Source organism: Microbacterium sp. SA156, assembly GCF_049065455.1.
Lineage (GTDB): Bacteria > Actinomycetota > Actinomycetes > Actinomycetales > Microbacteriaceae > Microbacterium > Microbacterium barkeri.
On the sequence record NZ_JBAKGU010000001.1, the window covers coordinates 451313 to 501937 of the forward strand.

43 protein-coding genes and 2 tRNA genes (1 of these 45 running past the window's edge) are annotated in these 50625 nt (G+C 72.2%); 31 read left to right on the top strand and 14 right to left on the bottom strand.

Features of this window, described 5'->3' with window-relative positions:
* On the top strand, nt 1-464 hold the end of the coding sequence (locus tag ACOWU6_RS01960) for an ATP-dependent helicase (RefSeq protein ID WP_421074519.1). It extends 1246 nt beyond the left edge of the window; the window shows 464 of its 1710 coding nt (coding positions 1247-1710); the start codon falls outside the window, past its left edge; its stop codon occupies nt 462-464.
* Nucleotides 465-1252: 788 nt separating this feature from the next.
* On the opposite strand, the gene ACOWU6_RS01965 is transcribed toward ACOWU6_RS01960, so the two are convergent.
* On the bottom strand, nt 1253-2668 hold the full coding sequence (locus tag ACOWU6_RS01965) for a zinc-dependent metalloprotease (protein ID WP_421074520.1): 1416 nt from the start codon (nt 2666-2668) through the stop codon (nt 1253-1255).
* A gap of 121 nt (nt 2669-2789) precedes the next feature.
* On the opposite strand from ACOWU6_RS01965, the gene ACOWU6_RS01970 reads away from it, so the two are divergent.
* Both ACOWU6_RS01970 and ACOWU6_RS01975 read left to right on the top strand, forming a co-directional pair.
* Entirely contained in the window at nt 2790-3917 is a 1128-nt protein-coding gene (locus ACOWU6_RS01970) for a YlbL family protein (RefSeq protein ID WP_374727735.1), read from the top strand.
* 49 nt (nt 3918-3966) lie between these two features.
* Complete coding sequence (locus ACOWU6_RS01975) at nt 3967-6909, top strand: UPF0182 family protein (RefSeq protein WP_421074521.1); 2943 nt, start codon at nt 3967-3969, stop codon at nt 6907-6909.
* A 245-nt stretch (nt 6910-7154) separates the two neighbouring features.
* Here ACOWU6_RS01975 and ACOWU6_RS01980 read toward each other — a convergent pair.
* Nucleotides 7155-7231, bottom strand: a tRNA-Met gene (locus ACOWU6_RS01980).
* 90 nt (nt 7232-7321) lie between these two features.
* Here ACOWU6_RS01980 and ACOWU6_RS01985 point away from each other — a divergent pair.
* Together ACOWU6_RS01985 and ACOWU6_RS01990 are read left to right on the top strand one after the other, a co-directional pair.
* The gene (locus ACOWU6_RS01985; protein WP_421074522.1) at nt 7322-7861 is read left to right on the top strand and encodes a DUF6328 family protein; all 540 of its coding nucleotides are present in this window, start codon (nt 7322-7324) and stop codon (nt 7859-7861) included.
* Nucleotides 7862-7870: 9 nt separating this feature from the next.
* A complete protein-coding gene (locus tag ACOWU6_RS01990) occupies nt 7871-8677 on the top strand; it encodes a carbon-nitrogen hydrolase family protein (protein WP_421074523.1) in 807 nt (268 codons plus the stop codon).
* A 3-nt stretch (nt 8678-8680) separates the two neighbouring features.
* On the opposite strand, the gene ACOWU6_RS01995 is transcribed toward ACOWU6_RS01990, so the two are convergent.
* Nucleotides 8681-9883, bottom strand: coding sequence for an aminotransferase class I/II-fold pyridoxal phosphate-dependent enzyme (locus ACOWU6_RS01995; RefSeq protein WP_421074524.1), 1203 nt, complete (start codon nt 9881-9883; stop codon nt 8681-8683).
* 107 nt (nt 9884-9990) lie between these two features.
* Between ACOWU6_RS01995 and ACOWU6_RS02000 the strand changes: the two genes are divergently transcribed.
* The 3 genes from ACOWU6_RS02000 to ACOWU6_RS02010 all read left to right on the top strand — a co-directional run bounded on the left by ACOWU6_RS02000 (nt 9991) and on the right by ACOWU6_RS02010 (nt 14237).
* A complete protein-coding gene (locus tag ACOWU6_RS02000) occupies nt 9991-11484 on the top strand; it encodes a S1C family serine protease (RefSeq protein WP_421074525.1) in 1494 nt (497 codons plus the stop codon).
* A gap of 63 nt (nt 11485-11547) precedes the next feature.
* On the top strand, nt 11548-12810 hold the full coding sequence (locus ACOWU6_RS02005; protein WP_421074526.1) for a CDP-glycerol glycerophosphotransferase family protein: 1263 nt from the start codon (nt 11548-11550) through the stop codon (nt 12808-12810).
* Complete coding sequence (locus ACOWU6_RS02010; protein WP_282977999.1) at nt 12807-14237, top strand: CDP-glycerol glycerophosphotransferase family protein; 1431 nt, start codon at nt 12807-12809, stop codon at nt 14235-14237. Before ACOWU6_RS02005 ends, ACOWU6_RS02010 begins: the two co-directional genes overlap by 4 nt.
* A 3-nt stretch (nt 14238-14240) precedes the next feature.
* Here the strand turns inward: ACOWU6_RS02010 and ACOWU6_RS02015 are convergent, their stop codons facing one another.
* On the bottom strand, nt 14241-15272 hold the full coding sequence (locus ACOWU6_RS02015) for a glycosyltransferase family 2 protein (RefSeq protein ID WP_421074550.1): 1032 nt from the start codon (nt 15270-15272) through the stop codon (nt 14241-14243).
* Nucleotides 15273-15408: 136 nt separating this feature from the next.
* Between ACOWU6_RS02015 and ACOWU6_RS02020 the strand changes: the two genes are divergently transcribed.
* Nucleotides 15409-16638: a CDP-glycerol glycerophosphotransferase family protein gene (locus tag ACOWU6_RS02020; RefSeq protein ID WP_421074527.1), complete on the top strand. Its 1230-nt coding sequence runs from the start codon at nt 15409-15411 to the stop codon at nt 16636-16638.
* A gap of 3 nt (nt 16639-16641) precedes the next feature.
* Here ACOWU6_RS02020 and ACOWU6_RS02025 read toward each other — a convergent pair whose 3' ends face one another.
* Entirely contained in the window at nt 16642-17412 is a 771-nt protein-coding gene (locus ACOWU6_RS02025; protein ID WP_421074528.1) for a 3'-5' exonuclease, read from the bottom strand.
* A 67-nt stretch (nt 17413-17479) separates the two neighbouring features.
* Here ACOWU6_RS02025 and ACOWU6_RS02030 point away from each other — a divergent pair, with 67 nt between their 5' ends.
* Nucleotides 17480-18355 (top strand): alpha/beta fold hydrolase, encoded by an 876-nt coding sequence (locus tag ACOWU6_RS02030; RefSeq protein ID WP_421074529.1) that lies wholly within the window; start codon nt 17480-17482, stop codon nt 18353-18355.
* A gap of 7 nt (nt 18356-18362) precedes the next feature.
* Here ACOWU6_RS02030 and ACOWU6_RS02035 read toward each other — a convergent pair whose 3' ends face one another.
* Nucleotides 18363-18836: an Lrp/AsnC family transcriptional regulator gene (locus ACOWU6_RS02035; RefSeq protein WP_271172121.1), complete on the bottom strand. Its 474-nt coding sequence runs from the start codon at nt 18834-18836 to the stop codon at nt 18363-18365.
* Nucleotides 18837-18971: 135 nt separating this feature from the next.
* Between ACOWU6_RS02035 and ACOWU6_RS02040 the strand changes: the two genes are divergently transcribed.
* The gene (locus tag ACOWU6_RS02040) at nt 18972-20081 is read left to right on the top strand and encodes a polysaccharide deacetylase family protein (protein ID WP_421074530.1); all 1110 of its coding nucleotides are present in this window, start codon (nt 18972-18974) and stop codon (nt 20079-20081) included.
* A gap of 46 nt (nt 20082-20127) precedes the next feature.
* Here the strand turns inward: ACOWU6_RS02040 and ACOWU6_RS02045 are convergent, their stop codons facing one another.
* Nucleotides 20128-20703, bottom strand: coding sequence for a histidine phosphatase family protein (locus ACOWU6_RS02045; protein WP_271172119.1), 576 nt, complete (start codon nt 20701-20703; stop codon nt 20128-20130).
* Between the two features lie 24 nt (nt 20704-20727).
* Nucleotides 20728-21594: a Sir2 family NAD-dependent protein deacetylase gene (locus tag ACOWU6_RS02050; protein WP_271172118.1), complete on the bottom strand. Its 867-nt coding sequence runs from the start codon at nt 21592-21594 to the stop codon at nt 20728-20730.
* Between the two features lie 88 nt (nt 21595-21682).
* Between ACOWU6_RS02050 and ACOWU6_RS02055 the strand changes: the two genes are divergently transcribed.
* Nucleotides 21683-22510 (top strand): TrmH family RNA methyltransferase, encoded by an 828-nt coding sequence (locus tag ACOWU6_RS02055; RefSeq protein ID WP_421074531.1) that lies wholly within the window; start codon nt 21683-21685, stop codon nt 22508-22510.
* 3 nt (nt 22511-22513) lie between these two features.
* On the opposite strand, the gene ACOWU6_RS02060 is transcribed toward ACOWU6_RS02055, so the two are convergent.
* Nucleotides 22514-23338: an SGNH/GDSL hydrolase family protein gene (locus tag ACOWU6_RS02060; RefSeq protein ID WP_282977987.1), complete on the bottom strand. Its 825-nt coding sequence runs from the start codon at nt 23336-23338 to the stop codon at nt 22514-22516.
* Between the two features lie 138 nt (nt 23339-23476).
* Between ACOWU6_RS02060 and ACOWU6_RS02065 the strand changes: the two genes are divergently transcribed.
* The 5 genes from ACOWU6_RS02065 to ACOWU6_RS02085 all read left to right on the top strand — a co-directional run bounded on the left by ACOWU6_RS02065 (nt 23477) and on the right by ACOWU6_RS02085 (nt 28922).
* Nucleotides 23477-25234, top strand: a complete 1758-nt coding sequence (locus ACOWU6_RS02065) for a DEAD/DEAH box helicase (protein ID WP_374727734.1) — start codon at nt 23477-23479, stop codon at nt 25232-25234.
* Nucleotides 25235-25347: 113 nt separating this feature from the next.
* Nucleotides 25348-26436 carry a VIT1/CCC1 family protein gene (locus ACOWU6_RS02070; protein WP_324014546.1) on the top strand — a complete coding sequence of 363 codons (1089 nt, stop codon included), beginning with the start codon at nt 25348-25350 and terminating at the stop codon, nt 26434-26436.
* Between the two features lie 107 nt (nt 26437-26543).
* A tRNA-Leu gene (locus ACOWU6_RS02075) sits at nt 26544-26629 on the top strand.
* Nucleotides 26630-26689: 60 nt separating this feature from the next.
* Nucleotides 26690-27985: a M20/M25/M40 family metallo-hydrolase gene (locus ACOWU6_RS02080; RefSeq protein WP_421074532.1), complete on the top strand. Its 1296-nt coding sequence runs from the start codon at nt 26690-26692 to the stop codon at nt 27983-27985.
* A 103-nt stretch (nt 27986-28088) separates the two neighbouring features.
* Nucleotides 28089-28922 (top strand): undecaprenyl-diphosphate phosphatase, encoded by an 834-nt coding sequence (locus ACOWU6_RS02085; protein WP_271172112.1) that lies wholly within the window; start codon nt 28089-28091, stop codon nt 28920-28922.
* Between the two features lie 36 nt (nt 28923-28958).
* Here ACOWU6_RS02085 and ACOWU6_RS02090 read toward each other — a convergent pair whose 3' ends face one another.
* A complete protein-coding gene (locus tag ACOWU6_RS02090) occupies nt 28959-29810 on the bottom strand; it encodes a PAC2 family protein (RefSeq protein ID WP_271172111.1) in 852 nt (283 codons plus the stop codon).
* Nucleotides 29811-29882: 72 nt separating this feature from the next.
* Here ACOWU6_RS02090 and ACOWU6_RS02095 point away from each other — a divergent pair, with 72 nt between their 5' ends.
* The 12 genes from ACOWU6_RS02095 to ACOWU6_RS02150 all read left to right on the top strand — a co-directional run bounded on the left by ACOWU6_RS02095 (nt 29883) and on the right by ACOWU6_RS02150 (nt 44505).
* Nucleotides 29883-30551, top strand: coding sequence for an HAD family hydrolase (locus ACOWU6_RS02095; RefSeq protein WP_282977978.1), 669 nt, complete (start codon nt 29883-29885; stop codon nt 30549-30551).
* Nucleotides 30552-30574: 23 nt separating this feature from the next.
* Nucleotides 30575-31582 carry a tRNA (adenine-N1)-methyltransferase gene (locus ACOWU6_RS02100; protein WP_421074533.1) on the top strand — a complete coding sequence of 336 codons (1008 nt, stop codon included), beginning with the start codon at nt 30575-30577 and terminating at the stop codon, nt 31580-31582.
* 10 nt (nt 31583-31592) lie between these two features.
* Complete coding sequence (locus ACOWU6_RS02105; RefSeq protein ID WP_421074534.1) at nt 31593-32576, top strand: FKBP-type peptidyl-prolyl cis-trans isomerase; 984 nt, start codon at nt 31593-31595, stop codon at nt 32574-32576.
* Between the two features lie 34 nt (nt 32577-32610).
* Nucleotides 32611-33600 (top strand): helix-turn-helix transcriptional regulator, encoded by a 990-nt coding sequence (locus ACOWU6_RS02110; RefSeq protein WP_421074535.1) that lies wholly within the window; start codon nt 32611-32613, stop codon nt 33598-33600.
* Nucleotides 33597-34571 (top strand): helix-turn-helix transcriptional regulator, encoded by a 975-nt coding sequence (locus ACOWU6_RS02115; RefSeq protein ID WP_421074536.1) that lies wholly within the window; start codon nt 33597-33599, stop codon nt 34569-34571. Before ACOWU6_RS02110 ends, ACOWU6_RS02115 begins: the two co-directional genes overlap by 4 nt.
* 106 nt (nt 34572-34677) lie before the next feature.
* The gene (gene tatA, locus ACOWU6_RS02120) at nt 34678-34938 is read left to right on the top strand and encodes a Sec-independent protein translocase subunit TatA (protein ID WP_271172106.1); all 261 of its coding nucleotides are present in this window, start codon (nt 34678-34680) and stop codon (nt 34936-34938) included.
* 6 nt (nt 34939-34944) lie between these two features.
* On the top strand, nt 34945-35760 hold the full coding sequence (gene tatC, locus ACOWU6_RS02125) for a twin-arginine translocase subunit TatC (RefSeq protein WP_271172105.1): 816 nt from the start codon (nt 34945-34947) through the stop codon (nt 35758-35760).
* Between the two features lie 38 nt (nt 35761-35798).
* Complete coding sequence (locus tag ACOWU6_RS02130; RefSeq protein WP_421074537.1) at nt 35799-38240, top strand: DEAD/DEAH box helicase; 2442 nt, start codon at nt 35799-35801, stop codon at nt 38238-38240.
* A gap of 57 nt (nt 38241-38297) precedes the next feature.
* On the top strand, nt 38298-39860 hold the full coding sequence (lnt, locus tag ACOWU6_RS02135; protein ID WP_421074538.1) for an apolipoprotein N-acyltransferase: 1563 nt from the start codon (nt 38298-38300) through the stop codon (nt 39858-39860).
* Nucleotides 39861-39869: 9 nt separating this feature from the next.
* Nucleotides 39870-40097, top strand: a complete 228-nt coding sequence (locus tag ACOWU6_RS02140) for an SPOR domain-containing protein (RefSeq protein ID WP_271172102.1) — start codon at nt 39870-39872, stop codon at nt 40095-40097.
* Between the two features lie 48 nt (nt 40098-40145).
* Complete coding sequence (locus ACOWU6_RS02145; RefSeq protein WP_271172101.1) at nt 40146-41483, top strand: glutamine synthetase family protein; 1338 nt, start codon at nt 40146-40148, stop codon at nt 41481-41483.
* 16 nt (nt 41484-41499) lie between these two features.
* Complete coding sequence (locus tag ACOWU6_RS02150; protein ID WP_421074539.1) at nt 41500-44505, top strand: bifunctional [glutamine synthetase] adenylyltransferase/[glutamine synthetase]-adenylyl-L-tyrosine phosphorylase; 3006 nt, start codon at nt 41500-41502, stop codon at nt 44503-44505.
* Nucleotides 44506-44527: 22 nt separating this feature from the next.
* On the opposite strand, the gene ACOWU6_RS02155 is transcribed toward ACOWU6_RS02150, so the two are convergent.
* Complete coding sequence (locus tag ACOWU6_RS02155; protein WP_282977965.1) at nt 44528-45271, bottom strand: ParA family protein; 744 nt, start codon at nt 45269-45271, stop codon at nt 44528-44530.
* 78 nt (nt 45272-45349) lie between these two features.
* Entirely contained in the window at nt 45350-46774 is a 1425-nt protein-coding gene (glnA, locus tag ACOWU6_RS02160) for a type I glutamate--ammonia ligase (RefSeq protein ID WP_271172098.1), read from the bottom strand.
* Nucleotides 46775-46912: 138 nt separating this feature from the next.
* On the opposite strand from glnA, the gene ACOWU6_RS02165 reads away from it, so the two are divergent.
* Nucleotides 46913-47344, top strand: a complete 432-nt coding sequence (locus ACOWU6_RS02165) for an RDD family protein (protein ID WP_282977963.1) — start codon at nt 46913-46915, stop codon at nt 47342-47344.
* Nucleotides 47345-47401: 57 nt separating this feature from the next.
* Here ACOWU6_RS02165 and ACOWU6_RS02170 read toward each other — a convergent pair whose 3' ends face one another.
* Nucleotides 47402-48106: a DUF4191 family protein gene (locus ACOWU6_RS02170; protein WP_271172096.1), complete on the bottom strand. Its 705-nt coding sequence runs from the start codon at nt 48104-48106 to the stop codon at nt 47402-47404.
* 143 nt (nt 48107-48249) lie between these two features.
* Between ACOWU6_RS02170 and ACOWU6_RS02175 the strand changes: the two genes are divergently transcribed.
* Nucleotides 48250-49500, top strand: coding sequence for a hypothetical protein (locus ACOWU6_RS02175; protein ID WP_421074540.1), 1251 nt, complete (start codon nt 48250-48252; stop codon nt 49498-49500).
* Between the two features lie 45 nt (nt 49501-49545).
* Here ACOWU6_RS02175 and sucB read toward each other — a convergent pair.
* Nucleotides 49546-50625, bottom strand: a 1080-nt coding sequence (sucB, locus tag ACOWU6_RS02180; RefSeq protein ID WP_421074541.1) for a 2-oxoglutarate dehydrogenase, E2 component, dihydrolipoamide succinyltransferase, incomplete at its 5' end; no start/stop codon positions are given.

Here is a 50625-nt window from a genome sequence, read left to right on the forward strand (position 1 = left end):
CCGAGGAGCCGCCCGCCGCGGGCGGCGCCCTGCGCGACGCGTGGGAGGCGCGCGCCGCCATCCTGCGCCTCGCCGAGGAGGCCCCGCCGGGCACGACCCTCCGCGCGTTCACGGAGGGGCTTCTCGCCCGCGCGAAGGACCAGCACGAGCCCACGCTGCAGACGGTGACCCTCTCGACCCTGCACGCCGCCAAGGGCCTCGAGTGGCCGCACGTGCATCTCCTCGGGCTCGCCGAGGGGCTCCTGCCGATCTCGTACGCGACGTCGCTCGACGGGGTCGACGAGGAGAGGCGCCTCGCGTACGTAGGCATCACGCGCGCAGGGCGATCGCTGTCGCTGTCGTGGCCTCGCGCGTCGGCGTCGGGCCGGCTGCAGCGAGAGCCGTCGCGCTTCCTCGCGGAGATCGGCACAGGCACTCTGCGTGGTGCCGGTGGCTCCGCCACTGCCGGCGCCCGTCGCCGCTGACGCGCGCGGACCGCGCGGCGTCGTCGCCCGCCGGGGCGCGCAGGAGCTCGGTCAGGAGCGTCGCCGTCGCCGCGACGAGGGGCGACGGCGTCTCGGGCGGGCGGCGCGCGAGCAGCTGCAGCGCGAGCACGGGCCAGGCCGGGTCGCGCTCGCGCTCATGCGCTGCGAGGCAGCCGAGGCAGGGCGTCGCGCCGGGGCGGACGAGCGGCCCCACCTCGGCGCTCTCGCGGGCGAAGACGATCGGCGCATGGACGACGTCGTCGCGCACGAGCGGCACCCACGCACTTGGCGCGACGGCGTGATGGGCGACGAGCGCGACGGGGACGTGCGCGCTCACGGCCGCGAGCGTGACCCACTCCGGCGCCCATCCGCACGCGGCGAGGGCGTCGCACAGCGCCGTGACCGTCGCCGCGGAGACGCCGTCGGCGGTGAGGATGTGCAGGAGCCCGGGGTCCTCCTCGCGCCGCAGCGCGGGGGCGATGTGCGCGAGGAACGTCCGCAGGCGCACCTCGTCGACGCCGACCGCACCCGCGAGGTCGTCGTGCTCGTCGACGCCGTCCGCGAGCCGGACGAGGAGGCGCTCCTGCCAGGGCGCCGGCTCGCGGATCCGGACGCCGCCGTCGAGTCCGAGCTGGATCGTCGCGGCGTCGCGCCAGAGCGGGAGCCGCGCGGGGTCGAGGCTGAGGTGCGCCATAGCGCGATTCTGCTCCGCGCGACGCCGGCGCGAGCGGATTGTCCACAGGCCGCCCGACCTGCGCGCGCAGGTCGGGCCGCCTGTGGAGGAGACGTCACACGGGCTGGTCGCCCTCGGGCCGCGGATGGCCCTCGTCGTCGTCGGACGGCGACGCCGGCGCATCGCGGTCGGCCTCGCCCTCGGTGCGCTCGGCCTCCTCGGCGAGCAGACGCGCGAGCGCGTCGTCCATGTCGTCGGCCTCCGGCTGCTCGCCGCGGGCCTGCGCCTCGAGCCGCGCGATGAGACCGGCCGGATCGTCGATGTCCTCCGAGGTGGGCATGAGGTCGGGGTAGTCCCACAGGCTGTCGCGCGCGGCGATGCCCACGGCGTCCCCGACGGCGCGCCACATGGCGGCCGCCTCGCGCAGTCGCCGGGGACGCAGGCGCAGCCCGACGAGCGCGCCGAGCGCGTCCTCGGCCGGCCCGCCCTCGGCGCGGCGGCGGCGGATGGCCTCGGCGATGCGCTCGAGATGCGGCACGCGCGCGGTCGCGTCGGCGGTCACGACGTCGATCCAGCCCTCGACGAGCGCGAGGAGGTTCTCGAGGCGGGCGAGGGCGAGCTTCTGCGCCTCGGACTGCTGGGGGAGCAGAGCGCCGCTCTCGAGCGCCTGGCGGAGCTCCTCCGGGTTCGAGGGATCCAGGCGAGACGCCATCTCCTCGAGCGCGTCCGTGTCGACGCTGATGCCGCGCGCGTAGTCGTCGATCTGGGAGAGGATGTGCAGGCGCAGCCACTTCGCGTGCCGGAACAGGCGCGCCGAGGCGAGCTCTCGGGCCGCGATGTAGAGCGCGAGCTGATCCTCCGGGATCTCGAGGCCGGCCCCCAGCTCCGCGAAGTTCTGCGGAAGGAGCACGGCGCTGCCGGCCGGGATCACCGGGATCCCCACATCCGCGCCGCTGACGACCTCGAGGGAGAGCTTGCCGACGACCTGGCCGAGCTGCGTCGCGAACAGCGTGCCGCCGACCCCGCGCATGAGGCGCCCCGCGCTCTGCACGATGTCCTGCATCTCCTCGGGCACCTGCGAGCGCAGGGCCTCCGTGAGCGCGTCGGCGATGCTCGTCGCGACCGGCTCCGCCACCTCCTGCCACACGGGCAGCGTCTGCTCGACCCACTGGCCGCGCGTGATCGCGCGCGGCAGCTCGGCGGTCGGCGAGAGGGTCGTCACCTCGCCGAGCCACAGCCCGGCGAGAGCGAAGGCCTGGTCGAGGTCGGTGCGCTGCCCGTCCGTCACGCCGAGACCGTCCTGGTTGGCGATGTGGAGCGCCTGGCGCTTCGTCGCGTCCCACGAGATCGAGCCGTCCTGCGCGCCGGCGAACATGCCCTGGAACTGCTGCATCATCTGCGACAGCGTCGCCGGGTCGACGGGCATGCCCGCCATGCGCGACAGCTGCTCGGGGTCGATCGCGCCGCCGTTCATGAGGCGGCGCAGGAGCTCCTGCAGGTCGTCGTCGGGAGTCCTGTCGTCGTCAGCCACGTCAGCCGCCTTTCAGCCGGTCTCGGTCCGTGCGATCTAGGCTAATCGCGCCGGTCCGTGCTCCTCCCGCAGTGAGGCGGATGCGCTTACGCCACCCGCGAACGACGGCGGAAGGATCCCCGTGACACTCATCGACGCCCCGCACTCCCGGTCTGCCCGCACGCCGTCCTCGCCCGCGTCGCGGCGCACCGTCGCGGGCATCTGGGCGCTCGTGGTCGCCCTCGTCGCCCTCGTCGCGATCACCTTCCTGCCGACGTCGTACGTCATCCAGCAGCCGGGGCCCGTGTACGACACGATCGGGACGGCGCCTGACCACGACGGCGAGGAGAAGCCGCTCATCTCGGTCGAGGGGGCGCAGACGTACGAGACGTCGGGATCGCTCGACCTCACGACCGTGCAGGTCGTCGGCAACCGCGAGCGCACGCCGTCGTGGTTCGAGCTCGCACTCGCGTGGCTCGACGGCTCGCGCGCGGTGGTGCCGATCGACGCGGTGTTCCCCGAGGGGCAGACGAGCGAGCAGCGCGAGGAGCAGAACGCCGCGCTCATGGTCGACTCGCAGGCCGAGGCGACGGCCGCCGCGCTCTCGCAGCTGGGCTACGACGTCGGCGCCCGCCTCGAGGTCGTGCGGCCCACGAGCGACGACTCGCCCGCGAGCGGCGTCGTCGAGGAGGGCGACGTGATCGTCGCCGCGAACGGCGAGGACGTGGCCGACATCGATCGGCTCAAGGAGATCGTCGCGGAGGGCGAGGGCGCTCCCGTGACGCTCACCGTCCAGCGCGACGGCGCGGAGGAGGACCTCGAGATCACGCCGGAGGAGGGCGAGGTCGACGGCCGGACGACGTGGCTGATCGGCGTCTACCTCACGACGACGTTCGACTTCCCGATCGACGTCACGATCCAGCTCGACGACGTCGGCGGCCCGAGCGCCGGCACGATGTTCGCGCTGGGCATCATCGACACCCTCACGCCCGGCTCGCTCACCGGCGGCGAGGAGATCGCCGGCACCGGCACGATCGACGCGGCGGGGACGGTCGGCCCGATCGGCGGGATCCGGCAGAAGCTCTACGGGGCGCGCGGCGCGGGCGCCGACTTCTTCCTCGCGCCGGCGTCGAACTGCGACGAGGTCGTGGGACATGTCCCGGCGGGTCTCGAGGTCTTCTCGATCGAGACGCTCGACGACGCCATGACGGCCGTCGAGGCGATCGCGCAGGGGGAGACGGGCGACCTGCCCACGTGCACGGCCGGCTGAGCATTCCCCATGACCGGGCGATGCGCGTGATGCGCATGCCTAGGATGGAATGGTGACCTCGACCTCAGCGCCGACTCCGGCCACGACCCCGTCTCCGTTCCGAAGAATCGTCACGATCTCGCTCGCGGTCATCGCTGCGCTCGTCGTCGCCTTCTTCGTGTTCGCATCGCTCTACACCGACTTCCTCTGGTTCGATCAGCTCGGCTTCGAGTCGGTGCTGCTGACGCAGTGGACGGCTCGGGTCGTGATGTTCGTCGTGGGCTTCGCGGGGATGGCGGTGCCGGTCTGGCTCGCGATCTTCCTCGCCTACCGCCTGCGCCCGGTCTATGCGCGCCTGAGCTCGCAGCTCGACCGGTACCAGGAGGTCGTCGAGCCGCTCCGCCGCCTCGCGATGTGGGGCATCCCGGTGTTCTTCGGCTTCTTCGCGGGCTTCGCGGCCTCGTCGCAGTGGGAGACCGCCTGGCTGTGGGCCAACGGCACGCCGACGAGCGACGCCGACCCGCTGTTCGGGCTCGACACGGGCTTCTACATGTTCGCGATGCCGTTCTACGCCGGCGTCGTCGGGTTCGCATCGGCGACCGTCCTCATCAGCCTCCTCGTCACCGCGCTCGTGGCCTACCTCTACGGGTCGGTCCGGATCGGGCAGGGCGAGCTGCGCATCTCGAAGCCCGCGCGGATCCAGCTCGCGATCACGGCCGGCGTCTACCTCCTCGTGCAGGCGGCCAGCCTCTGGCTCGACCGCTACTTCACGATGGTCGAGCAGGGCAGCCGCATCACGGGCCCGGGCTACGCGGGCGTCAACGCCGTGATCCCCGCGCAGACGATCCTCTCGATCGTCGCGGCGCTCGTGGCCATCCTCTTCTTCGTGACCGCGGTCATCGGGCGCTGGCGCTACCCGCTCATCGCGACCGCCCTGCTCATCGTGACCTCGCTCGTGATCGGCGTCGGCTACCCGTGGGCCGTGACGACCTTCCAGGTCCGCCCCAACGAGCAGGCGCTCGAGATGGACTACTACCAGCGCAACGTCGACGCCACCCGCGCCGCGTACGGCCTCGACGGCATCGAGAAGGTGCCGTTCGCGGCCGAGACCGACGCGGCCGCCGGTCAGCTGCGCGACGACGCGGACACGACGGCGTCCATCCGCCTCATGGACCCGGGCATCATCGGCCCGACCGTCCAGCAGCTGCAGCAGTACCGCGCGTACTACGGCTTCGAGGACACGCTCGATGTCGACCGCTACGAGGTCGACGGCGAGACGCAGGACACCGTGGTCGCGGTGCGCGAGCTCGACATGGACGAGCTCGACGCCGACGCGCGCACCTGGAACAACACGACCCTCGTCTACACGCACGGCTACGGCATGGTCGCCGCCAAGGGCAACGAGCGCACGAACGAGGGCGAGCCGGTCTTCATCGAGGGGGGCATCCCGTCCAGCGGTGCGCTGAGCGACCTCGAGTACGAGCCGCGCGTGTACTTCGGCGAGAACAACCCCGAGTACTCGATCGTCGGAGCGCCCGAGGGCGCCGACCCCGTCGAGCTCGACTACCCCGCCGGCGAGGAGGGCGCGTCGCAGACGAACACGACGTTCTCCGGCGACGGCGGCCCGAGCGTCGGCAGCTTCTTCAACCGCGTGCTGTACGCGCTCAAGTTCCAGTCCGAGCAGATCCTCTTCTCGGACTACGTGAACGAGGAGTCGCAGATCCTCTACGACCGCGATCCGCTCACGCGCGTGCAGAAGGCCGCGCCGTACCTCACCCTCGACAACGACCCGTACCCGAGCGTCGTCGACGGCCGGATCGTGTGGATCGTGGACGGCTACACGACGAGCGCGACCTACCCCTACTCGTCGCAGGTCAGCCTCTCGCAGGCGATCAGCGACTCGACCAACCCGACGCCGAACCTGCTGATCGACGAGATCAACTACATCCGCAACTCGGTCAAGGCCACGGTCGACGCCTACGACGGCAGCGTCACGCTGTACGCGTGGGACGAGGAGGACCCGGTCCTCGAGACCTGGCAGAAGATCTACCCGAACACGATCAAGCCGATCGACGAGATGTCGGGCGAGCTCATGAGCCACGTGCGCTACCCGACGGACCTCTTCAAGGTCCAGCGCGCGATGCTCGGCACGTACCACGTCGACAACGCCCGGGCGTTCTACCAGCGCGACAACGCCTGGACGACGCCGAACGACCCGACCAGCGACCAGCAGCTGCAGCCGCCGTACTACCTGTCGATGCGGATGCCGGGGCAGGACGAGGCCACGTTCTCGATGTTCACGACGTTCATCCCCGACGGCGGCACGCGCAACGTGCTCATGGGCTACCTTGCGGTCGACTCCGACGCGGGCGCCGACGCCGGCAGCGTGCGCGAGGACTACGGCAAGCTGACGATGCTCGAGATCTCGGCCGACACGACCGTGCCGGGGCCGGGTCAGGTGCAGAACTCGTTCAACTCGGACTCGCAGATCGCGAACGAGATGAACATCCTCACCATCGGCGCGTCGGATGTGAGCCTCGGCAACCTGCTGACACTGCCCGTCGGCGGCGGCCTGCTCTACGTGCAGCCCGTCTACGTGCAGTCGACCGGCGGCACGTCGTACCCGCTCCTGCGCAAGGTGCTCGTCGCGTTCGGCGACCAGCTCGCCTTCGAGGACACCCTCGCCGAGGCGCTCGACGAGCTGTTCGGCGGCGACTCGGGTGCCGATACGGGCGATGAGGATGTCACGCCCGTCGACCCGGAGACCGAGCAGCCGACCGAGCCCGAGCCCGAGCAGCCGGAGGAGCCGACGCAGCCGACGCCGCCGTCGAGCGACACCTACGAGCAGGCTCTCGCCGATGCGCAGACGGCGATCGAGGCCAAGAAGGCCGCGCTCGAGGAGGGCGACATGGTCGCGTATGCGGAGGCCGACGCCGACCTCACCGAGGCCGTCGAGCGCCTGCTCGCGTTCCTCGATGACACGGGTGCGGCCGAGGAGGCCCCGGCCGAGTAAGCCGGCGCAGCGCGCACGCACGCGGCCCCGCAGGAGCGATCCTGCGGGGCCGCTCCGCGTCTCCGGTCGTGTGTGTGCCGTCCGCAGCAGGAGAATCGGATGGCTGCAGGACGGCGGCGGGGATCGGCGTCCTGCGGCGGGCGGATCCTCCTGCGCTCGCGCGCGGAGGGGATGGGCAGCGCCCGGGAGGCACCGCATGCGGAAAAGGCAGAAGGCCCGGATCCTCTCGGATCCGGGCCTTCACTTGGTTGCGGGGGCAGGATTTGAACCTACGACCTCTGGGTTATGAGCCCAGCGAGCTACCGAACTGCTCCACCCCGCGGCACATGAATAGCCTAACACGGCGTCGCGGAGAGGGCGAATCGAGCGGCCCCCTTTGCGCGGCCCGGGCATGGCGCGAATGATGGAGGGCATGACGGCTGACACGGCACGGGCGGCGGGACTGCGTCCGGGGGAGAGCGCGGCGGAGCGCTTCGACCGCAACTGGAACGAGGTGCTGCAGGAGCTGCGCGTCCTGCAGACCGGCACCCAGATCATCACGGGCTTCCTCCTCGCCCTCGCGTTCCAGCCGGCCTTCGCCGACCTCACTGCCGACCAGCGGGTGTTCTACCTCGTGCTCGTCGTGCTCTCCGCCGTGAGCGCCGTGATCGCGCTGGCGCCCGTCGCGCTGCACCGCGTGCTCTTCCGCGAGGGGAGGAAGGGGCTCACCGTGCGCTTCGGGCACATCGCGCTCCTGTCGGCGCTCGTCGTCGTCTCCGTCCTCCTCGTCGGCGTGGTCGGCTTCATCTTCGACGTCGTCGTGAGCGATCAGGCCGCCTGGCTCGCGGGAGGGATCCTCGGCGGCGTGATGCTGGTCCTCTGGGTCGCGCTGCCGCTCCTCCTGCGCACGCGCCCTCCGCGGCCGGGGGAGAGCGGCGCACCCGCCGACGCCGCCCCGCGACCGGCGCAATAGGCTGGCGGCATGTCGGAGCACGCCGTCGGAGTCGCCGTCGCCCAGTTCTCGCCGGGCGCCGAGCCCCACGCCAACCGCGAGGACATCGCGGCGCTCGCCGAGCGCGCCGCCGAGCGAGGGGCGAGAGTGGTGCTCTTCCCCGAGTATGCGAGCAGCTTCATCCACCCCTTCGACGAGACGCTCGTCGAGCGCGCGGAGACGCTCGACGGCCCGTTCGCGCAGCACCTCGCCCGCGTCGCCGCCGACCACGGCCTCGTGATCGTGGCGGGGCTCCTCGAGCGCGCCGACGACCCGCGTCGCGTGCGCAACACGGTCGTCGCGGTCGACGCGGATGGCGTGCGCGCGACGTACCGCAAGGCCCACCTCTACGACGCGTTCGGTCAGCGCGAGTCCGACTGGGTGGAGCCGGGGGCGCTGACGGAGCCCGAGACGTTCGAGGTCGACGGCCTCGTGTGCGGCCTCATGACCTGCTACGACCTGCGCTTCCCCGAGTCGGCGCGCGTCCTCGCGGATGCGGGTGTCGACGTCGCGCTCGTTCCCGCGCAGTGGGTGCGCGGTCCGCTCAAGGAGCATCACTGGCGGACGCTCGTCACCGCGCGGGCGATCGAGAACACGATGTACGTCGCCGCGGCCGACCACACGCCCCCGCTCGCGGTCGGCAGCTCGCTCATCGTCGACCCGCAGGGGACGGCGGTCGCGAGCGTGGGCACGACGACCGACGTCGCCGTGGCGTTCGCCGAGCGGTCGGCGATCGACAACGTGCGGCGGGTCAACCCGGCACTCGCGCTGCGGCGCTACCGCGTGGCCCCGCGCTGACCCTCAGCCCCGGAGCGTGCTCAGGCGGATCACCGCGTCCTGGAGGACCTCGTCCCGCTTGCAGGCGGCGAAGCGCACGAGCGTGCGGTACTCGTCGCGCCGCTCCCGCGTCGCGAATGCGGTGAGGGGGATCGCGACGACGCCCGCGCGCTCGGGGAGCGCGCGGCAGAACTCCGCCGCGTCGCTCGCGCCCAGAGCCGCGGCATCCGCGACGGTGAAGTACGAGCCGGCCGGGGTCGAGACGTCGAAGCCCGCCGCGCGCAGCCCTTCGCCGAGGATCTCGCTCTTGCGTCGCATGTCGGACGAGGTCGTGCGGAAGAACGCATCGGGAAGGCGGAGCCCGACCGCGATGGCCGGCTGGAACGGCGAGCCGTTGACGTACGTGAGGAACTGCTTGACGGCGAGAACCGCGTCCACGAGCTCGGCCGGTCCCGAGACCCAGCCGATCTTCCACCCGGTCGTGCGGAAGGTCTTTCCCGCCGACGAGATGGTGAGCGTGCGCGCTGCGGCGCCGGGCAGCGTCGCGATGGGCACATGCGGACCGCGGTGCACGAGGTGCTCGTACACCTCGTCGGTGACGATGACGGCGTCATGGCGGTCGGCCAGCGCCACGATCCGCTCGAGTGCCTCCCTCGAGAACACCGCCCCCGTGGGGTTGTGCGGATCGTTCACGAGGATGATCCGGGTGCGGTCGGTGACGGCCGCCTCGAGCTCGTCGAGGTCCGGCTGGAAGTCGGGCCAGCGCAGCGGCACGGTGCGCAGGCGGGCCCCGGACAGCGCGACGCACGCGGCGTAGGAGTCGTAGTGCGGCTCGAAGACGACGACCTCGTCGTCGGGCCCGTCCACGAGCGCCAGCAGCGTCGCGGCGAGCGCCTCGGTCGCGCCGGCCGTCACGAGCACCTCCCGCGCGGGATCGAGCTCCAGCCCGTAGAAGCGGCGCTGGTGCTCGGCGATCGCCTCGAGCAGCTCGGGCACGCCGCGCCCCGGTGGGTACTGGTTGCGGCCTCCGGCGATGGCCGCCCGCGCCGCGTCGAGCACCTCGGCGGGGCCATCCTCGTCGGGGAAGCCCTGCCCGAGGTTGAGGGCGCCCGTGGCGGTCGCGAGCGCCGACATCTCGGCGAAGATCGTGGGGGCGGGCGAGCCGTCGGCTCCGAGCAGCCCGGCTCCTGCGGCGGTGCGCCTCCAGGCGCCGCTGACGTGTCGCATCCGCTCAGGCTACCCGCGCGCGAAGTCACGCCCGCGGCATACGCGCATCATAGGAAGCACACAGACTGCGGGATCACCCTGAAGAGGACGTGGAAGAAGGAGCACCCATGGACGAGCAGCGTTCCGAAGACACCCCTCTGAACATCCCGCCGCGGCCGGCGCCGCCGACGGGCTACGGGCGGCCGCAGGAGGCTCCCGCGCAGTCGACGCCGCCGCACGCCGCCCCGCCGCACGCCGCTCCCGGCCACCCGGGGGCTCCCTACCGCGCGCACAGCGCGTACGAGGCGCATGGCGAGGGGCAGGGCGCGGCGTTCGGCGCGACGCAGCCCACACAGCCGCTTCCGCACGACGGCGCGCCGCAGGCCGTGTGGGCGCCGCAGCCGCGCCCGGATGAGCGGAAGTCGAAGGGCGGCGGCCGCGTGGCCGCGGCCATCCTCGTGGCCGCTCTCGTCGGCGGCGGCGCGGGCTTCGGCGGCGGCTGGGTCTCGAACTCCCTGACGGCCGGCGGCGGATCGGTCGCGGAGTCGGGCAGCGCGCCGTCGAACATCACGGTGAACAACCCCGGGTCGGTCAACGAGGCCACGGCGGTCGCGACCGAGGTGCTGCCGAGCGTCGTCACGATCGAGGTGGCCGGCGGGCAGTCGTCGGGCAGCGGATCGGGCGTCGTCATCAGCGAGGACGGCTACGTCGTCACGAACACGCACGTCGTGACCCTCGGCGGCACGGCGGCCGACGCGACCGTGCGGGTCACGGCGAGCGACGGCCGCATCTACGACGCCACGATCGTCGGCACCGACCCCACCTACGACCTCGCGGTGATCAAGCTCGAGGGCGCGTCCGGTCTCACGCCGATCGAGTTCGCCGACTCGTCGAAGCTCAACGTGGGCGCCACGACGGTCGCCGTCGGCGCGCCCCTCGGACTCGCCAACACGGTCACCACCGGCATCGTGAGCGCGCTCAACCGCAGCATCGAGATCGCATCGGCCGCGGCCCCCGAGGGCGACAGCGTCGAGGGCGAGGACGAGGGGCAGGGAGAGGGATCGAGCCCCTGGTTCTTCGACATCCCCGGCCAGGAGGACCAGCAGGCGCAGGCGAGCGAGTCCATCGCGATCTCGGTCATCCAGACCGACGCCGCGATCAACCCGGGCAACTCCGGCGGCGCGCTCGTCGACAGCGAGGGCAAGCTCATCGGCGTGAACGTCGCGATCGCGACGGCCGATCAGAGCTCGTCGGAGTCCGGATCGATCGGCGTCGGCTTCGCGATCCCGTCGAACGTCGTCGAGCGGGTGGCGAACGAGATCATCGACAACGGCACCGCGACGCACGGCCTCCTCGGCGCGAGCGTGCAGCCCTCGAGCCAGGTCGAGGGCGCGACCATCACGGGCGCGTACATCGCCGAGGTCGTCGAGGGCGGTGCCGCCGAGGCCGCCGGACTGCAGGAGGGCGACATCGTCACGCGGTTCAACGGCGCCAAGATCAACGACGCCGTCGACCTCACTGCCCAGGTCCGCGCGGCCGCCGGCGGCAGCGAGGCAGAGGTGGTCTACGTCCGCGACGGCGAGGAGCACACCGCGACGGTCGAGCTCGGCACCCTCGAGTGACCATCCCGCGCCCGTGAGAGCGGGCTGACCGGAAGGACGCCGCCCCACCAGTACGCTCGTGGGGTGGCGTCCTTCTCGTTCGGTGCGGGCAACGCGGCGAAGCTCCTGCGCCTGCCCCTGTATGCGCTGGGGAGGATCGCGACGCTCGCGATCCCACGCGGCGACCGCTGGGTCTTCGGATGCGGCGCGGGCGTCGGCGACGGTCCGCTCGCGCTGTGGGAGGTGGCGGCCGCCGAGGGTCACCGCGCCGTGTGGCTGACGTCGGACTCGCGCGAGGCGGAGGAGGCGGCCGCGCGGGGCATCCCGACCCTCCCGAAGCTCTCCTGGCGCGGGTTCTGGGCGACCGCGCGCGGCGGCGTCCTCGTCGTGTCCTACGGAACGGGCGATGTCAACCCGTATGCCGTGTCGGGCGGATTCCTCGTGCAGCTCTGGCACGGCATCCCGCTCAAGCGCATCGGCCTCGACTCGCCCGAGACGGTCCGCTCGGCGCTGCTGCCCGACTCGATGCTCGTCCGCGGGCTGCTGGCCCGGCTGTATCGGGGAGCGCAGCGCCGGATCCGGCTGCTCCCTGCCGCGTCGCACCTCGTGCGGGGGCGCCTCGAGTCGGCATTCGCGCTGCCGGATGACCGGGTGGTGGTGACGGGGGAGCCCCGGGTCGACGTGCTGAGCGCGGGCACCGCGGACGAGCGCAGGGCTCGCGCGCGGCAGCTCCTGCGTGCGGCGGTCGGCGATCTTCCCGACGGCGCGCGTCTCGTGCTCTACGCCCCGACCTGGCGCGACGGCGAGCCCGACCCGGCCGTGCCCACGGCCGAGGAGTGGCGCGAGATCGTGGACGCGCTCGCCGCGGCCGACCTCGTGCTGCTCGTCCGCTCGCACCGCCTGGGGGCGGGCGCGTACGTGCCGCCTTTCCCGACGGATCGGGTGCGCGACCTCGGCTCCGATCGGCTGCGCGACGTCACCGCGGCGCTCCCCGGACTGGATGTCCTCGTGACGGACTACTCGTCGCTCGCGTACGACGCGGGCCTCGTGCCGCTGCCCGTGCTGTACCTGGCCCCTGATCTCGAGGCGTACCGCGCGCGACGGGGCTTCTACGGCCGATACGAGGACGTCGCCGGCGAGGACTACGCGACCGACTGGCACGGCCTCGTCGCGCAGCTGACGGAGGTCGCCTCCGACCCCGCGGCGCTCGCAGATCGCACCGCGCGGTCTGCGAGACTGAGCGAGCGCGTGCACGCGTTCCGCGACGGCGGCAGCGCTCGCCGTGTGCACGACGCGATCGTCGCTCGACGCGCGCGGGCCAGGGGCCCGAGGAGAGGACACCGATGACGACCGCCCGGTTCGAGCAGGACGGCCCCGCCCTCGTCGTGGAGGGAGAAGGGGACGCGCCCGCCTCGGCGCGCCTCGAGGGCTCGCGCGCGGCGGTCGAGGGGGCGGTCTCCGCGAGCGGGGACGGATGGTCGGTGCGCTTCGCGCTCGTCGCGGCACGCTGGGGCGGGCCCGAGCGACCGCTCCCGTCCGGACGCTATCGCGTGGCCGTCGCCGGCGCCGAGCTCGATGCGACGCTGCCGGTCGAGATGCTGGGCACGCTGCGCGCGCAGCTCGACGGCGACACGGTGCTCATCGGCCCGCCCGTCGACCCCGTGTACGACGGCGGAGAGGCGCAGGGCTCGCTCGAGCGCCGCTACCTCTCGCACACCGCGCCGCTCGAGGACGCGGTCTTCTTCGAGAGCTTCTACGGGCGCAGCGCGAGCTGCAACCCGCTCGCGCTCGACCGGGAGATCGCGCTCCGCGCCCCGGGGGTCACCCGCTACTGGAGCGTGGTCGACCTCTCCGTGGCCGTCCCGGATGGCGCGGTCGCGGTCGTCGAGGGGAGCCCCGAGTGGTGGCGCGCCCGGAGCGTCGCGAAGCTCGTGATCGTCAACGACTGGCTCCGCCGCGCGTTCGCCCGCCGTGATGGCCAGCGCGTGCTGCAGACCTGGCACGGCACGCCGCTCAAGCGCCTCGCCCTCCACCGCAAGGGGTTCGCGCCGCGCCGATGGGGAGCGGTGATCAAGGAGTCGCGCCGGTGGGACGTGCTCCTCGCGCAGAATCCGTACGCCGCGAGGATCCTCGCGCGCGCCTACGCCTTCTTCCGCAAGCCCGTCTGGGTCGAGGGCTACCCGCGCAACGACGCGCTCGTCACGGGCGACCCGCTCGCCGTGCGCGAGCGCCTCGGCATCGAGCCGGGGGAGCGCGTGCTGCTGTACGCGCCGACCTGGCGCGACGACCGCGACGAGATCGTGGCGTTCATCGACCCGGCGCGACTCGCGGTCGAGGCGGACGCCGTCGTGCTCGTCCGCGGGCACTCGCGCACCCTCATCCCCGGGCGCGACGTCGCGGGTCCGCGGGTCGTCGACGTCACGGCGTACCCCGACACGTCAGAGCTCCTCCTCGCCGCCGATGCGCTCATCACCGACTACTCGTCGGTGATGTTCGACTTCAGCGTCACGGGGAAGCCCATGTACTTCCTCGTGCCCGATCTCGCCCACTACCGGGGCGCTCTGCGCGGGTTCTACTTCGACCTCGCCGCGCGCGCCCCCGGCCCGCTCGTGCAGGACATGGACGGCCTCCTCGCCGCGCTCGCGGCGGATCCCGCGGAGTACGCCGAGCGCTACGCGGCGTGGCGACGCGCCTTCAATGCGCGCGAGGACGGCCGTGCCGCCGAGCGCGTGGTCGCGCGCCTCATCGACCAGGGGCTCCTGCCGGTCGGCTGACCGCTACGGCAGCGGCGTGTTGCGTCCGGAGAGGCGCGAGGTGTCGACGGTGTCGTGCGCGCCGCGCACGGCGCCCGTGAGGAACCCCGTTCCCCACGACAGGTGCATGGTCGGCAGCACCGCGAGCAGCCATGCCCGCTCCCGCCATCCGAACGGCCCGGGCGCCCGCGCGCCGATCGCGACTGCCGCGACGAGCGCGGCGTAGGCGACGAGCGGTGCGCACAGGGCCCACGTCGCGACGGCGAGACCGGGAGCGGGCACGCCGGCGAGCTGCAGTGCCCCGCTGATCGCGGCGAGCGCCACGAGGATCACGAGCGCGGGCGGCGCGAAGTACTTGAGCGAGTTGCGGCGTCCGTAGCGGCGGAAGAGCTCACCGCGCCAGCGGCCGGTGGCGAGGAACTGCTGCGCGAGGCGCGTCCACCGCTCGCGCGGCCAGTACGTCACCGACAGCGCGGGATCGAACCAGACGCGGTAGCCCGCCGTGCGGATGCGCAGATTGAGCTCCCAGTCCTCGCCGCGGCGGATGGTCTCGTCGAAGAGCCCGACCTCCTCGAGAACGGCGCGTCGCATGACGCCGAGGTACGCCGACTCGGCCTCGCCCTCGCGCGACCCTCCGTGGTACGCGCCGCCGCCCAGCCCCACGGGGGAGTTGTACGCCCAGGCGGCTGCGCGCTGGAACGGCGTCCGTCCGTCTGCCCGCATGACGCCGCCGACGTTGCCCGCGCGGGTGCGAGCGAGCGTCTCCAGAGCGCGGGCCGCGTAGCCCGGCGTGAGCTCCGAGTGGGCGTCGACGCGGATGATCGTGGGGTGCGTGCTCGCGCGGATGGCCGCGTTGAGCCCGACCGGGATGTCGGCGGCGGGGTTGTCGACGAGGACGATGCGCTCATCCTCCTCCGCGAGAGCGCGCGCGAGCTCGGTCGTGCCGTCGGACGAGGGTCCGAGCGCGAGGACGAGCTCGACGGGCCCGGGGATCTCCTGCGCGAGGGTCGACTCGACCGCGCGGCGCAGGTACGGGGCCTCGTTGAGAACCGGCATCACGAACGACACACCCGCGTCGAGCGGGACCGACGGCGCGTCCCTCCGAGGCGCGCGGGGGCCCGGCAGGGGATCGTTACGCATTCGACGATCATCCCATGACGGCCGCCGGGAAAGCCCCCGGTAGCCTGGTCGGGTGGGTGTGACGCGCGATGTGAAGAAGGCGATCAAGCTCCTCCGGAAGGCCGTCGCGACGCGGAACGCACACAGGACGGTGCGCCGCACGCTCGCCACGCGGCCCCCGCTCACCCCGCGGAGGTTCCGGATCGCCGTGTACTTCGCCGACGGCGCGGTCAACATGTACCAGATGCGCCAGTGGTACCGACCGCTGCAGGAGCTCGCCGAGCGCTGGCCGGTCGTCGTCATGGCGCGCAACTCGCTCGGGGCGCAGGCGCTTCTCGACGACGGCGCGCTGCCGGTGGCGTTCACCCCGAGCGTGACGAGCATCGAGCGGTTCCTCGAGGCGCAGGACATCCGCATCGTGCTCTACGTGAACCAGAACACGCGCAACTTCCAGATGTTCCGGTACGGCGAGCGCTGGCACGTGTTCATCAACCACGGCGAGTCCGACAAGATGTACATGACGACCAATCAGTACAAGGCCTACGACCGCGCTCTCGTCGCGGGCCAGGCCGCGCGCGACCGCCTCTCCCGCGTGCTGTGGGACTACGACGTCGATGCGCGCACGATCGAGATCGGCCGCCCGCAGGCCGATCACTACTCGGGCGAGCTGCCCTACACGCCCGACGAGCGCACGGTCGTGCTGTACGCGCCGACCTGGGAGGGCGACCGCCCCGCCGCGCGCTACGGCTCGGTGGCCTCGCACGGGGAGGCGCTCGTCGCGGCGCTGCTCGCGACCGGCCGCCACCGCGTCATCTACCGTCCGCATCCGCGCAGCGGTGTCGTCAGCGCGGCGTTCGGCGAGGCGAACGAGCGGATCATCCAGGCCATCCGCGCGGCCAACCAGAAGGACCCGTCCGCGCAGCACGTCTGCGACGATCGGCCGGAGCTCGGATGGCAGCTCGCGGCGGCCGATGTCGCGATCGTCGACATCTCGGCGATGGTCTACGACCGGCTCGCGGTCGGCAAGCCCCTGCTCATCACGAGGCCCGCCGATCCCGCTGCGGAGATCGACGAGGGCGGCTACCTGTCGGCGTGCGAATGGCTCGAGCCGGCGGACGCCCCCGACATCGTCGCGCACGTCGAGCGCGTGCGCGAGGACCCTGAGGCAGCGCAGCGCCTCGCGCACTGGGTCGCGCACTACTTCGGCGACACGACGCCGGGGGTCGCCACGGCGAAGTTCCACGCCGCCATCGAGCAGCTCATGGCAAGCTGGGAGGAGTGGCGCGCGCGCTCGTCGTCCTGATCGTCAGCGGATCGGCCAGCTGCCGTCGAGCGCGTCGGCGGGGTCGAGCCGGCCGATCTTCACGAAGTACTCGGTGAGGCTCTCCGCCTGCTCGCGCGCCCAGCCGATCTGCCGGTCGTGCAGCTCCGCGACATCCTCGGGGAGCATCCCCGCGTAGCGCTCGACGAGCGCGAAGGCGAGCCGCCCCGCGGCCACGGCGTCGGCCGAAGCGTCGTGCGCGGCCTCGAGGACCACGTCGTAGTGCGCCGCGACGGTCGCGAGCGTGCGCTTGCCGCGGCGATACCGGTCGCACGTCTTGTCGACGACGAGCGGATCGAGCACGGGGGTGGGCGACGCGATCGGCTCGACCCCGTGGCGCAGGGCCTCGTGCTTGAGCATCGAGAAGTCGAAGGGCGCGTTGTACGCGACGATCGGCACGCCCTCGGCGAAGATCTCGCGGAGGGCCGACACGACCTCGGCGACGACCTCGGCTGCCGGGCGACCCTCAGCACGCGCCCGCTCGGTCGTGATGCCGTGGACCGCGGTCGCTCCCTCGGGGATGTCGATGCCCGGGTCGGCCATCCAGTGGCGCGACCGCAGGACCGTGCCGTCGGCCGAGAGGAGTCCGACGTAGGCCGTGACGATGCGGTCGGACTCGACGTCGACGCCCGTCGTCTCGAGGTCGAACACCCCGAGGCGATCCAGGCGCGCGCCGGGCGCGGCGAACCAGGTGGGGCGCTCGCCCGCGTCGTCGAGCTCGAACAGGGGCGGCGGATCCGGCCATGATGTCGCCATAGGGAGAATGTAGGGCGCAGCGGGGACAAACCCGCGTATGCCACCCCGGCGAACGTAGACTCGTGCGGTGCCCGTCGCCTCCCCGTACGCGTCCCGCCTCGCCCGCATCCCCGTCCGCCGCGCGGAGGTCGAGGTCCTGGGCACGCGGACGGCCTACTGGGTGTACGGGCCCGACGACGCCGAGACGAGCATCCTGGCGGTGCACGGGTTCCGCGGGGACCACCACGGGCTCGAGCCGGTCGTCGCGCATCTGCCCGGCGTGCGCGTCGTCATGCCCGACCTGCCGGGCTTCGGCGAGACGCCGCCCGTGCCGGGCCGGCCCCTCGAGCTGGATGCGTTCGTCGCGTGGCTCACCGCCTTCGCCGCCGAGGTCGCGCCGGGCGCCGTCGTGCTCGGGCACTCGTTCGGATCGATCGTCGCGTCCGCGGCCGTCGCCCGCGGACTGCCGACACCGCGGCTCATCCTCGTGAACCCGATCGGCGCGCCCGCGCTCGAGGGGCCCCGGGGCGTGCTGACGCGCCTGGCGGTGCTCTACTACGCGGCGGGCGCTCGGCTGCCCGATCCCGTCGGCACGTGGCTCCTGCGCTGGCCGGTGATCGTGCGGATCATGAGCATCGCGATGGCGAAGACGCGCGACAGGGCCCTGCGCCGCTGGATCCACGACCAGCATGATCGCTTCTTCTCGGGGTTCTCCGACCGGCAGGCGCTGCGCGAGGCGTTCGTCACGAGCGTGTCGCACGATGTGCGCGCGTTCGCCCCGCGCATCGCCCAGCCCACGCTGCTCATCGCCGCCGACCGCGACGACATCACGCCGATCGAGGCCGAGCGCGCGCTGCGCGGGCTGTTCCCCGATGCGCGGCTCGTCGAGCTGGCCGACGTCGGCCACCTCATCCACTACGAGAGGCCCGCGGAAGCGGCCGAGGCCATCCGCTCGTTCGTGTGAGGCGCGCTCAGCGCTCGCGGCGCGCGAGCTCCATGAGGCCGCTCACGCGGTAGGGGATGGCCTCGCTCATCACGAGAGACGTCTCGGTGCGCTCGACACCCGAGACGGACAGGATGCGGGCGTCGACGTCGAAGAGGTGGCGCGCGTCGCGGCACGCGACGAGCGCGAGCAGGTCGACCTGCCCGCTCACGCCGTAGACCTGGATGACCTCGGGGATGCGCCGCAGCTCGTCCGTGATCGCAGGGAGCTCGGGCTGGCGCACGCCGATCGACAGGAACGCCTGGAGCGGGAAGCCCAGACCCTCGGTCGAGATCGCGCGCTCGAACGAGTGGAACACGCCCGCGCGCTCAAGGCGCGCCATGCGGGCCTGGACGGTGTTGCGGGAGAGGCGAAGGCGCTCCGCGAGCGCGACGACCGTCGCCCGCGGGTCCTCGGAGAGCGCGGCGAGGAGCTCGAGATCGACGTGATCGAGGGAGGCCATAGAGAGAGACGGTAGCACCCGGGCCGTCGCGCGATTGCGCATCCTGCTCAGTCGTTATCGGATCGATTGCGCGTGCTGGTCCGGAACCCCGGCCGACACGGCCGTGACTGCGCGAGCGGCTATCCTGACCGGGATATGAGAGCCTCCCGCCGCCGCCTCCTCGCGCTTCCCGTCGTCGCCGCGGCAGCGGTCCTCGTGCTCTCGTGCGCGCCATCCGCGCCGTCCTCGTCCTCGTCATCCGCGCCCGGTGCATCCGCCCCCGGTGCATCGGCACCGTCGAGCCCGACCGCAGCGCCCGATGCGGCCGCCGCGCTGCTCGAGGAGGCCGGCGACCCTGCCGCGTGCGCTGTCACCTTCGGCGGGGAGGGGATCGCGCTCGATCCCGTTCTCGCCACCGAGGGTGCGCACGTCGCCGAGCTGCCGCTGCCGGAGCGCGAGGGCGCGGTGTTCGCCGGCTGGTACCTCGACGCCGAGGCGGCGGCGGCCCTCGACGTCGCGCAGCGCGTGAACATCGCCGACGTCGTCTCATGCGACGAGGACCGGAGGCTCCCGCTGCACGCCGCGTGGACGACCCCCGAGGAGACGGCAGCCGCCGACGTCGGGGTGCCGATCCTCATGTACCACCAGTTCACCGCCGACCCCGCCGGCGTGGACGACCCCCTCCGGCTCAACTGGGCGTATGCGGGCGACTTCGAGCAGCACATGGCCTATCTCGCTGACGAGGGCTACTACCTGCCGAGCTGGCGCGAGCTGTCGGCGTTCATCGACGGGCGGCTGCGGCTGCCCGAGCGCTCGGTCATCGTCACGGACGACGACGCGCACGCGTCCTGGTTCGACCTCGCGGTGCCCGTGCTCGACGAGCACGGCGTGCTCGCGACGTCGTTCGTCATCACGAAGTGGCGTTCGGAGCCGACGCCGTCGCCGTACGTGCTGCAGCGCTCGCACACGCACGACATGCACGATCCGGGTGCGGACGGGCGCGGACGGATGGTCAACTGGACCCCCGAGGAGATCGCCGCGGATCTGCGCACGTCGGCGGACATCCTCGGGGCGGCGGAGGTGGTCGCCTACCCGTTCGGCCATTACGACGAGCGGAGCAAGCAGGGCGTCGCCGACGCGGGCTTCGAGATGGCGGTGACGATCGAGCCGGGGTTCGTCCGTCCCGGCGCCGACAAGCTCGCCCTCCCGCGCGTGCGGATCGACTACGGGATGGGCCTCGAGGCCTTCATCGACGCCGTGAGCTGAGACGCCGGGGCGGCGTGTCTCGGTTGGCGCGGGAGAGACGCGTGGGTCAGTCGGCGGGGACAGCGGAGTACGACAGGAGCGAGAGGCCGTCGTCGTCCAGGCGGAACGCGTGCTGCGACCCGTTCTCGACGCGCTCGCCGGGGCGGGGGAACTCGCCGTCCGAAGCGAGGGCGATGAGCACCCGGATGAGCGACCCGTGCGCGACCGCGATGAGCGGTCCGTCGACGTGCGCGTGCGCCGCAGCGGCGTCGCGCAGCGCGGCCACGGCCCTGGTCGCGACCGCCTCGTCGCTCTCGGCGTCAGGACCCATGGCGCGGCGCTGGAGCTTCCAGAGGTCCTCCGAGGTCATGCCCTCGGCCGAGGCGTAGTCGCGCTCGACGAGCCCGTCGTACAGGGCGGGCCCCGGCACCCCCAGGACGCCGGCGATGATCTCGGCGGTCTCTCGTGCGCGGCTCAGCGGGCTCGACACGACTGCCGCGTATCCGCCGTGGCGCAGCGCCTCAGCGGCCTCGCGCGCCTGAGCGCGTCCGGTGTCGTTGAGCGGGATGTCGGTGCGGCCCTGCACGCGGCCGAGCATGTTCCAGTCGGTCTGCCCATGGCGGACGAGGGTGATGACGGTCACCCCTCGAGCCTAGGGGCACGCGCCTCAGAGAGCGCCGGATCCTCGAAGGGCTGGCAGCTCGTCGGCCAGCGCGGCGAGCACCTCGCTCGTGCCCGCGTCGACCTTCACCGTCGCGCGCCGGTCGGCGCGGGTCTCCCCGCGGTTGACGATCACGACGGGGATCCGACGACGCCGTGCGCGCTCGACGAGCCGGATGCCCGAGTTCACGACGAGCGAGGAGCCCGCCACGAGCAGGGCCCCGCTCGTGGCCACGAGCTGCTCGGCCTCCCGGAACTTCTCCGCGGGGATGAACTCGCCGAAGAACACGACCTCGGGCTTCAGGACGCCTCCGCACACCGTGCAGTCCGGGACGACGAAGCCCTCCGACGACGCGGGGAGGACATCGCCGTCCGGCCCGAGCTGCACGCGGTCCGGCACCGTGATCCACGGGTTCTCCCGCTCGAGGCGCTCGCCGACGTCGCGGCGGTCGAACACCTGCCCGCAGTGCGTGCAGAGAACCCGGCGCATCGTGCCGTGCAGCTCGACGACCCTGCGCGATCCCGCGCGCAGGTGGAGCCCGTCGACGTTCTGGGTGACGACGCCCGTGGCGACGCCCGTGCGCTCGAGAGCGGCGATCGCGGCGTGCCCCGCGTTGGGCTCGGCGGCCGCGAACGCCTTCCAGCCGAGGTGCGATCCGACCCAGTAGCGCCGCCGCGCCGCCTCGTCGGAGAGGAACGTCTGCGCCGTCATCGGCGTGCGGCGGGGCGCACCCTCGCCGCGGTAGTCGGGGATGCCGGAGTCCGTCGACACGCCGGCACCGGTCAGCACGGCGATGCGGCGCCCGGCGAGCACCTCGATCGCCTGTCGGACGCCGGCGGCCGCGCCCGCGTCGATCCGCTCGGTGAGAACCATGGAGCCTCCTCGTGGCCGAGTCTAGGCGCGCTGTCTTTCGCGGAGGTTACGGACGGCTCATCCCGCGCCCGGATGGAACGATGGACGGATGATCCTGCACCCGATCGACGACCCCGCCGACGAGCGCCTCGCCGACTACCGCGACCTCACCGACGTGGCGCTGCGCCGCGTCAGCGAGCCCGAGCGCGGCCTCTACATGGCCGAGTCCGCGAAGGTGCTCGGCCGTGCGCTCGCCGCGGGCCACGCGCCGCGGTCGGTGCTCACGGCTCGCAAGTGGCTTCCGGACGTCGAGCGGCTCGTGGGCGATCGGGATGTCCCGGTGTACGTCGTCCCCGACGAGGTCGCCGAGCAGGTGACGGGGTTCGCGGTGCACCGGGGCATGCTCGCGGCCATGCAGCGTCCTGAGCCGCCCGCGGTCGCGGAGGTGCTCGCTCACGCGAGGACAGTGCTCGTGCTCGAGGACATCGTCGACCACACGAACGTCGGCGCCGCCTTCCGCGCGGCCGCAGGTCTCGGTGCGGACGCCGTGCTCGTGACGCCGCGGTGCGCGGACCCCCTCTACCGTCGCAGCGTGCGGGTGAGCATGGGAACCGTGTTCCAGGTGCCCTGGACGCGGCTGCCGGAGTGGGCGCCTCGGGAGGGCGCGGGCGCGCGCGAGCTGCTCACCGCGTCGGGCTTCCACCTGGCCGCCATGGCGCTCGCCGACGACGCGGTGCCGCTCGATGCCTTCGCCGCCCGCCGCCCGGAGCGGGTCGCGTTCGCGATGGGCTCCGAGGGCGACGGGCTCAGCCGCCGCGCGCTCGCCGCGGCCGACACCGTCGTGACGATCCCCATGGCGGGCGGCGTCGACTCGCTCAACGTCGCGTCGGCGGCCGCGGTCGCGCTGTGGGCGCTGCAGCACCCGCCCGCGGGCTGACGGTCAGTCCTCCGCGATCGAGACCGGGCCGGGCTGCGGGCGCTTCGCCGAGACGAAGTCTCCCGAGGACTGATGACGGAGCCGCCGCAGCACCCACGGGACGAGGTGGCTGCGGGCCCACACGAGATCGTTCTGCCGCGCCGCGCGCCAGGAGGTCGCGGGCCGCGGGTCGGGCTGGAGCGGCTGCAGGTCGTTCGGGACGTTGAGCGCGCGCAGCACCATGCGGGCGACCTCGTGGTGCCCGAGCGGGTTCATGTGCAGCCGGTCGGCCGCGAAGAAGCGCGGATCCTGGATCTCCTTGAGCGCCCACTGGTCGGCGACGACGCAGTCGTGGCGGTCGGCGATCGCCCGGATGTTCTCGTTGTAGATCGCGATCTTGCCGCGGAACGGGCGGAAGACCGGCGTCCAGGCGACGTCGATCCCGGTGAAGACGACGATCGTCGCGCCCTGTGAGCCCAGGCGCTCGACGGCTGCCTCGAACTGGGCGGCGATCGCGTCGGGATCGGTGCCGGGGCGGATGACGTCGTTGCCGCCCGCGCAGAACGTCACGAGGTCGGGGCGCAGCGCGATCGCCGGCTCGACCTGCTCGTCGACGATCTGGCCGATGAGGCGCCCGCGCACGGCGAGGTTGGCGTAGGCGAAGTCGTCGACCTGCGTCGCGAGCACCTCGGCCACGCGATCCGCCCATCCGCGATGGCCGCCCGGAGCCGCCGGATCCGGGTCGCCGATCCCCTCGGTGAACGAGTCGCCGAGCGCGACATAGCGCCGCCAGGGGTGGACTCCCTCGTTGTCGGCCGCCGCCATCCGCGTCTCGTCGCCCGTCGCCATGGTCCCTCGCCTCCGTGCCTCGCCCGCGCCTATCGAGACTAGTCCCGGTCGTCGAGACCAGCGCACCCCGCACCGGTTTCGGCGCCCGGGGCTAGTCTCGACGAACGCTGGAGATCGTGTCCGCGGCACCGTCTAGGGTTGATCCCCGTGCTGAGTCCGTCCTATCCGCAGAGAGCTCCCTGGGGGACGGCGGGCAAGCTGCGCGCGTGGCAGCAGGAGGCGCTCGACATCTACTTCGCGCAGCCCGACCGCCGTGACTTCCTCGTCGCCGCCACCCCGGGCGCCGGCAAGACGACCTTCGCGCTGACCCTCGCGAACGAGCTGCGCCATCGCGGCGAGGTCGATCGGATCATCGTCGTGTGCCCGACCGAGCACCTCAAGACGCAGTGGGCCGACGCCGCGGCGCGCGTGAGCATCCGCCTCGATCCCGAGTTCAAGAACAGCCACTGGCAGCCGGCGCGCCACTATCACGGGGTCGTCGTGACCTATGCGCAGGTCGCGATGAAGCCCGAGGTGCATCGCGAGCTCACGAAGAGCGCGCGCACGCTCGTCATCCTCGACGAGGTGCATCACGGCGGTGACGCCCTCAGCTGGGGCGACGGCATCCGCGAGGCGTACACGCCCGCGGTCCGGCGCCTCTCCCTCAGCGGAACGCCGTTCCGCAGCGATGAGGCGCCCATCCCGTTCGTCGAGTACGCGCCCGACGCGCAGGGCCTGCGCACCTCGATCACCGACTACAGCTACGGATACGGCCGCGCGCTCGCCGACGGCGTCGTGCGCCCCGTGCTCTTCCACGTCTACTCGGGCCACATGACCTGGCGCACGAAGGCCGGAGACGAGCTCGAGGCGCACCTGGGCCAGGACAACACGAAGGACATCACGTCGCAGGCGTGGCGGACGGCGCTCGATCCGAACGGCGACTGGATGCCCGCTGTCCTGCGCTCCGCGGACAAGCGGCTCACCGAGATCCGGCACCACGTGCCCGATGCCGGCGGCCTCGTCATCGCCACCGACCAGACGAACGCCCGCGCGTACGCGAAGATCCTGCATGAGATCACGGGCCAGCGCCCGACGGTCGTGCTCTCCGACGAGGCCGAGGCATCGAGCCGCATCGAGCAGTTCTCCGCGAACACCACGCGCTGGATGGTCGCGGTCCGGATGGTGTCGGAGGGCGTCGACGTGCCGCGGCTCGCGGTCGGGGTCTACGCGACGTCGTCGTCGACCCCGCTGTTCTTCGCGCAGGCGATCGGGCGCTTCGTGCGCGCTCGCCGCAGGGGAGAGGCGGCGAGCGTCTTCCTGCCGAACATCCCCGTGCTCATGGCCCTCGCGACCGAGATGGAGCGGCAGCGCGACCACGTCCTCGATCGCGGCGAGAAGGACGAGGACGGGCTCGACGACGCGCTGCTCGAGGCGGCGGAGCGCGGCGACAAGGCGTCCGACGCGCTCACGCAGGAGTTCGAGTTCCAGTCGCTCGGCTCCGTCGCGCACTTCGACAGCGTCGTGTTCGAGGGGCAGCAGTTCGGGCAGCTCGCGGAACCGGGAACCGACGAGGAGCTCGAGTTCATCGGGCTGCCCGGCCTGCTCGAGCCCGAGCACGTGCACGAGCTGCTCATGCAGCGGCAGAGCCGCCAGTCGAAGCACCGGGAGGCGCGCGAGGCGCGCACGCAGTCGACGGGGGAGGAGACGACCCTCCCCGCTCCGCTGCACCGCACCCTCAAGGAGCAGCGCCAGCTGCTGAACAGCCTCGTGGGCGTCTACGCGCGCCAGTCGGGCGAGCCGCATGGCGCGATCCACGCCTGGCTCCGGAAGACGTGCGGGGGTCCGGCCGTCGCGCAGGCGACCGTCGCGCAGCTGCAGAAGCGCATCGACACGCTCCGCCGGCGCGTGCACAGCTGAGGCTCGTTCGGCGCTCCGAAATGCTGTCAATCCGCGTCCTGACGCGGTGACGCGGCGAGCCGCGAACTAGCGTGGAGACATCCCCCCTCACCTCTCCACGAAGGAGCCCGACGTTGGCCGCGCCCTCCGACCATCCGCTCGCCCCGACCCCCGCAGACCGCCGCAGGTGGGCGCAGTACCTCGTCGACGAGCGCGCGGAGGCCGCCGTCTACGAGCAGCTCGCGCGGCGGCGCTCGGGCGAGGAGAGGGAGATCCTCCTCGCCCTCGCGGAGGCCGAGGGGCGCCATGAGGCGCACTGGGTCGAGCTGCTGGGCGGCGAGCCGGCGAAGCTGCCGTCCGCGAGCGTGCGCACGCGCCTGCTCGGGTGGATGGCCGGGCGCTTCGGCTCGGTGTTCGTCCTCGCTCTCGCGCAGAACGCCGAGGCGCGCTCGCCCTACGACAGCGAGCCGTCGGCGACCGCGGCGATGCGCGCCGACGAGAAGATCCACCACGAGGTCGTGCGCGGCCTCGCCGCGAAGGGGCGCCGTCGGCTGTCCGGCACGTTCCGCGCGGCCGTCTTCGGCGCCAACGACGGGCTCGTCAGCAACTTCGCCCTGGTCCTCGGGATCGGGGCGGCAGGGGTCGCCCCCGAGTTCGTGCTGCTGAGCGGCATCGCGGGCCTCCTCGCGGGGGCGCTCTCGATGGGCGCCGGCGAGTTCGTGTCGGTCCGCTCGCAGCGCGAGCTGCTCGAGTCGACGGAGCCGAGCGGCTACGCCGACGGAGGGCTGCCCGATCTCGACCTCGAGGCGAACGAGCTCGCGCTCGTCTACCGGGCGCGCGGCCTCGGCGAGCAGGAGGCGCTCGAGCGCGCGCGCACCGTCATCGAGGATGCGAAGCGCGGCAGCATGCCCGCTCGCGCGCGGCACGGCGACGCCCACGAGGTCGTCGGCGGCGCGTGGCGCGCCGCGCTCTCGAGCTTCCTCTTCTTCGCGTCGGGCGCGATCGTCCCGGTCCTGCCGTGGCTGCTCGGGCTCGGCGGACTGCCCGCGGTGCTGCTCGCCCTCGTGCTCGTCGGGATCGCGCTCATGCTGACCGGTGCGACGGTCGGCCTGCTGTCCGGGGGATCGCCGCTGCGGCGCGGCCTGCGGCAGCTCGGCATCGGCTTCGGGGCGGCCGCCGTGACGTATCTGCTCGGTCTCCTGTTCGGCGTGTCGCTCGGGTGACGCGCCCGGGGTGCGCCCCGGTTCGTCGGGGTCCCGGAGGGGTGGTAATGTTGTCTCTCGGTTCGGGAAACGGAGTGAGAAGCTCCGGAGAACGGATCACACCCAATGCGCGGGTGGCGGAATAGGTAGACGCGCTAGCTTGAGGTGCTAGTGCCCGTATTAGGGCGTGGGGGTTCAAGTCCCCCCTCGCGCACAGCGGAAGGCCCCGGTCGAGCGACCGGGGCCTTCGCCGTTTCCGGGTAGCGTGGAGCGCATGCCCGAAGCCGAGATCCCCGAAGTCGCCCGCATCGCCGCCGATCTCATCCGGATCGACACGACGAACTTCGGCGGCGGCGACGCGAGGGGCGAGCGCGAGGCGGCCGAGTACGTGGGCAGCTACCTCGAAGGCCTCGGCCTCGAGACCGCGTACCACGAGCCGATCCCGCGCCGCACGAACGTCTGCGCGCGCGTGCGGGGGCGCAATCCCGACAAGCCGGCGCTCGTGCTGCACGGGCACCTCGACGTCGTGCCGGCGATGGCCGACGACTGGTCGGTCGATCCGTTCGCGGGCGAGATCCGCGACGGCATGCTCTGGGGTCGCGGCGCGGTCGACATGAAGAACATGGACGCGATGATCCTCACGTCGGTCGCCGAGCTGCTGCGCGCGGGGGAGCAGCCCGAGCGCGACCTCGTGCTCGCGTTCTTCGCCGACGAGGAGAACGGCGGCGTCGAGGGGTCCCAGCTCGTCGTGCGCGACCGCCCCGAGTGGTTCGACGGCGCCACGGAGGCGATCAGCGAGGTCGGCGGGTACTCGATCCCCGTGGGCGACCGCAGCGCCTATCTCCTGCAGGTCGGCGAGAAGGCCCTCATGTGGGTCACGCTGGTCGCCCGCGGACGCGCGGGGCACGGCAGCAGGTTCCACCCCGAGAACGCCGTCACGCGGCTCGCCGAGGCCGTCGCGGCCCTCGGTGCGCGCACCTGGCCGGTCGAGCTCACCGAGACGACCCGCCGCCTGCTCGAGGGGATCGGGGAGATCACGGGCGACCCCACGCGCGACCCCGACGCGCTCGCTGCGCACACGGGCCCGGCCGAGGCCTTCGTGAAGTCGACGTTCCGCACGGTCGCCAACCCCACGGGGCTCACCGCCGGGTACAAGCACAACGTGATCCCCGACGCGGCCTCCGCGACCGTGGACATCCGCGTCCTCCCCGGATCGGAGGACGCCGTCCTCGCGGAGGTCCAGCGCATCGTCGGCCCCGACATCGAGATCCGGATGTTCCTGCGCGACATCGGCATGGAGATCCCGTTCGAGGGCCCGCTCGTCGAGGCCATGGTCGGCGCCCTCGGGCGGCACGATCCCGGCGTCCCCGTGCTGCCGTACCTGCTCGGCGCGGGCACGGACAACAAGGCGCTCTCGACGATCGGCATCGCCGGCTACGGCTTCGCCCCGCTGCGGCTGCCGCGCGACCTCGACTTCACGGGGATGTTCCACGGGGTCGACGAGCGCGTCCCGGTCGACGCCCTGGAGTTCGGCCAGCGGGTGCTGACCGACCTCATCCGTACGTACTAGCCGCGCTCCCCGGTCATCCGGGAGTCTGACGCGATCATCAGCAGCCGTCGCCTAAAGTCGTGACGTCGCGCGCTCCGCCGCGGCATCGCGAGAGAAAGACCCCATGTCGTTCATCGAAGCCATCATCCTCGGGCTCGTGCAGGGCCTGACCGAGTTCCTCCCGATCTCCTCGAGCGCGCACATCCGCGTCGTCGGCGAGTTCCTGCCGTCTGCATCGGACCCGGGAGCGACCTTCACCGCGATCACCCAGATCGGCACCGAGCTCGCGGTGCTCGTGTACTTCTGGAAGAAGATCGTCCACATCGTGAAGCAGTGGGCTCTGTCCCTGTCCGGACGCGTGCCGCGCAACGACCCGGACGCGCGGATGGGATGGCTCGTCATCATCGGCACGCTCCCGATCGGCGTGCTCGGCTTCCTCTTCCAGGACGTCATCCGCGATGTCTTCCGCAACCTCTGGCTCGTCGCGACCGTCCTCATCGTCTTCGGCATCATCCTCGGTCTCGCCGACCGCTACGGGCGTCGCGAGCGCGACATGGCGCACATCACCTATCCGCACGGGCTCACGCTCGGCGTCGCGCAGGCGCTCGCGCTCATCCCCGGCGTGTCGCGTTCGGGGGCCACGACGACCGCCGCTCGCGCGCTCGGCTACAACCGCACGGCGGCCGCCGAGTTCTCCTTCCTGCTCGCCGTCCCCGCGGTCTTCGGCAGCGGCCTCTACGAGCTCATGCACGCGCTCACCGAGCCCGGCGAGCAGGGCTACGGGATGGCCGAGACGCTCGTCGCGACAGTGATCGCGTTCGTCGTGGGCTGGATCGTCATCGCGTACCTCATGCGGTACCTCAAGCGCGGCAGCTTCCTGCCGTTCGTGCTGTACCGCGTGGGCCTCGGCCTCGTGCTGTTCGCCCTGCTCGCGACCGGCGTCCTCACCGCGTACTGATCGGGAAGGGGCGCCCAGGTGCGGCGCCCCTTCCGCTCAGCGGCGGCCGTCGCGTCCGTCGCGCGGGTCGTCGCGGTGGAGGTACCGCTCGAACGCCTTCGCGATCGCGTCGCCCGATGCGTCGGGCGAGTCCACGGTGTCGCGCGTCTGCTCGAGCTGGCGGATGTACTCGCTCATCTCCTCGTCGTCCGCGGCCGCCGCGTCGATCGTGGCCTCCCACGCGGCGGCGTCGGTCGCGAGGGTCCCCTTGGGGACGATCGCGCCCGTGAGCTCCTCGAGTCGCGTGAGCAGTGCGAGCGTCGCCTTGGGCGACGGCGTCGCGCCCGCGACGTAGTGCGGCACGCTCGCCCACAGCGACAGCGTCGGGATGCCCGCGCGCTCGGCGGCGTCGCCGAGCACGGTCAGGATGCCGACCGGCCCCTCGTACGTCGAGCGCTCGAGGCCCAGCTGCGCCCGGACCTCGGCGTTCTCGCTGCTTGCGAACACCGAGATCGGCCGCGTGTGCGGCACATCCGACATCATCGATCCGAGCGTCACGAGGCCCGTGATGCCCTCCGTGAGCGCGCGGTCGACGAACTCGCTCGCGAACGAGCGCCACGCGCGGGCCGGCTCGCTTCCCGTGATCGTCCAGAACCACACGTCGCCGGTGCCCTGCTCGGGGCGGTGCAGCGTCGCCTCGGGCCAGCGGAGGCTGCGGCCGCCCTCCCCGTCGGACTCGATCTGCGGCCGCGTGTACTGGTAGTCGAAGTAGAGCTCGGGGTCGACCGAGAACGCGGGTCTGAGGTCGGCCTCCTCGCGCAGCTGCCGCACGGCTCCCGTGGCGGCTTCTCCGGCGTCGTTCCAGCCGTCGAAGGCGGCGACGATGATCCTGCGTCCGAGTGTCTGCACCGGGTTCCCTCCTCCCGCAGCGCGGGTGTCCGTCCAGGTTAGTCCCGGATGCCGCCCCAGTAGGCTGAACCGGTGACAGTGAAGCAGCCCCACGCCGTGCTCTGGGACATGGATGGCACCCTCATCGACTCCGAGCCGTACTGGATGGCCGCGGAGACGCCGCTCGTGGAGAGCTTCGGCGGCACCTGGGACCACGAGCAGGCTCTGCAGCTCGTGGGCCTCGGCCTGCACGACGCCGCGCGCGTCCTGCAGGGAGCGGGCGTGCGGATGGAGGTCGACGCGATCGTCGAGCACCTCACCGACGACGTGCTGCGCCAGATGGGCGAGCTCGGCGTCCCGTTCCGCCCTGGCGCGCAGGAGCTCCTGCGCGAGCTGCGCGCGGCCGGCGTGAAGACCGCGCTCGTCACGATGTCGATGCACCGCATGGCGGCCGCGATCGTCGAGCTGCTCGAGTTCGACGCCTTCGACCTCGTGCTCGGCGGAGACGACGTGCCGATGCCGAAGCCGCACCCCGACCCGTACCTGCGCGCCGCCGAGCTGCTCGACGTCGACATCGCGCACACGGTCGCGATCGAGGACTCGCCCAACGGCCTGCGCGCCGCCGTCTCGTCGGGCGCCGTGTCGCTCGGCGTGCCGCACTTCGTCGGTCTCGACGGCGTCGGCGCGCACGAGCTGTGGCCGACCCTCGAGGGCCGCGGCATCGCCGACATCACCGCGCTGTACAGCGCCCACCGCTCCTGACCCCCATCTCCCGGAGGACACCCATGACCGCGCCTCGCGGCCCCTTCCGCTTCGGCGACCGTGTGCAGCTCACCGGCCCGAAGGGCAAGATGCACACCATCACGCTCCGCGAACGCGGCGAGCTCCACACCCATCACGGCGTGCTCCGGCACGAGCAGCTCGTCGGCCAGCCCGACGGCTCGGTCGTGGAGAACTCGAGCGGACACGAGTACCTCGCGCTGCGGCCCCTGCTCCGCGACTTCGTGATGTCGATGCCGCGCGGCGCCGCGATCGTCTACCCCAAGGACGCGGCGGCGATCGTCGCGCAGGCCGACATCTTCCCCGGCGCGGTCGTCGTCGAGGCCGGCGTCGGCTCGGGAGCGCTGTCGCTGTCGCTGCTGCGGGCCGTGGGAGCGTCCGGGCGGCTCATCTCGTTCGAGCGGCGCATGGAGTTCGCCGAGGTCGCGATGGCGAACGTCGAGACCTTCTTCGGCGAGCGCCCTGCGCACTGGTCGGTCGTCGAGGGCGATCTCGCCGAGGCGCTCCCCGGCGCGGTCGAGCCGGGCGGCGTCGACCGCGTCGTGCTCGACATGCTCGCACCGTGGGAGGTGCTCGAGCCGGTCGCCGACGCGCTCGCTCCCGGTGGCGTCGTCATCTGCTACGTCGCGACCGCGACGCAGCTGTCGCGCGTGGCCGAGTTCCTGCGCGGGCTGGGCTGCTTCACGGAGCCGGAGGCGAGCGAGACGATGGTGCGCGGATGGCACGTCGACGGGCTCGCGGTGCGACCGGATCACCGCATGGTCGCGCACACGGGCTTCCTCATCACGGCGCGCCGCCTCGCCCCGGGCGTCGTGCCCCCCGAGGTGAAGCGCAGGGCGTCGAAGAAGAGCTACACCGACGAGGACCTCGAGATCTGGACCCCCGGCGCCGTCGGGGACCGCGACATCACCGACAAGAACCTCCGCAAGCGCGTGCGCGAGGCGCAGCGCGCGGCGGAGGGCGCTCGCCTCGCGGCCGGTGCGGTGTCGGGGGAGGGCGAGCAGGGTGCTTAGACTGATGCCCGTGCGCAAGACCCCCGCTCTCCTCTCCGTCGCCGCCCTGACCACGCTCGCCCTGGCCGGCTGCAGCCCCGTCGGAGGATCCGGCGCATCGTCGTGCGACCGTGCAGAGGGCGCCGACCCGACGCTTCCCGACCTCGTCCAGGTCGACGGAGCACTCGACGAGGCGCCGCAGGTCGACATGCGGTCGCCGTTCCACGTCGACGAGACGGCGTATGCCGACGTCGAGGTGGGCGACGGCCCCGCCATCGCGACGATGGACCAGGCCGGTGTGCTCGACATGACCCTCTACGACGGCACGACCGGCGAGATGATCATCGGCACGTCGTACTCGGGCGACCTCTCGAGCGTCGGCGCCCTGTCGCAGTGGACCACGCAGTTCCCGGGCCTCGAGGACGCGCTCGAATGCGCGACCGAGGGCTCGCGCGTGATCGCCGCGCTCGCCGAGGACGACGTGGCCCCCGAGGCGCGGCAGACGTACGCCCAGGCGGGCTTCCCGCAGGAGGGATCGATCGTCGCGGTGGTCGACGTGCGCAAGGTCTACCCGGCAGCCGCCTCGGGGACGCTCCAGTACAACGACGGGTTCGGCCTGCCGAGCGTCGTGCGCGATCCCGACGGACGCCCGGGCATCGTCGTCCCCGACGCGCCCGCGCCCGAGGACCTCGTCGTCCAGACGCTCATCAAGGGCGACGGCGAGAAGCTGACCGCCGACGACACGCCGCTCGTGCACTACACGGGCGTCCTGTGGGACGAGAAGACGGTCTTCGACTCGTCGTGGGAGAACGGATCGCCCGTCCCCTTCCCGCTCGACGGCGTCATCGAGGGCTTCACGAAGGGCCTCGTGGGCCAGACGATCGGCTCGCAGGTCATGATCGTCGTGCCCCCGGAGCTCGGATACGGCGACGAGGGCCAGGGCACGATCCCCGGCGGCGCGACGCTCGTGTTCGTCGTGGACATCCTCGGCGTGCAGGACGCGCCCACCCCGTAGCGGGTGCGCCCCTCGCCCCGCGGGGATCCCTAGGATGGCTCTCGTGGCCGAGCGGATCCCAGCGGAAGAGCGACTGATGAATCTCGTGGTCGCCCTCGTGGCGACCGAGATCGGCCTCACGAAGCAGCAGATCCTCGACAGCGTGTCGGGGTACCGGCAGCGCGCTGGCGCGCGGTCCGACGCGCTCGACAAGATGTTCGAGCGCGACAAGGACGACCTCCGCGCGCTCGGGGTGCCCCTCGAGACCATCCCCTCGAGCACCGACCCGAACGACCTCCGCGACGCCCGGTACCGCATCCCGAAGTCGGAGTACCACCTCCCCGAGGACATCTCGTTCTCGCCGTCGGAGCTCGCCGTGCTGAGCCTCGCCGGCGAGGTGTGGAGCTCGGGATCGCTGTCGGCGGAGGCGCGCTCCGGGCTGCGGAAGATCCGCGCGCTCGGCATCGACGTGGATGAGCCGATCCTCGGCTTCGCGCCACGGCTCACGGCGCGCGAGCCGGCGTTCGCGCCGCTCCAGTCGGCCATCGAGGCATCGCGCGTCGTGACGTTCGCGTACCTGAAGCCGGGGGAGGAGCGCGCACGCCGTCGGCGGCTGGCACCCCTCGCGCTCGTCGAGTACGAGGGGCGCTGGCACGTCTACGGCCGCGACCTCGACGCGGACGCGGACCGGACGTTCCTCCTCAGCCGCATCACGGGCGACGTCGAGACGACGGCGGAGACCTTCGACCGATCCGCACGCGAGGGAGCGGGGGAGCGCGCCCTGTCCGGGCTCGAGGAGGTCGCGGCGAGGCAGCGCGCGCTCGTCGAGGTGACGCCGGGCAGCGAGGGCGCCCTCCGCCTGCTGCGCCGCGCGGAGCCCGCCGTGCAGGGCTACCGCGTCCCCTACGTCGACCGTCACATCTTCGCCGACGAGCTCGCCTCGTACGGTCCCGAGGTGCGCGTCGTGGAGCCAGCGGACCTGCGCGAGGCCGTCATCGAGCGCCTGCGCACGGTCGCCGCGCTGCACGAGGGGGAGGCCCGATGACCGTCCAGCGACCGAACCTCCTCGCGAGCGACCAGGTCCGCATCCTCCTGACGCTCGTGCCGTTCCTCTTCGAGCGCGGCGAGGTGTCCGTCGACGACGCGGCGGCCGAGTTCGACGTGACGCCGGCGCAGATGCGCCGGCTCGTGCGGCGCCTGCCGCTGATCGGACTCCCCGGCGAGGACGGCTGGTACCAGATGCCGAACGAGATGTTCGACATCGACTGGGACCTCCTCGAGGAGCACGACGTCATCCTCATCAAGGAGAAGGTCGCGCTCGACCGCGCGCCGCGGCTCACCGCGCGCGAGGCCGCCGCGCTGCTCGCGGGTCTGCAGCTCGCTCGCGGCATCCCCGGCGTCGCCGACACCGAGGTGTACGCCCGCCTCGTCGAGAAGCTCGCGCGCGGTGCGTCGGGAGCACCCGCCGAGCTCGTCGTCGCGCCCGAGCCGGTCGACGAGGTGCGATCGCTCGTCTCGCGTGCGCTCACGGCGCGGGTCGCGCTGTCGTTCACCTACCGCGCACCCGATGCCGGGCCGACGACGCGCACCGTCGACCCCATGAGCGTCCTCATCACGAACGGGCAGTGGTACCTCCAGGGGTGGTGCCACCTGCGGCGCGCGGTGCGGACGTTCCATCTCGACCGGGTGAGCGAGGCGCGCCTGACCGACATCCCGATCGAGCATCGGGACGAGCGCGCGGGGGAGGCGGGCTTCGGGCAGGTCGACGGCGATCAGATCGCGGTCGTGAGGTACCCCGCGGATGCCGCTGCGCTCCTCGGCGACTACCTCAGGCACGCCGAGGTCTCCGAGGAGGGCGGCACGGCGACCGCCCGCATCCGCATCGCCGACGCGCAGACGCTGCGCCGACTCGCCGCCCGGCTCGGCGGGCGGCTCGAGATCGTGTCGCCGCCGCAGGCGCGCCGCGCGGCGGCCGAGTGGGCTCGCGCGGGGCTCGCGCTGTACGGAGTCGGCTGAGCGTCCGCGAGGAAAACAGTTTCCGATCGCCGGGCCGACCTCGGCGCGACGGGTCGACGGGCTAGAATCGCCTCGAACCCAGACTTCCGATCGATGGAGACCCCTCATGCTCGGCAATCTCAACGGCTGGCACCTGCTCATCCTGCTGGCCGTCATCCTCCTCCTCTTCGGCGCGGCACGTCTCCCTGCCCTCGCCAAGAGCGTCGGCCAGTCGGCGCGCGTCTTCAAGGGCGAGATGAAGCAGATGAAGGAGGAGAGCGGGGAGGACGACACGAAGAAGGCGGCCGAGCCGGGGTACACGCTGAACGGCGAGACCGTCGAGCGGCCGAAGGCGGATGGCTCCGCCGGCAGCACGCCGCAGAGCTAGCCGCGCATGGCGACGACCGACACGGAGGTCGCCATGCCGGAGGACGGGCCGTACCGCGACCGCAAGATGACCCTCGCGGCGCATCTGCTCGAGCTGCGCAAGCGGCTCATGATCGCGGCCGCCGCGCTCGTCGTCGGCATGGTGGTGGCCTTCCTCATCACCGATCCCGTCATCCACCTCCTCACGCAGCCGATCGCGCTGGTCGCCGAGAGGCGGGGAGACGACTTCGCGCAGCTGAACTTCGACTCCGTCACGGCGGGGTTCGACATGCGCATGCGCATCGCGTTCGCGCTCGGTCTGCTCATGTCGGCGCCGGTCTGGCTATGGCAGATCTGGGCGTTCATCATGCCGGGCCTCACGCGCAAGGAGGTCCGCTACACGGTCGGCTTCATGGCCACGGCGATCCCGCTCTTCTTCGCGGGCTGCTACGTGGGCCTCGTCATCATGCCCCACATCATCGAGCTGATGGCGTCGTTCGTGCCCGAGGCGGGTGCGCAGTTCTACAAGTACGACTACTACTACGACTTCGTCTTCAAGCTCCTGCTCGTCCTGGGCGTCGCGTTCGTGAGCCCCGTGTTCCTCGTGGCCCTCAACCTCGCGGGCATCATCACGGGCAAGGCCATCCTCAAGGGATGGCGGGTGGCGGTGGTCGTGGCGACCGCGTTCGCCGCGATCTCGACGCCCGCGGCCGACATCACGTCCATGCTCCTGCTCGCGGGCATCCTCATCGTCCTGTACGTGCTCGCGGGGCTCCTGTCGATGCTGTTCGACCGGCGCAAGCGCAAGCGCCATCCGGAGATGTTCGTCGACCCCGAGGTGTGAACGGCGCCGGCCGCATGCGCGCGCGATAGTCTTCGAGCATGAGCGGCCTGAGCCCATCCGAAAGCTACGCCGCAGCCCGCGAGAGCCGCCGGCACCCGATCACGACGGCCTTCGCCGAGGCGCAGCGCTTCGAGCTCGACCCGTTCCAGGTGGCGGGCTGCCAGGCGCTCGAAGACGGGCGCAGCGTGCTGGTCGCCGCGCCCACGGGCGCGGGCAAGACCATCGTCGGCGAGTTCGCCGTGCACCTCGCGATGCGGACGCCGGGAGAGAAGGCCTTCTACACGACGCCCATGAAGGCGCTGTCGAACCAGAAGTTCCGCGAGCTGCAGCAGGTCTACGGCGAGGACGAGGTCGGCCTGCTCACGGGCGACACGAACATCAACGCGCACGCGCGCGTGGTCGTGATGACGACCGAGGTGCTCCGCAACATGATCTACGCCGGCTCCTCGGCGCTGCGCGGGCTCCGCTACGTCGTGATGGACGAGGTGCACTACCTCGCCGACCGGTTCCGCGGCGCGGTGTGGGAGGAGGTCATCATCCACCTCCCGCAGGGCGTGCGGCTCGTCTCCCTCAGCGCGACCGTGTCGAACGCGGAGGAGTTCGGCGACTGGCTCGACACCGTGCGCGGCGACACCGAGGTCATCGTGTCCGAGACGCGGCCCGTTCCGCTCGAGCAGCACGTCCTCGTGCGCGGCGACCTCCTGCCGCTGTTCGACGAGAGGGCGGGTGCCGCGGCCGCGCAGGTCAACCAGGAGCTCATGCGGGTGCGCTCGTCGTTCGCGCAGCGCCATCGGGCCAACGAGGACTTCTTCGACAAGCGGCGCCGCGGTCGGCGGCCGTCGTACCGGCGGCCGGGGCCTGCCGGGCGCATGGAGCGGATCGACCGGCCGCAGGTGATCGAGCTGCTCGGGCGCCAGAACCTGCTCCCGGCGATCTTCTTCATCTTCAGCCGGATGGGCTGCGACCAGGCGGTGCAGCAGGTGCGCCGATCGGGTGTGCGGCTCACGACGCAGGACGAGCGCGCCGAGATCCGGCGCATCGTGGACAAGCGGATGGCCAGCCTGCCCGACGAGGACCTCGGTGTCCTCGGGTTCTGGGAGTGGCGCGAGGATCTCGAGCGCGGGGTCGCGGCGCACCACGCGGGACTCCTGCCGGCTTTCAAGGAGGTCGTCGAGGAGCTCTTCCAGCGCAAGCTCGTGAAGGCCGTCTTCGCGACGGAGACGCTCGCGCTCGGCATCAACATGCCCGCGCGCACGGTCGTGCTCGAGAAGCTCGAGAAGTTCAACGGCGAGGCCCGCGTGCCGATCACATCGGGGGAGTACACCCAGCTGACGGGCAGGGCGGGCCGCCGCGGGATCGATGTGGAGGGCCACGCGGTCGTGCAGTGGACCGACGGACTCGACCCGCAGGCGGTGGCGTCGCTCGCATCGCGCCGCACGTATCCGCTCAACTCGAGCTTCCGCCCCACGTACAACATGGCGGTCAACCTCATCGACCAGTTCGGCAAGGAGCGCGCACGGGAGATCCTGGAGTCGTCCTTCGCCCAGTTCCAGGCCGACCGCGCCGTGGTGGGCCTCGCACGGCAGGTCAAGGAGGCCGAGGAGTCCCTCGCCGGATACGAGAAGGCCATGGCGTGCGATCGCGGCGACTTCGCCGAGTACGCGGGGATCCGGCGCGAGCTCAGCGACCTCGAGAAGGCCGACCGCAAGGACGTGAGCGCGTCGCGCGCTCGGCGTCAGCAGCGCCTGGACCGCATCCAGAGTCTGCGCAAGCGCATGCAGCGGCACCCCTGCCACCAGTGCCCCGACCGGGAGAAGCACGCGCGCTGGGGCGAGCGGTTCTGGCGACTGCGCCGTGACGTCACGAAGCTGCGTCGTCAGATCGAGGGGCGCACGGGGAGCGTCGCGCGCCAGTTCGACCGCATCCTCGACGTGCTCGCGGAGCTCGAGTACGTCGAGCCGGGAGAGGCCGGCCTCGCGCTGACCGCCGCCGGCCGGAGGATGCGGCGGATCTACGGCGAGCGCGACCTGCTCGTGGCGGAGTCGCTCCGGCAGGGGCTCTGGAGCCGGCTCGACGCCGCGGGTCTCGCGTCCCTCGCCTGTGCGCTCGTCTACGAGCCGCGGCGCGACGAGGCGCCCGAGGCGCACGGCCTGCCACGGGGAGCCTTCCGGGAGGCGCTCGCCGCGACCGAGGAGCTCTGGAGCCGACTCGACGACCTCGAGCGCGATCACGGGCTGCCGGGATCGAACCCGCCCGCGACCGCGCTCGCTACCGCCATGCACATGTGGGCGCGCGGCCAGGCCCTCGATCGGGTGCTGACGGCCGCCGACATGGCGGCAGGCGACTTCGTGCGCTGGGCCAAGCAGACGATCGACCTGCTCGACCAGCTGTCGATCGTGGCGGAGGGCGATCTCGCGCGCACTGCGCGGACCGCGCTCGACGCCGTGCGACGGGGCATCGTGGCCTACAGCTCCGTGTGAGCGCGGCCCGCGCCTCGTCCAGGCAGTCGCCGAGGCGCGGGCAATAGGCTGTCGCCTATGCCCGAACGCCCCCTGCTGCCGCTGTGGGCGGCGGCCGTCGCGGCGGCCGCGGGCGGGCTCGCCCTCGACGCCGCCTTCCCCGCGGTCGGGATCTGGCCGCTCGCGTTCCCCGCCGTCGCCCTGTCGCTCGCGTCCCTCGTCGGACGCCGCATCGCCTCGGCGCTGCTCGTGGGCTTCGTCTTCGCGCTCGCGTTCTACCTGCCGCACGTCTCGTGGGCCGCGGGGTTCCTCGGCGACAACCCGTTCGCCTGGGTGCCGTGGGTCGCGCTCGCCGTCGTGGAGGCCGCGCTCATGGCGATCGGCGCCATCCCGCTCGCCCTCGCCTACCGGTGGCTCCCGCGCGCGTCGCGCGCCGGGGCCGTCCGCCTCGTCGTGCTGCCCGTCGCCGTCGCCATGCTGTGGACGTGGCGCGAGGCGACCCTCGGCTCGTGGCCGTACGGAGGATTCGCGTGGGGGCGCGTCGGCATGAGCCAGTCCGAGAGCCCGCTCGCGCCGCTGTCGTCGTGGATCGGCGTGAGCGGGATCACCTTCGTCATCGTCCTCGTGTGCGCCCTCGCGATCGAGGCCGTGCGGATGGCGCGCTCGGCTGATCGCACGGGCCGGCGCGTGCTGGCCCTCGTCGCGCCCGCTGCGCTGCTCGCCGTGCTCATGCTCGTCCCGCCGTTCCCGACCGCGCCCGCGGGGGAGATCTCGGTCGGGGCCGTGCAGGGGAACGGCCCGGCCGCCTATCTCGACGCACGCGAGCCGTATGACGTGCTGAACGCGCAGATCACGGCGTCGGAGCCGCTGCGGGACGCCGATGTCGACGTCGTGCTGTGGCCCGAGGGCGGCGTCGACAGCGACCCCCTCTACAACGAGACCACCGCGCTCTATCTCGACACCGTCGTGGGCGCGCTCGACGCGCCGCTGCTCATGAACGCCGCGTCCGCCCGCGGGGGAGATCCCACCTCGGGCGACGACCCGATCTACAACACCTCGATGCTGTGGACCGAGGATGGCGCGACGCAGCTGCACTCCAAGCGCCATCCGGTGCCGTTCGGGGAGTACGTGCCCGACCGACCGCTCTTCGAGGCCCTCGCCCCCGACCTCATCGGGCTCATCCAGCGGGAGTACACCCCCGGTGACGACTCGCCGGTGTTCGACGTCGACGGCGTGGGCATCGGCCTCGCGATCTGCTTCGACGTGATCTCGGACTCCCTCATCGCGGAGGGCATCGCCGACGGCGCCGAGGTGTTCATGTTCCAGACGAACAACGCCGACTTCCGGGGGACCGACGAGAATCTGCAGCAGCTCGCGTTCGCGCGCATGCGCGCGATCGAGACGGGCCGGAGCGTCGTGAACCTGTCGACGACCGGCACGAGCCAGATCATCGCGGCCGACGGCTCGGTGGTCGACGCGCTGCCGATCGACGAGGCGGGGGCGATGATCGCCGATGTCGAGCTGCGCGAGGGCACGACGGCCGGCGTCGTCGTGGGGCCGTGGGTGCAGGGCGCCATGGCGTTCGGGCTCGTCCTCGTCGCCGCGGCCGGGCTCCTGGCCCGCCGTCGCCGACGTGCCTAGGATCGGGACATGAGCTTCGACGACGACCCCGAGAAGAAGTACTGGTACAACCTGCGCACGGGCGAGGTGGAGTTCGGCCTCGTCTCGCCGGCCGTCGACCGGGCAGGCCCGTTCGACACCGCCGAGGAGGCAGCGAAGGCTCCCGAGGTGCTCGAAGCGCGCTCGCGCGCATGGGCCGAGGAGGACGCGCGCGAGGACGACTGGTCGGCGCGTCGAGACGGCTCGGCGGACCAGTAGTCTGAGAACGCGCCGCGCGAGCGGACGTCAGGTCGCAGAGAGGATCCGATGGACAAGCAGAGGGACTTCGTGCTCCGCACGATCGAGGAGCGCGGCGTCAAGTTCGTGCGCCTGTGGTTCACCGATGTGCTCGGCACCCTGAAGTCGGTGGCGATCGCGCCGGCCGAGGTGGAGGGCGCCTTCCGGGAGGGCATCGGCTTCGACGGCTCCGCGATCGAGGGCCTGACCCGCTCGTACGAGTCGGATCTCCTCGCGTTCCCGGATCCGTCGACGTTCCAGATCCTGCCGTGGCGCGGCGAGGTCGACCCGACGGCGCGCATGTTCTGCGACATCACGACGCCCGACGGCCAGCCCGCTCCCGCTGAGCCGCGCAACGTCCTGAAGCGCACGCTCGCGAAGGCGGCCGATGCGGGCTTCACGTTCTACACGCACCCGGAGATCGAGTTCTACCTCCTCAAGTCGAGCAGCTTCGGCGCCGAGGGCCCCGAGCCCGTCGACCGGGCCGGCTACTTCGACAACGTGCCCGGCGGCACGGCGCACGACTTCCGCCGCCGTGCGGTGCGCATGCTCGAGGACCTCGGGATCTCGGTCGAGTACAGCCACCACGAGGTCGGCCCCGGGCAGAACGAGATCGACCTGCGCTACGCCGACGCGCTGACGATGGCGGACAACATCATGACCTTCCGCACGGTCGTCAAGGAGGTCGCGATCGAGGAGGGCGTGCACGCGACCTTCATGCCCAAGCCGCTCGCGGGCGAGCCGGGCAGCGGCATGCACACCCACATGTCGCTCTTCGAGGGCGACGTGAACGCGTTCTTCGAGGAGGGCGCGCAGTACCAGCTCTCCCGGGTCGGGCGACAGTTCATCGCGGGTCTCATGCGCCACGCGAACGAGATCGCTCTCGTCACGAACCAGTTCGTCAACTCGTACAAGCGCCTGTGGGGCGGGGACGAGGCGCCGAGCTACGTCACGTGGGGGCACAACAACCGGTCGGCGCTCATCCGCGTGCCGCTCTACAAGCCCGGCAAGGGCGGCTCGGCGCGCGTCGAGTACCGCGCGATCGACTCCGCGGCGAACCCGTACCTCGCGTACTCGCTCATGCTCGCCGCGGGCCTCAAGGGCATCCAGGAGGAGTACGAGCTCGCTCCCGAGGCCGAGGACAACGTGGGCGCGCTCTCGAGTGCCGAGCGCCGAGCCCTCGGGTACCAGTCGCTCCCGACGAGCATGTACGACGCGATCAAGCTCATGGAGGACAGCGAGCTCGTCGCGGAGACGCTCGGCGAGCAGGTGTTCCGCTACGTGCTCGCGAACAAGCGCCGCGAGTACGACGCGTACCGCGCGCAGGTGACGCAGTACGAGCTGAAGTCGACGCTCGACGTCATCTGACGCCGGGCGCATCGCGATGACGACGGGCAGCCGCGCCACCGGTCTGACCGGGCTCGCGCGGATGGGGTTCAGCCGTCTCGAGCGCGCCGACGCGGAGATCTCGGAGCTGTCGCAGCTCGCGGGTCTGCCGCGTGAGGCGCTGCTCGAGCACGCGGGCGGCGCAGCCGATCCGGACGAGGCACTGGACGGCCTCCTCCGGATCGCCCGTCGAGCACCCGAGGAGGTCGCCGCCACTCTCGCGGATCCGCACGGCAGGGCCGTCGCGTGGCGTCTGCTCGGGGCGTCCCGCGGCTTCGCCGACTTCTACCTGCGACGGCCCGGGTCGTTCCCGGCGCTCGTCGACGCGGGCGACGTGCTCCCGGACGATGCCGCGCTGCGCGGCGCCCTGCTCGGCGCGGTCGGCGCGGAGGACGGCTTCGCCGCGACCGCCGACGAGTCGGCGTGGGTGGCGCTGCGCGTCGCCTACCGCGAGCAGCTCGCGCGCATCGCGGCCTACGACCTGCTCTCCGACGACCCGGTCGACGCCGTGAGGGACGTCTCGGCGGCGCTCGCCGACGCCGCGGGCGCCGCTCTCGAGGCGTCTCTCGCGGTCGCACGTGCGCGCGCGGCGACGGGCGCGGCCGGGGCAGGCCTCTTCCCGCGCGGCGAGGTCGCGCAGACGCGCCTGGCCGTGATCGGGATGGGGAAGGCGGGGGCGCGCGAGCTCAACTACGTCTCCGACGTCGACGTCATCTTCGTCGGGGGAGTCGCCGACGACGCCGAGATCACGGAGGCGCGGGCCCTCGACATCGCGCACCGCCTCGCGGTCCAGACGATGCGCGGGATCTCGGAGATGGAGGTCGAGCCCCCGCTGTGGGAGGTCGACGCGAATCTCCGCCCCGAGGGCAAGCAGGGCGCGCTCGTGCGCAGCCTCGCCTCGCACCTCGCCTACTACGACCGATGGGCGCACTCGTGGGAGTTCCAGGCCCTCCTCAAGGCGCGGCCGCTCGCGGGAGACCGCGACCTGGGCGCCGCGTACGTCGCGGGGACGCAGCCCAAGGTCTGGGCGAGCGCGGGGCGGGAGAACTTCGTCGACAGCGTGCAGGGGATGCGCGAACGCGTCATGGAGCACATCCCGCCCGCTGACGTCCCCTACCAGCTGAAGCTCGGCCCCGGCGGCATCCGGGACGTCGAGTTCACGGTCCAGCTCATCCAGCTCGTCCACGGAGTCGCCGACACGACGATCCGCATCGCGGGAACGCTCGACGCGCTCGACGCGCTGGTCGCCGAGGGGTACATCGGGCGACAGGACGCCGCGACGTTCGCGCGCGACTACCGCATGCTCCGGCTGCTCGAGCACCGCCTCCAGCTGATCGGCCTCACGCGCACGCACCTCATGCCGCGCACGGACGAGGGCCTGCGCGTGCTCGCGCGCGCGAGCGGACTCGCCGACACGGGGGAGGGGGTCCAGCGCCTCTGGGAGCGCATCAAGCGCGAGGTGCGCGACGTGCACGTGCGCCTGTTCTACCGCCCGTTGCTGTCCGCGGTCGCGGCGCTCCCCGAGGATCAGCGCAGCCTCACGGCCGACGAGGCGCACGCCCGCCTCGCCGCGATCGGCCTCCGCGACCCGGGCGGCGCGCTGCGGCACATCCGCGCGCTCACCTCGGGTCTCAGCCGGAAGGCGACCATCCAGCGCCACCTCATGCCGGTCATGCTCCGCTGGTTCGCGGACGGCGTCGACCCCGACCACGGCCTCGTCTCGTACCGGCGCATCAGCGAGCGCCTCGGTGACACCCCGTGGTTCCTGCGCATGCTCCGCGACTCGACGGGCGCCGCCGAGGGGCTCACGAAGATGCTGTCGGGGTCGCGGTACATCGGCGATCTCATGGAGTGGATCCCCGAGTCGGTCGCGTGGCTCGACGATCAGGAGCGGCTGCGCCCGCGAGCCGGCGACGTCCTGCGGGCGGAGGCGCGCGCCATCCAGGACCGTCATGCGGGGCTCGAGGAGGCGATGGCCGCCGTGCGCGCCCTCCGCCGCCGCGAGATGCTGCGAACCGCCATGGGCGCGGTGCTCGGCGCGATCACGATCGAGGAGCTGGGCGACGCGCTGACCACCATCACGGAGGTCACGATCCAGGCGACGCTGCGCGCCGTGCGGCGGGACGTCGTGCCGCCGGAGGACGACTCGCTCGACTTCGCGATCATCGGGATGGGCCGCTTCGGCGGAGCCGAGCTCGGGTTCGGGTCGGACGCCGACGTGCTCTACGTGTACCGGCCCGAGCAGGTCGATCCCACGCGCGCACACGACCTCGCCGCGCGGATCGTGTCGGAGCTGCGTCGCGTGTCGGAGGACTTCCGGCTGCCGCTCGATCTCGACGCGGAGCTGCGCCCCGAGGGCAGAAGCGGCCCCATCGTGCGCTCGCTCGACGCGTACGCCGAGTACTACCGGCGGTGGTCGCTCTCGTGGGAGGCGCAGGCGCTGCTCCGGGCGCGCGGCGTGGCCGGCTCGGCGAAGCTCATCGGCGACTTCATGGCGATGGCCGACGAGATCCGCTACCCCGAGCGCATCGACCTCGCCTCGACGCGGGAGATCAAGCGGATCAAGGCTCGCGTCGAGAACGAGCGCATGCCGCAGCGGATCGACCGCACCCGGCACCTCAAGCTCGGTCCGGGCGGTCTGAGCGACGTCGAGTGGCTCGTCCAGCTGCTGCAGCTCGAGCACGGCCACGCGCGCCCCGAGCTGCGGACGACGTCCACGATCGCGGGGCTCACGGCGGCCAGGGAGGCAGGCCTCGTGTCGGAGGCCGACGCCGAGCAGCTGGCGGCAGCGTGGCGGCTCGCCGCCCGCCTGCGCTCCGCGAACACGCTGTACTCCGGCAACACGAGCGACGTGCTGCCGACGGACCGTCGCGCGCTCGACGGCATCGGGCGCATCCTCGAGTACCCGCCGTACTCGGCGAACGACGTCGAGGAGGACTGGCTGCGCGCGTCGCGACGGTCGCGGAAGGTGTTCGAGCGCCTCTTCTACGGCGATCCCGCCTAGCGGCCGAGGGGCGGATGGCCCCTCAGGCGCGCGCGACCCGGTGCCACAGCGCCGCGTAGGCCTTCGCGGCCTCTGAGCGCGGAGCGAAGGCGCCGATCGCCGCGTGCTTCTCGCCCATCCGCTCCGCGACGACCGTGAACGGCACGACGATGTCGGTGATCTCGGCGACGCGCGACGGCAGCTCGTCAGCGGCGTCGCGGTGGCTGCGCTTGCGCCGGTCGACCATCGTGAGGAACGCCACGAGCGCGGCGTCGCGCCCGTCCTCCGCGAGCAGGTCGCGCACCTGGTCGAAGGACCGCAGCGAGAGCAGCGACGGCGCGAGCGGCGCGAGCACGACGTCGGCCGCACGCAGGGCGTTCTCGGCGACGAGCGATGCGCCCGGCGGGCAGTCGAGGATCACGACGTCGTAGTCGTCGCGCAGCGGCTTCAGGACGCGCGCGAGGCGCGACCCCGACTTCTTCGTCGCGTCCAGGGCGATGTCGAGGTCGCGATAGGAGGCGTCCGCGGGCAGGACGTCCACCCCGTCGACCGACGTCTCCCGGATGGCCTTGGCGGCCGATCGCTCGCCTGAGAGGACCGCCTCCGCACCGCCGCGCAGCTTCTGGCGCACACCGAGCAGCCACGTCGCGGCCGCCTGCGGATCGAGGTCCCACAGCAGGACGCGATGCCCGTCCGCTGCGGCCTGCCAGGCGAGGTTCACGGCGGTCGTCGTCTTCCCGACGCCGCCCTTCGTGCTGAAGACGGCGATCACGCGCGAGTCGCTCATGGCGCCATCCTTCCACGGACGCGGGAGCGCCCCGGGGAACAGGTCCCCGGGGCGCTCCTCAGCATCGCTGTGCGCGGCTCAGACGCCGAAGTACAGCTCGTACTCGAAGGGGTGAGGACGCTGCGCGAGCGGCTTGATCTCGTTCTCCTCCTTGTACTCGATCCAGGTGTCGATGAGCTCCTGCGTGAACACGCCGCCCTCGAGGAGGAACGCGTGGTCCTCGCGGAGCGCGTCGAGCGAGTCCTGCAGCGAGTTCGGGACCTGGGGGATGCCCTTGGCCTCCTCGGCGGGGAGCTCGTACAGGTCCTTGTCGACCGGCTCGTGCGGCTCGATGCGGTTCTTGATGCCGTCGAGGCCGGCCATGAGCTGCGCGGCGAACGCGAGGTACGGGTTGCCCGACGCGTCGGGGGCGCGGAACTCGATGCGCTTGGCCTTCGGGTTCGAGCCGGTGATCGGGATGCGGATGGCCGCGGAGCGGTTGCCGGCGGAGTAGACGAGGTTCACGGGAGCCTCGAAGCCCTTGACGAGACGGTGGTAGCTGTTCAGCGTCGGGTTCGTGAACGCGAGGACCGCGGGAGCGTGCGCGAGGATGCCGCCGATGTACCAGCGGGCGATGTCGCTCAGGCCGCCGTAGCCGGTCTCGTCGTAGAAGAGGGGCTTGCCGTCGGCCCACAGCGACTGGTGCGTGTGCATGCCGGAGCCGTTGTCGCCGAAGAGCGGCTTGGGCATGAAGGTCGCGACCTTGCCCCACTCCTCGGCCGTGTTCTTGACGATGTACTTGAACTTCAGGATGTCGTCGGCCGCGTGCACCATGGTGTCGAAGCGGTAGTTGATCTCCTGCTGGCCGCCCGTGCCCACCTCGTGGTGCGCGCGCTCGAGCTCGAGGCCGGCCTCGATGAGCTTGAGGCTGATGTCGTCGCGGAGGTCAGCCGTCTTGTCGACGGGGGACACCGGGAAGTAGCCGCCCTTGTACGGGGTCTTGTTGGCCAGGTTGCCGCCCTCTTCGGCGCGGCCCGTGTTCCACGCGCCCTCCTCGGAGTCCACCGAGTAGAAGCTCGCGTTCTGCTTCACCTCGTAGCGCACGTCGTCGAAGATGTAGAACTCGGCCTCGGGAGCGAAGTACGCGGTGTCGGCGATGCCGGTGGAGGCGAGGTACTTCTCGGCCTTCTTGGCGACCTGACGCGGGTCCTTCGCGTAGATCTCGCCGTTGCGCGGGTTGTAGATGTCGAAGACCATGATGAGCGTCTTCGCCTCGCGGAACGGGTCGAGGTATGCCGTCGACACGTCGGGGATGAGCTGCATGTCCGACTCGTGGATGTTCGCGAACCCGCGGATCGAGGAGCCGTCGAAGAGCTGGCCGACCGTGAAGAACTCCTCGTCCACGGTGGAAGCCGGGATGTTGAAGTGCTGCTGGACGCCGGGAAGGTCCGTGAAGCGGATGTCGAGGAACTTGACGTCCTCGTCCTTGATGAACTTCAGGACCTCGGAGGAATCTTTGAACATTGAGGCTCCAGTTGTGGGATCTCGGGTGGGGCAATCCGTGGAACGGACGACGCGGCAAACCTACGGCTCCGGCGTTGCCTCGTCATGTCCCTTATGTTTCCGGCATGTTACACAGCCCGGTTCCTCTAGGCTCGTCGGGTGACATCCCCCACCCACGCCGACCACCCGGGGGCCAGCCTGGGCCTGCCGGCATCGGGCGCCGGCTCGATCGCCCGTCCTGGCCGCCGCATCGCCGCGCTCGCGATCGACTACGCGGCGGCGACCCTCATCGCATCCGCCTTCTTCGGGTACGACCAGTTCGCTCTGCCCAGCGAGGCCGGTCTCACGATGTTCACGCCGCTCATGGTGTTCGCGGCGCTGCAGGTGCTCTTCATCCCCATGCTCGGCGGGAGCCCAGGGCACCGGCTCGTCGGGATGCGCCTGGTCCGAGCGGATGGCGCGTGGACGGGCGTCTGGCGGCCGATCGTGCGCACCGCGCTCCTCATGCTGGTGATCCCGGCCGTCGTGTGGGACCAGGACCAGCGGGGCCTGCATGACAAGGCCGCCGGGACGGTTCTCCTGCGCGCGTGACGCCCCTGACATGACGATGCCCTCGCCGCGCGGCGAGGGCATCGTCATGTCAGAGGGTCAGCGCGGCCGCTGCGAGCGGACCTTCGTCGGGTCGATGCCCTTCGGGATGGGCAGCGACGTGATCGACTGCGACACCGACTCGATGCGCTGCAGCACGGCGCCCATCGTCGCGCGGTCGATCGCCTTCGGCAGGGCCTTGATCGTCTTCGCGAGCTGGTCGATCGGCACCTCGCCCTCGCCGTGGCCGACGTAGAACTCGTGGACCGGAACGCCCGACGCCACACGCTGGGCGCGCATCCGCTCGTCGCGCATGAGGCGCGTGAGCCGGCCCTTGGAGCCCTCTCCGACGACGACGATGCCGCCGCGGCCCACGGCGCGGTAGACCGCCTCCTGCGTCTTGGGGTTGATGCCGACCGGCATCTCCTCGCCGCGCCAGTTGCGGCCGAGCATGTTCGAGAGGACGTGGCCGCTCGCGCCGGGCATGCCGTCGAGCTTGCGGTACATCGCGCGCGTCGAGAAGCGCGTCATGGTCATCATGGCAGCGAGCGCGCCGACCATGAGTCCGGTGATGCCCCAGAGGAGGATGCCCCACCACTGCGGCTGCAGCAGGAAGCCGACGACGACGCCGAGGGCGACGCCGAGCACCACGATCCCGGCGAGCAGCCAGCCGAGCCAGGGGAAGGCCTCACGGGTGAACGTGAACAGTGACCTGATCTGCGAGAAGAAGCCGGGTCGCTTCTCGGCGGAAGTGCTGCGTGCCATGGGACAAGCCTACCGGCGCGCGGGTGCGCCCGAGTGCCGCTGAGCGGCCGACGACGCGTGCACAGGCGCCTCCGGACGGCGCGTCGGGCGCGTCGGCGCGATCCGCCGCGCGCCTCGCGGCCCCTGCGGGCGAGAGTGGGCGCATGGGGTGGGACGACGTGATCTCGGGGGAGCCGGGCATCTCCGAGGGGACCGGCGCGTATCGGCTGATCCGACACGTGGCTCCTCCCGGTGCGCCGCTCGCGGGTGAGCTCGCGGCTGCCGGCGACGATGTGGTCCAGCTCGTGCGGACCGAAGCGGCGGAGGGATGGGAAGGATGGCGTGCCGCCGGCGCGCAGCACGTGCTCGCTCCGGTCGACATCGTGCGGCTTCCGGATGGCCACGCGCTCGCGCTGCCGTGGTGCGTCGCGCGCCTGGAGACCTGGCTCGCCGGACGGCTCGCACGCGGGCCGGCGCTCGCGGGCGGGGAGATCGTGACGCTCGCGGTGAGCGTCCTCCGCGGCGTGCAGGAGGCCTGGGCGGGCCGCGCGGGGGACGAGCACGGGCCGAGCGGCGAGTGGTGGCTCACCGACGAGGCGCGCCCGGTGCTCGCTCTCGGTGCCGGGGATGCCGCCGAGGCCTCCGCACGGCGCGTGCTGGCGACCGTGAGCGAGGCATCGGGCGACCGCGTCGTGCGGCGCGCACTCGACGAGTGCGCGACCGCGCTCGAGCGCCCGCGCGGGCTCCACCGCGCGCTCCCCGAGCTCGAGTCGCGGCTGTTCGACGCCTGCGCGCCGCGACCTCTGCTCCGAGCGGACGACGGCGCCGAGAACTCGGACGCGGCAGCGACGCCCGAACGGCGTCAGGGCGCGGACCAGCCGGACCGCGCGGCGATGCCAGCCTGGAGCGACTGGATCGACCGGCACGTCGATGCGGGCGTGGGGATGCTGGCGACGCGCGCGTGGGAGGGGCTGCGCGAGGGGGCGGCGCTCATCCGAGCCCGTCTGCGGCCGCGCGGCGCGCGCACGGGCTCGCGTCGCGCTCCGCTTCTCGTCGGAGGCGCATGCGCGGCCGCGGTCCTCCTCGCCGGAGCCCTGTGGCCGTCGGACGCGTCGCCCGGCGCGGGCGCCGCAGAGGAGCCGGCCGCGGCTGCCGAGCCGGCAGATGCCGCGGGCGCGCCCGAGAGCGAGCACGGCCCCGAGGCGGACGGGGTCGACGACGAGACGCCCGAGCAGGCGACGGCGCGGCTCGTCGAGGGGGCGGATGACGCCACCGTGGCCCTTCTCGACGACTTCGGGGATGTCGCCGTCACCCGCGCCGTGGTGGACGGCGAGACCCGGCACGTCGTGCTCGAGCGGGTCGACGGCGCATGGCGCCTGCGCCAGGTCTACGACACGGCGAAGGGGGCCGGATGAACGCGGTGCGTCCATCCGGCCCCCTTCGCGCGGGGCGCATCGACCTCAGATGCCGAGGTCGCCCGCGAAGTCCGCCGCCTCGAGGCGCGCCTTGACCGCCGACAGGAAGCGGGCGGCGTCCGCGCCGTCGATCGTGCGGTGGTCGTACGAGAGCGCGAGGTACACGTACGAGCGGATGCCGATGGCCTCGACCCCGTCGACCTTCACGACGCCGGGGCGCTTGAAGACGACGCCCGTGCCGAGGATCGCCGACTGCGGCAGGAACACGACCGGCGTGTCGAACAGCGCGCCGCGCGATCCGGTGTTCGTCAGGGTGAAGGTGCCGCCCGAGAGCTCGTCCGGCTTCAGCTTGTTGTCGCGCGTGCGCGCGGCGAGGTCGGCGATCTCGTGGGCGATCTGCGCGAGGTTCTTCGACCCGGCGTCGCGGACGACCGGGGTGAGGAGACCGCGCTCGGTGTCGACCGCGATGGAGAGGTTCTCCGTCGGCGGGTAGACGATGTTGTTCTCGCCGTCGACCGTCGCGTTGACGATCGGGTACGCCTGCAGCGCCTCGGCGGCGGCGAGGGCGAAGAACGGCAGGAACGACAGCTTGTCGCCGGTCTTCTCGAGGAACGTGCCCTTGACCTCGTCGCGGAAGGCGGCGAGCTTCGTGACGTCGACCTCGACGACCGTGGTCAGCTGAGCGGTCTTCTGCATCGACTCGACGGCGCGCGACGCCAGCACCTTGCGCAGGCGCGACATCGGGGCGGTCGTGCCGCGCAGCGGCGACGGCTCGGGCTTGACCGCCGCAGCGGCAGCCGGCGCGGCAGCCGGAGCGGCGGCAGCGCCCTCCGCGGCCTTGAGGACGTCCTCCTTGCGGATGCGGCCGCCGACGCCCGTGCCCTTGACCGTGGACAGGTCGACATTGTTCTGCGCCGCGAGACGGCGCACGAGCGGCGTCACGTAGAGCTTCTCGTCCTCGCCGGCGGGCGCGGCCGGCGCCGCAGGCGCGGCCGGAGCAGCAGCCGGAGCGGGAGCAGCCGGGGCGGCGGGAGCAGCAGCCGGAGCGGGAGCAGCCGGGGCGGCGGGAGCAGCAGCCGGAGCGGGAGCAGCCGGGGCGGCGGGAGCAGCAGCCGGAGCGGGAGC

What these genes read in the sequence shown, in the direction of transcription:
- ACOWU6_RS01975 (WP_421074521.1), top strand. Translation starts at nt 3,967, where the DNA reads ATGGTGACCTCGACCTCAGCGCCGACTCCGGCCACGACCCCGTCTCCG.
- ACOWU6_RS01985 (WP_421074522.1), top strand. Translation starts at nt 7,322, where the DNA reads ATGACGGCTGACACGGCACGGGCGGCGGGACTGCGTCCGGGGGAGAGC.
- ACOWU6_RS01990 (WP_421074523.1), top strand. Translation starts at nt 7,871, where the DNA reads ATGTCGGAGCACGCCGTCGGAGTCGCCGTCGCCCAGTTCTCGCCGGGC.
- ACOWU6_RS01995 (WP_421074524.1), bottom strand. Translation starts at nt 9,883, where the DNA reads ATGCGACACGTCAGCGGCGCCTGGAGGCGCACCGCCGCAGGAGCCGGG.
- ACOWU6_RS02000 (WP_421074525.1), top strand. Translation starts at nt 9,991, where the DNA reads ATGGACGAGCAGCGTTCCGAAGACACCCCTCTGAACATCCCGCCGCGG.
- ACOWU6_RS02010 (WP_282977999.1), top strand. Translation starts at nt 12,807, where the DNA reads ATGACGACCGCCCGGTTCGAGCAGGACGGCCCCGCCCTCGTCGTGGAG.
- ACOWU6_RS02015 (WP_421074550.1), bottom strand. Translation starts at nt 15,272, where the DNA reads ATGCCGGTTCTCAACGAGGCCCCGTACCTGCGCCGCGCGGTCGAGTCG.
- ACOWU6_RS02025 (WP_421074528.1), bottom strand. Translation starts at nt 17,412, where the DNA reads ATGGCGACATCATGGCCGGATCCGCCGCCCCTGTTCGAGCTCGACGAC.
- ACOWU6_RS02035 (WP_271172121.1), bottom strand. Translation starts at nt 18,836, where the DNA reads ATGGCCTCCCTCGATCACGTCGATCTCGAGCTCCTCGCCGCGCTCTCC.
- ACOWU6_RS02040 (WP_421074530.1), top strand. Translation starts at nt 18,972, where the DNA reads ATGAGAGCCTCCCGCCGCCGCCTCCTCGCGCTTCCCGTCGTCGCCGCG.
- ACOWU6_RS02050 (WP_271172118.1), bottom strand. Translation starts at nt 21,594, where the DNA reads ATGGTTCTCACCGAGCGGATCGACGCGGGCGCGGCCGCCGGCGTCCGA.
- ACOWU6_RS02055 (WP_421074531.1), top strand. Translation starts at nt 21,683, where the DNA reads ATGATCCTGCACCCGATCGACGACCCCGCCGACGAGCGCCTCGCCGAC.
- ACOWU6_RS02060 (WP_282977987.1), bottom strand. Translation starts at nt 23,338, where the DNA reads ATGGCGACGGGCGACGAGACGCGGATGGCGGCGGCCGACAACGAGGGA.
- ACOWU6_RS02080 (WP_421074532.1), top strand. Translation starts at nt 26,690, where the DNA reads ATGCCCGAAGCCGAGATCCCCGAAGTCGCCCGCATCGCCGCCGATCTC.
- ACOWU6_RS02085 (WP_271172112.1), top strand. Translation starts at nt 28,089, where the DNA reads ATGTCGTTCATCGAAGCCATCATCCTCGGGCTCGTGCAGGGCCTGACC.
- ACOWU6_RS02100 (WP_421074533.1), top strand. Translation starts at nt 30,575, where the DNA reads ATGACCGCGCCTCGCGGCCCCTTCCGCTTCGGCGACCGTGTGCAGCTC.
- ACOWU6_RS02110 (WP_421074535.1), top strand. Translation starts at nt 32,611, where the DNA reads ATGGCTCTCGTGGCCGAGCGGATCCCAGCGGAAGAGCGACTGATGAAT.
- ACOWU6_RS02115 (WP_421074536.1), top strand. Translation starts at nt 33,597, where the DNA reads ATGACCGTCCAGCGACCGAACCTCCTCGCGAGCGACCAGGTCCGCATC.
- tatA (WP_271172106.1), top strand. Translation starts at nt 34,678, where the DNA reads ATGCTCGGCAATCTCAACGGCTGGCACCTGCTCATCCTGCTGGCCGTC.
- tatC (WP_271172105.1), top strand. Translation starts at nt 34,945, where the DNA reads ATGGCGACGACCGACACGGAGGTCGCCATGCCGGAGGACGGGCCGTAC.
- ACOWU6_RS02130 (WP_421074537.1), top strand. Translation starts at nt 35,799, where the DNA reads ATGAGCGGCCTGAGCCCATCCGAAAGCTACGCCGCAGCCCGCGAGAGC.
- lnt (WP_421074538.1), top strand. Translation starts at nt 38,298, where the DNA reads ATGCCCGAACGCCCCCTGCTGCCGCTGTGGGCGGCGGCCGTCGCGGCG.
- ACOWU6_RS02140 (WP_271172102.1), top strand. Translation starts at nt 39,870, where the DNA reads ATGAGCTTCGACGACGACCCCGAGAAGAAGTACTGGTACAACCTGCGC.
- ACOWU6_RS02145 (WP_271172101.1), top strand. Translation starts at nt 40,146, where the DNA reads ATGGACAAGCAGAGGGACTTCGTGCTCCGCACGATCGAGGAGCGCGGC.
- ACOWU6_RS02150 (WP_421074539.1), top strand. Translation starts at nt 41,500, where the DNA reads ATGACGACGGGCAGCCGCGCCACCGGTCTGACCGGGCTCGCGCGGATG.
- ACOWU6_RS02155 (WP_282977965.1), bottom strand. Translation starts at nt 45,271, where the DNA reads ATGAGCGACTCGCGCGTGATCGCCGTCTTCAGCACGAAGGGCGGCGTC.
- glnA (WP_271172098.1), bottom strand. Translation starts at nt 46,774, where the DNA reads ATGTTCAAAGATTCCTCCGAGGTCCTGAAGTTCATCAAGGACGAGGAC.
- ACOWU6_RS02170 (WP_271172096.1), bottom strand. Translation starts at nt 48,106, where the DNA reads ATGGCACGCAGCACTTCCGCCGAGAAGCGACCCGGCTTCTTCTCGCAG.
- ACOWU6_RS02175 (WP_421074540.1), top strand. Translation starts at nt 48,250, where the DNA reads ATGGGGTGGGACGACGTGATCTCGGGGGAGCCGGGCATCTCCGAGGGG.